This window comes from Tenacibaculum ovolyticum DSM 18103 (assembly GCF_000430545.1).
GTDB classification, from domain to species: Bacteria; Bacteroidota; Bacteroidia; order Flavobacteriales; family Flavobacteriaceae; genus Polaribacter; species Polaribacter ovolyticus.
The window spans coordinates 263,492-321,162 of the sequence record NZ_KE387164.1; the positions used below are offsets into that span (position 1 = coordinate 263,492).

The 57,671-nt window shown below is 31.1% G+C and carries 48 protein-coding genes and 2 tRNA genes (2 of these 50 running past the window's edge); 31 read left to right on the forward strand and 19 right to left on the reverse strand.

What is annotated here, in order from left to right:
* Positions 1-194 carry the 3' end of a transcription termination factor NusA gene (gene nusA / locus H518_RS0115885; RefSeq protein ID WP_028889982.1) on the forward strand. It extends 1,063 nt beyond the left edge of the window, so the window shows 194 of its 1,257 coding nt (coding positions 1,064-1,257); its start codon lies beyond the left edge, outside the window; the stop codon is at positions 192-194.
* A 131-nt stretch (positions 195-325) separates the two neighbouring features.
* Positions 326-3,193 carry a translation initiation factor IF-2 gene (infB, locus tag H518_RS0115890; RefSeq protein ID WP_028889983.1) on the forward strand — a complete coding sequence of 956 codons (2,868 nt, stop codon included), beginning with the start codon at positions 326-328 and terminating at the stop codon, positions 3,191-3,193.
* 723 nt (positions 3,194-3,916) lie between these two features.
* On the opposite strand, the gene H518_RS0115900 is transcribed toward infB, so the two are convergent.
* The 3 genes from H518_RS0115900 to H518_RS0115910 all read right to left on the reverse strand — a co-directional run bounded on the left by H518_RS0115900 (position 3,917) and on the right by H518_RS0115910 (position 11,281).
* On the reverse strand, positions 3,917-5,869 hold the full coding sequence (locus H518_RS0115900; RefSeq protein WP_028889985.1) for a hypothetical protein: 1,953 nt from the start codon (positions 5,867-5,869) through the stop codon (positions 3,917-3,919).
* Between the two features lie 123 nt (positions 5,870-5,992).
* Positions 5,993-8,740, reverse strand: a complete 2,748-nt coding sequence (locus H518_RS0115905; RefSeq protein WP_028889986.1) for a TonB-dependent receptor — start codon at positions 8,738-8,740, stop codon at positions 5,993-5,995.
* 207 nt (positions 8,741-8,947) lie between these two features.
* Complete coding sequence (locus tag H518_RS0115910; protein ID WP_028889987.1) at positions 8,948-11,281, reverse strand: TonB-dependent receptor; 2,334 nt, start codon at positions 11,279-11,281, stop codon at positions 8,948-8,950.
* 102 nt (positions 11,282-11,383) lie between these two features.
* Here H518_RS0115910 and H518_RS0115915 point away from each other — a divergent pair, with 102 nt between their 5' ends.
* From H518_RS0115915 to H518_RS0115935, 5 genes are read left to right on the forward strand one after another with little or no spacing between them, the layout of a single operon-like run.
* Complete coding sequence (locus tag H518_RS0115915) at positions 11,384-12,040, forward strand: metal-dependent transcriptional regulator (RefSeq protein WP_028889988.1); 657 nt, start codon at positions 11,384-11,386, stop codon at positions 12,038-12,040.
* A gap of 1 nt (position 12,041) precedes the next feature.
* Entirely contained in the window at positions 12,042-12,953 is a 912-nt protein-coding gene (locus H518_RS0115920; protein ID WP_028889989.1) for a metal ABC transporter solute-binding protein, Zn/Mn family, read from the forward strand.
* Between the two features lies 1 nt (position 12,954).
* Positions 12,955-13,692, forward strand: a complete 738-nt coding sequence (locus H518_RS0115925; RefSeq protein ID WP_028889990.1) for a metal ABC transporter ATP-binding protein — start codon at positions 12,955-12,957, stop codon at positions 13,690-13,692.
* Positions 13,692-14,816 (forward strand): metal ABC transporter permease, encoded by a 1,125-nt coding sequence (locus H518_RS0115930; RefSeq protein ID WP_028889991.1) that lies wholly within the window; start codon positions 13,692-13,694, stop codon positions 14,814-14,816. Before H518_RS0115925 ends, H518_RS0115930 begins: the two co-directional genes overlap by 1 nt.
* On the forward strand, positions 14,809-15,969 hold the full coding sequence (locus tag H518_RS0115935; RefSeq protein ID WP_028889992.1) for a metal ABC transporter permease: 1,161 nt from the start codon (positions 14,809-14,811) through the stop codon (positions 15,967-15,969). Before H518_RS0115930 ends, H518_RS0115935 begins: the two co-directional genes overlap by 8 nt.
* Before the next feature lie 246 nt (positions 15,970-16,215).
* Here the strand turns inward: H518_RS0115935 and H518_RS0115945 are convergent, their stop codons facing one another.
* The gene (locus H518_RS0115945) at positions 16,216-17,172 is read right to left on the reverse strand and encodes a carbon-nitrogen hydrolase family protein (RefSeq protein ID WP_043707118.1); all 957 of its coding nucleotides are present in this window, start codon (positions 17,170-17,172) and stop codon (positions 16,216-16,218) included.
* Between the two features lie 218 nt (positions 17,173-17,390).
* Here H518_RS0115945 and H518_RS0115950 point away from each other — a divergent pair, with 218 nt between their 5' ends.
* From H518_RS0115950 to H518_RS0115990, 9 genes are all read left to right on the forward strand, one after another.
* Positions 17,391-18,080 (forward strand): hypothetical protein, encoded by a 690-nt coding sequence (locus H518_RS0115950; RefSeq protein WP_028889994.1) that lies wholly within the window; start codon positions 17,391-17,393, stop codon positions 18,078-18,080.
* 31 nt (positions 18,081-18,111) lie between these two features.
* Positions 18,112-19,218, forward strand: coding sequence for an AraC family transcriptional regulator (locus tag H518_RS0115955; RefSeq protein ID WP_028889995.1), 1,107 nt, complete (start codon positions 18,112-18,114; stop codon positions 19,216-19,218).
* A 1-nt stretch (position 19,219) separates the two neighbouring features.
* Positions 19,220-20,059: a DUF2911 domain-containing protein gene (locus H518_RS0115960; protein WP_028889996.1), complete on the forward strand. Its 840-nt coding sequence runs from the start codon at positions 19,220-19,222 to the stop codon at positions 20,057-20,059.
* Between the two features lie 135 nt (positions 20,060-20,194).
* Positions 20,195-23,317 carry a UvrD-helicase domain-containing protein gene (locus H518_RS0115965; protein ID WP_028889997.1) on the forward strand — a complete coding sequence of 1,041 codons (3,123 nt, stop codon included), beginning with the start codon at positions 20,195-20,197 and terminating at the stop codon, positions 23,315-23,317.
* 68 nt (positions 23,318-23,385) lie between these two features.
* A complete protein-coding gene (gene kbl / locus H518_RS0115970; protein ID WP_028889998.1) occupies positions 23,386-24,579 on the forward strand; it encodes a glycine C-acetyltransferase in 1,194 nt (397 codons plus the stop codon).
* Positions 24,580-24,699: 120 nt separating this feature from the next.
* The gene (locus H518_RS0115975) at positions 24,700-26,058 is read left to right on the forward strand and encodes an OmpA family protein (RefSeq protein ID WP_028889999.1); all 1,359 of its coding nucleotides are present in this window, start codon (positions 24,700-24,702) and stop codon (positions 26,056-26,058) included.
* Between the two features lie 175 nt (positions 26,059-26,233).
* The gene (atpD, locus tag H518_RS0115980; protein WP_028890000.1) at positions 26,234-27,745 is read left to right on the forward strand and encodes a F0F1 ATP synthase subunit beta; all 1,512 of its coding nucleotides are present in this window, start codon (positions 26,234-26,236) and stop codon (positions 27,743-27,745) included.
* A 39-nt stretch (positions 27,746-27,784) separates the two neighbouring features.
* Positions 27,785-28,078 carry a FoF1 ATP synthase subunit delta/epsilon gene (locus H518_RS0115985; RefSeq protein WP_028890001.1) on the forward strand — a complete coding sequence of 98 codons (294 nt, stop codon included), beginning with the start codon at positions 27,785-27,787 and terminating at the stop codon, positions 28,076-28,078.
* 93 nt (positions 28,079-28,171) lie between these two features.
* Positions 28,172-28,450 (forward strand): Sec-independent protein translocase subunit TatA/TatB, encoded by a 279-nt coding sequence (locus H518_RS0115990; protein ID WP_028890002.1) that lies wholly within the window; start codon positions 28,172-28,174, stop codon positions 28,448-28,450.
* A 3-nt stretch (positions 28,451-28,453) separates the two neighbouring features.
* Here the strand turns inward: H518_RS0115990 and H518_RS0115995 are convergent, their stop codons facing one another.
* The 4 genes from H518_RS0115995 to H518_RS0116015 all read right to left on the reverse strand — a co-directional run bounded on the left by H518_RS0115995 (position 28,454) and on the right by H518_RS0116015 (position 31,441).
* Positions 28,454-29,095 (reverse strand): O-methyltransferase, encoded by a 642-nt coding sequence (locus H518_RS0115995; protein ID WP_028890003.1) that lies wholly within the window; start codon positions 29,093-29,095, stop codon positions 28,454-28,456.
* 357 nt (positions 29,096-29,452) lie between these two features.
* Positions 29,453-30,025 (reverse strand): sigma-70 family RNA polymerase sigma factor, encoded by a 573-nt coding sequence (locus tag H518_RS0116005; protein ID WP_043707123.1) that lies wholly within the window; start codon positions 30,023-30,025, stop codon positions 29,453-29,455.
* Between the two features lie 15 nt (positions 30,026-30,040).
* Positions 30,041-30,964: a TolB family protein gene (locus tag H518_RS0116010; RefSeq protein WP_028890006.1), complete on the reverse strand. Its 924-nt coding sequence runs from the start codon at positions 30,962-30,964 to the stop codon at positions 30,041-30,043.
* Positions 30,965-30,967: 3 nt separating this feature from the next.
* Complete coding sequence (locus H518_RS0116015; RefSeq protein WP_028890007.1) at positions 30,968-31,441, reverse strand: hypothetical protein; 474 nt, start codon at positions 31,439-31,441, stop codon at positions 30,968-30,970.
* Between the two features lie 168 nt (positions 31,442-31,609).
* Here H518_RS0116015 and panB point away from each other — a divergent pair, with 168 nt between their 5' ends.
* From panB to H518_RS0116045, 6 genes are read left to right on the forward strand one after another with little or no spacing between them, the layout of a single operon-like run.
* Positions 31,610-32,428, forward strand: coding sequence for a 3-methyl-2-oxobutanoate hydroxymethyltransferase (gene panB / locus H518_RS0116020; protein WP_028890008.1), 819 nt, complete (start codon positions 31,610-31,612; stop codon positions 32,426-32,428).
* A gap of 43 nt (positions 32,429-32,471) precedes the next feature.
* On the forward strand, positions 32,472-33,449 hold the full coding sequence (locus H518_RS0116025) for a 2-hydroxyacid dehydrogenase (RefSeq protein WP_028890009.1): 978 nt from the start codon (positions 32,472-32,474) through the stop codon (positions 33,447-33,449).
* 25 nt (positions 33,450-33,474) lie between these two features.
* Complete coding sequence (locus H518_RS0116030; protein ID WP_028890010.1) at positions 33,475-33,933, forward strand: DUF1801 domain-containing protein; 459 nt, start codon at positions 33,475-33,477, stop codon at positions 33,931-33,933.
* Positions 33,933-34,325 (forward strand): VOC family protein, encoded by a 393-nt coding sequence (locus H518_RS0116035; protein ID WP_028890011.1) that lies wholly within the window; start codon positions 33,933-33,935, stop codon positions 34,323-34,325. Before H518_RS0116030 ends, H518_RS0116035 begins: the two co-directional genes overlap by 1 nt.
* A gap of 33 nt (positions 34,326-34,358) precedes the next feature.
* Positions 34,359-34,640: a TM2 domain-containing protein gene (locus H518_RS0116040; protein ID WP_028890012.1), complete on the forward strand. Its 282-nt coding sequence runs from the start codon at positions 34,359-34,361 to the stop codon at positions 34,638-34,640.
* A gap of 17 nt (positions 34,641-34,657) precedes the next feature.
* Complete coding sequence (locus tag H518_RS0116045; protein ID WP_028890013.1) at positions 34,658-35,035, forward strand: hypothetical protein; 378 nt, start codon at positions 34,658-34,660, stop codon at positions 35,033-35,035.
* Between the two features lie 51 nt (positions 35,036-35,086).
* Here H518_RS0116045 and bioB read toward each other — a convergent pair whose 3' ends face one another.
* Positions 35,087-36,187 carry a biotin synthase BioB gene (bioB, locus tag H518_RS0116050; protein WP_028890014.1) on the reverse strand — a complete coding sequence of 367 codons (1,101 nt, stop codon included), beginning with the start codon at positions 36,185-36,187 and terminating at the stop codon, positions 35,087-35,089.
* A 229-nt stretch (positions 36,188-36,416) separates the two neighbouring features.
* On the reverse strand, positions 36,417-37,559 hold the full coding sequence (locus H518_RS0116055) for a beta-ketoacyl synthase N-terminal-like domain-containing protein (RefSeq protein ID WP_028890015.1): 1,143 nt from the start codon (positions 37,557-37,559) through the stop codon (positions 36,417-36,419).
* A gap of 85 nt (positions 37,560-37,644) precedes the next feature.
* Between H518_RS0116055 and H518_RS0116060 the strand changes: the two genes are divergently transcribed.
* Entirely contained in the window at positions 37,645-38,094 is a 450-nt protein-coding gene (locus H518_RS0116060) for a cytochrome c oxidase assembly factor Coa1 family protein (RefSeq protein WP_028890016.1), read from the forward strand.
* On the opposite strand, the gene bioA is transcribed toward H518_RS0116060, so the two are convergent.
* The 6 genes from bioA to H518_RS0116090 form a co-directional block, all read right to left on the reverse strand.
* Complete coding sequence (gene bioA, locus H518_RS0116065) at positions 38,080-39,345, reverse strand: adenosylmethionine--8-amino-7-oxononanoate transaminase (RefSeq protein WP_028890017.1); 1,266 nt, start codon at positions 39,343-39,345, stop codon at positions 38,080-38,082. The genes H518_RS0116060 and bioA overlap by 15 nt on opposite strands.
* Complete coding sequence (bioD, locus tag H518_RS0116070) at positions 39,342-39,950, reverse strand: dethiobiotin synthase (protein WP_028890018.1); 609 nt, start codon at positions 39,948-39,950, stop codon at positions 39,342-39,344. The genes bioA and bioD overlap by 4 nt, the downstream gene beginning before the upstream one ends.
* Positions 39,951-40,328: a putative signal transducing protein gene (locus tag H518_RS0116075; RefSeq protein ID WP_028890019.1), complete on the reverse strand. Its 378-nt coding sequence runs from the start codon at positions 40,326-40,328 to the stop codon at positions 39,951-39,953.
* A gap of 8 nt (positions 40,329-40,336) precedes the next feature.
* A complete protein-coding gene (locus H518_RS0116080; RefSeq protein WP_028890020.1) occupies positions 40,337-41,461 on the reverse strand; it encodes an aminotransferase class I/II-fold pyridoxal phosphate-dependent enzyme in 1,125 nt (374 codons plus the stop codon).
* 45 nt (positions 41,462-41,506) lie between these two features.
* Positions 41,507-41,580, reverse strand: a tRNA-Asn gene (locus H518_RS0116085).
* 68 nt (positions 41,581-41,648) lie between these two features.
* Positions 41,649-41,722, reverse strand: a tRNA-Asn gene (locus H518_RS0116090).
* A gap of 270 nt (positions 41,723-41,992) precedes the next feature.
* Here H518_RS0116090 and H518_RS0116100 point away from each other — a divergent pair.
* From H518_RS0116100 to trxA, 4 genes are all read left to right on the forward strand, one after another.
* The gene (locus tag H518_RS0116100; RefSeq protein ID WP_028890021.1) at positions 41,993-44,719 is read left to right on the forward strand and encodes a 2-oxoglutarate dehydrogenase E1 component; all 2,727 of its coding nucleotides are present in this window, start codon (positions 41,993-41,995) and stop codon (positions 44,717-44,719) included.
* Positions 44,720-44,756: 37 nt separating this feature from the next.
* A complete protein-coding gene (odhB, locus tag H518_RS0116105) occupies positions 44,757-45,971 on the forward strand; it encodes a 2-oxoglutarate dehydrogenase complex dihydrolipoyllysine-residue succinyltransferase (RefSeq protein ID WP_028890022.1) in 1,215 nt (404 codons plus the stop codon).
* Between the two features lie 200 nt (positions 45,972-46,171).
* Positions 46,172-47,137 carry a Tll0287-like domain-containing protein gene (locus H518_RS0116110; RefSeq protein ID WP_028890023.1) on the forward strand — a complete coding sequence of 322 codons (966 nt, stop codon included), beginning with the start codon at positions 46,172-46,174 and terminating at the stop codon, positions 47,135-47,137.
* Positions 47,138-47,151: 14 nt separating this feature from the next.
* On the forward strand, positions 47,152-47,448 hold the full coding sequence (gene trxA, locus H518_RS0116115; protein WP_028890024.1) for a thioredoxin: 297 nt from the start codon (positions 47,152-47,154) through the stop codon (positions 47,446-47,448).
* 35 nt (positions 47,449-47,483) lie between these two features.
* Here trxA and nadB read toward each other — a convergent pair whose 3' ends face one another.
* Positions 47,484-49,067 carry an L-aspartate oxidase gene (gene nadB / locus H518_RS0116120; protein WP_043707126.1) on the reverse strand — a complete coding sequence of 528 codons (1,584 nt, stop codon included), beginning with the start codon at positions 49,065-49,067 and terminating at the stop codon, positions 47,484-47,486.
* 14 nt (positions 49,068-49,081) lie between these two features.
* Entirely contained in the window at positions 49,082-50,074 is a 993-nt protein-coding gene (gene nadA / locus H518_RS0116125) for a quinolinate synthase NadA (RefSeq protein WP_028890026.1), read from the reverse strand.
* A 91-nt stretch (positions 50,075-50,165) separates the two neighbouring features.
* Between nadA and H518_RS0116130 the strand changes: the two genes are divergently transcribed.
* Positions 50,166-50,753, forward strand: coding sequence for a methyltransferase domain-containing protein (locus tag H518_RS0116130; protein WP_028890027.1), 588 nt, complete (start codon positions 50,166-50,168; stop codon positions 50,751-50,753).
* A gap of 20 nt (positions 50,754-50,773) precedes the next feature.
* Here the strand turns inward: H518_RS0116130 and H518_RS0116135 are convergent, their stop codons facing one another.
* On the reverse strand, positions 50,774-51,772 hold the full coding sequence (locus tag H518_RS0116135; RefSeq protein WP_028890028.1) for a metal-dependent hydrolase: 999 nt from the start codon (positions 51,770-51,772) through the stop codon (positions 50,774-50,776).
* Positions 51,773-51,982: 210 nt separating this feature from the next.
* On the opposite strand from H518_RS0116135, the gene H518_RS0116140 reads away from it, so the two are divergent.
* The 3 genes from H518_RS0116140 to H518_RS0116150 form a co-directional block, all read left to right on the forward strand.
* Complete coding sequence (locus H518_RS0116140; protein WP_028890029.1) at positions 51,983-53,287, forward strand: TolC family protein; 1,305 nt, start codon at positions 51,983-51,985, stop codon at positions 53,285-53,287.
* Between the two features lie 101 nt (positions 53,288-53,388).
* Positions 53,389-54,465 carry an efflux RND transporter periplasmic adaptor subunit gene (locus H518_RS0116145; RefSeq protein WP_028890030.1) on the forward strand — a complete coding sequence of 359 codons (1,077 nt, stop codon included), beginning with the start codon at positions 53,389-53,391 and terminating at the stop codon, positions 54,463-54,465.
* 187 nt (positions 54,466-54,652) lie between these two features.
* Positions 54,653-57,671 carry the 5' portion of an efflux RND transporter permease subunit gene (locus H518_RS0116150; protein WP_028890031.1) on the forward strand. The gene runs 176 nt beyond the window's last position, so the window shows 3,019 of its 3,195 coding nt (coding positions 1-3,019); its start codon is at positions 54,653-54,655; its stop codon lies off the right edge, out of view.

Sequence of the window (57,671 nt, forward strand, 5' to 3'; positions counted from 1 at the left end):
AAGAAGATGTTGAGTTAACAGAGTTTTCTGATGAAATCGAAGCTTGGGTAATTGCTGAATTCAAGAAAATAGGTTTAGAAACAGCAAAGAGTGTTCTTGAGAAAGACGTTTCAATGTTAGTACAAAGAACCGATTTAGAAGAAGAAACAATTTTAGATGTTCAACGAGTTTTAAGAGAAGAATTCGAAGACTAATAAAAGAATAAGGAAGTCAGTCTCCTGCAAAATTGATGATAATCAATACAAAATCTGATACACAAAGAAAAAAAACATAACTATACTAAAGTATAAAGTGTGTTTTTTGAATATAAAGTATAAAATAATTTATGGCTGAAGGCAACAAATTAAGACTCAATAAAGTATTAAGAGAATTAAACATTTCTTTAGATAGAGCTGTAGAACACTTGGCTAAAAACGGTCATGAAATAGAAGCTCGTCCTACTACTAAAATTTCTGATAAAGAATATCAAATATTATTTGATGGGTTTCAAACAGATAAATCTAAGAAGATAGCCTCTAAAGAAGTAAGCGAAGAAAAGCGTAAGGAGAAAGAGACTAATCGTCAACGTGTTGAAGAAGAGCAAGAAAAGAAGAGGGTAGAAGACGAAGCTAAGAAGCAAGAAGTTTTAAAAGCTAAAGCTAAAAAGTTAGCCTTTAAAACTGTAGGTAAAATTGATGTGAAAACTGGTAAAGCAGTTGAAGAGAAAAAAGAGCCTGCTAAAGAACCTATAAAAGAAGAGGTTAAAGTGGTCGTAGAAGCACCTAAAAAAGAAGAACCTGTTCAAGAAACCAAGAAGGTTGAAGTACCAACTGAAAAGGTTGTAAAGAAAGAAGAGGTTAAGAAAGAACCGATAAAAGTTGAAAAACCTACAATAGTGAAAACTGAAGAGCCTAAAAAGGTTGTTGTAGTAAAAGAAACTAAAAAGGTTGTGGAGACAAAAGTTGAGGAAGTAAAAGCTGAAAAACCAGTTGAAATTACTCCAGAGAATGCTGAAAAATTAAAAACTCAGTATAAAAAACTTGATGGTCCTAAAATTACAGGTCAAAAAATTGATTTAAAGCAATTTGAAAGACCTAAGAAGAAAAAACCTGATTCTAAAACTGACGCTGATAAAAAGAAGCGTAAAAGAATTAGTAAACCAGGAACAGCTAAACCAGGATCTACTGCAAGACCACCAGCAAGAGGTGGAGCAAGAGGCGGAGGAAATAGAGGTGGTGGTGTAGGCCGTCCAAGCGGTGGTAGAGGTAGACCAGGCCAAAGATCAGCAACACCGGTTAAAAAAGAGGAGCCAACAGAAGCAGAAGTACAAAAACAAGTACGTGAAACTTTAGAAAGACTTCAAGGTAAATCTAAAAGAGGTAAAGGAGCAAAATATCGTAGAAATAAAAGAGATGCCCATAGAGAGCATACCGATGCAGAATTAGAAGCACAAGCATTAGATAACAAAGTCTTAAAAGTAACAGAGTTTGTTACTGTAAGTGAAGTTGCTACAATGATGGATGTTCCTGTAACAAATATTATTTCTTCATGTATGATGTTAGGAATGATGGTAACAATGAATCAGCGTTTAGATGCTGAAACATTAGTTATTGTTGCAGAAGAATTTAATCATAAAGTTGAATTCGTTGGTGCAGAGGTTGAAGAATCTATTGAAGAAGTAGTTGATAAACCAGAAGATTTAATAACACGTGCACCAATTATTACGGTAATGGGTCACGTAGATCATGGTAAAACATCTTTATTAGATTACATTAGAAAAGCAAATGTAATTGAAGGAGAAAGCGGAGGAATTACACAACATATTGGTGCATATTCTGTAAACGTTGGAGATCAACAAATAGCATTTTTAGATACACCAGGTCACGAAGCCTTTACAGCAATGCGTGCACGTGGAGCTCAAGTAACAGATTTAGTAATTATTGTAGCTGCAGCAGATGATGATGTAATGCCACAAACAAAAGAAGCTATTTCTCATGCTCAGGCAGCAGGAGTACCAATTATTTTTGCAATAAATAAGATTGATAAACCAAATGCAAATCCAGATAATGTAAAAACGCAATTATCTCAGATGAATTTGTTAATTGAAGAATGGGGTGGAAACATTCAATCTCAAGATATCTCAGCAAAAATAGGAACAGGAGTACCAGAATTATTAGAAAAAGTTTTATTAGAAGCTGAAATTTTAGAATTAAAAGCAAATCCTAATAAAAAAGCTACTGGTGCAGTTGTTGAAGCATCGTTAGATAAAGGTAGAGGATATGTATCTACAATCTTGGTTCAAGCAGGAACTTTAAAAATTGGAGATTACTTGTTAGCAGGTAAGCACAGTGGTAAGGTAAGAGCAATGTTTGATGATCAAGGAAAAAATTTAAAAGAAGCTGGGCCATCAACACCAGTATCAATCTTAGGATTAGATGGAGCGCCACAAGCAGGTGATAAGTTTAATGTATTTGAAGATGAGCGTGAAGCGAAACAAATTGCAGCAAAACGTTCTCAATTACAACGTGAACAATCTGTAAGAACTCAAAAAACATTAACATTAGCAGAAATTGGACGTCGTATTGCGTTAGGAGATTTCAAAGAATTAAACATTATCTTAAAAGGAGATGTAGATGGTTCTGTAGAAGCCTTAACAGATTCATTCCAGAAATTATCTACTGAAGAAATTCAAGTAAATATTTTACATAAAGGAGTTGGAGCAATTACAGAATCTGATGTATTATTAGCAACTGCTTCAGATGCTATTATTGTAGGATTTAATGTGCGTCCGCAAGGAAATGCAAGAGTTATTGCAGATAGAGAAGAAGTAGATATTAGAACTTATTCAATCATCTATGACGCTATTAATGATCTTAAAGATGCAATGGAAGGAATGTTATCTCCAGACATGAAAGAAGAAATTCTTGGTAATGTTGAAATTAGAGAAGTTTATAAAATCTCTAAAGTTGGTAACATTGCAGGATGTATGGTAATGAGTGGTAAGATTACAAGAGATTCAAAAATCCGTATTATTAGAGATGGAATCGTTGTTCACGATGGTTTATTAACTTCATTAAAACGTTTCAAAGACGATGTTAAAGAAGTAACTAAAGGATACGATTGTGGTCTTCAAATTAAAGGATACAATGATATTGTAGAAAGAGATGTAATTGAAGCTTATACTGAAGTAGCAGTTAAGAAAAAGCTTAAATAACATAAGAATTATATAATCTATAAAAGACACCTTAAAGGTGTCTTTTTTTTTATGAATTTATTACTGTTTAAAACTTCTTATTCTTATTGAATATTTTTGTTAAAAATAACAAGAATACTAGTGTAATTTATTCATTATAAAACGATGATTTTACTGTTGTTTAAGATAGTAGAAGAATAACATTTATCGAAATTCTTGCTGCATTTATAGAAAAAGCAATGATTTTTATAACTGATCTACCTATTGTCAATTGATATTCATTGTTAGATGAGTAATCCGCTTCGTAGAGGCAATTATCCTATCTTTTCCATATATAGCTGTATTACACGTGATGTTTTTTACATTATTAATATTATTTATATTAATGAGTTCATCAGCATCTTGTTTTATTTCAGTTTGTACTATGCTTTCCATAAAACTTATTATCATCAACATCATTAAAATGATAAACATTATTTATAGCTAGTTTCAAATTAAATGAATATTAAGTTTGTAATATTCTATCTCTAAGTTACTACAGAATGATCCTGTTGTGCTTGAGAGGTTGTATTCTAATATTTTATTACATAGTATTTAGAATTATCCAAAGCTTAATAAAGGGATGTTTTTATAGTTAGCTATCATAATTTTTTTTAGAAATTATTTAGAAGTCATCAAAATATTAATATATAGCACAAAAAAAACCGAGCATTTAGCTCGGTTTTTATATAAAATTTTATTTAATTATAAACCTGCAGTTTTCCAAGACCAAGTTGAAACATCAACTTTAGTACCTGTCTTATAATCTGCAGTATTTGAAGCATCAGCCCCGTCTATTTGAACATTAACTAATGGGCCATCATCTTTCATGTCGATATTTTTACTATATCCTTCTAACCATATGTTCGTAATAGTAGCACCAGATTGTTTCTTAAACTGTAAGCCAGTACCTCCTACAGTAGAAATAGCTGTTAAGTTTTCAAATTGTGGATTACCGTTTGCTTTATCTCCTTCAAAAGCAGTAGAAAAACCATCTTTTGTATGAGAAATGTATGTGTTTTTTATTGTACCATTCCAACCTTCAGTCCAATCTACTGAATCATCTTCGTTGTTTTCTAAGTATAAGTTCATAGCAGAAACAGTTCCACCGAAAAACTCAACTCCGTCATCTGCACCATCAATAACAGCAATGTTTTCAACTGTTGTTCCAGAACCTACAGAATAGAAAGAAACTCCGTTATATTGAGATTCAGTATTAATTTGAGCACCAGTTCCTTTAATAACTAAATATTTAATAGAACCTGAGTTGTCATCATCTTTAGTACCACCATATTTAAATCCACCAACTTCAGCAGTTACATCAATTCCTGCAGAAGTAGTTGCTTTACCACAAATAGTTAAACCTCCCCAATCACCAGCTTTAGCATTAGCAGAGCTCATTACTACAGGAGCATCAGCAGTACCATTAATGTTAATTTTACCACCTTGTAAAACAGCGATATATACGTCTGTCCCTTTTGCATCAACAATAATTTTTGTACCAGCCTCTATATTTAAAGTAGCTCCGTTTTGAACGATATATGACCCAGTTAAATTATAGATGTTATTTGCAGTTAATGTTACATTACCAGTTACATTACCTACTAAAGGAGTAATGTTTATTACTTCACCGTTGATAAAAGACCAAGAAGAGATATCTACTTTAGTCCCAGACATGTATTCTTTACTAGCTTCTCCAGCAGCACCATCAATGATTACGTTAGCTAAAGGACCTGCATCTTTCATATCGATATTTTTGTCATATCCTTCTATGAATAAATTTGTAATAGTCGCACCAGATTGCTTTTTAAATTGTAATGCAGTACCACCAACAATTGACTTAGCAGTTAAGTTAATTAATTTTGGGTTACCATTTAATTTATCTCCTTCTACAACAGTAGAAAAACCAGCTTTAGTATTAATAACATAAGAGTTTTCAACTGTTCCATTCCATCCTTCTGTCCAATCGATAGCGTCATCTTCTAAGTTTTCTAAGTAGATATTTTTAGCAGATACTGTACCTCCAAAGAATTCAAGTCCGTCGTCAGCACCATCAAAAACAGCAATGTTTTCAACAGTAGTTCCTGATCCTACAGCATAGAATGAAACTCCGTTGTATTGAGATTCAGTATTAATTTGAGCACCAGTACCTTTAATTACTAAGTTCTTAATAATACCTGAGTTATCAGTATCATCAGTACCTCCATAGATAAATCCACCAACTTCAGCAGTAACATTAGTTCCTGCAGTTGTAGTTGCTTTACCACAAATAGTTAATCCACCCCAATCTCCAGGTTCACCTTCGCTAGAACTCATAACAACTGGGCTTGTATTGGTACCATTAATATTAATTTTACCACCTTGTAAAACCGCGATATAAACATCAGTACCTTTTGCATCAGCAACGATACTTGTACCAGCAGGAATTGTTAAAGTAGCTCCTTCTTTAATTATAAAAGAACTCGTTAATGAGTATGATTTATTTGATAAAGTGAAATTCTCAGTAAGTTCACCACTCATAATACCATTCTGTAATTTTTCTACCACATTTGAAACATCAGGAGGTAAAATACTTGGGTCATCACTACTACAACCTGTAAAAGTTAAAGCTGCAACAGATAAAGCTGCAATACTTAATAATTTAAATGATTTTTTCATCTTTGAATTCTTTATTTATTTTTTGTTTAACAAATTAACGATCCTTATTTCTCTTTTCTTTTAATTAAATATTAACTGATCGTTACTTAAAATGACTAATGTTAACTTAAAGTTTTGTGTGTTTTAAAAGGTGTAGTTTAAGCTTAATGTAAGCTGTCTTCCTTTTTTATAAGATGATACTGTTTCGTTAGTTTGAATTAAAGTATTTAAATCACGTACTAATTGTGTTTGATTTATAGCAGGGTTTAATAAGTTTTTTCCAACAAGCTTAACCGTAAAGCCTTTAAATAATTGTTTACTTGCTACAAAATCAAGTGTTATAAACCCTTTCTCAATAATTTCATCATTATAAAGAGTTGCGCTGTTTGTAAAATCTTCAGGAGAACCTAAGGCATAAATCTTATCTGAAGCGTAATTAGCAGTTAAGGTTGTAGAAAATTCATGTTCTTTATTATTTGAATAACTTAAAGAACCATTAGCTATAAAATCAGAAGCTCCTTGTAATTCAGATTCTTTTTTTCCTTTGTATTGATACTTGGCATCTAAATCTTGATTAAACCACATTTTTGTTATGTTGGCAGTAGCGCTTAACATGGTTTGATCATCTTCATTTTTTAATAAATTTAATCTACTTTCAAGTTCAAAACCTAAAATATCAGCTTGCTCACCAGTATTGAAAAATTTAAAATAACCTGATGAACCTTGATCTTGAGTTAAATTTATTGGATTGTTAATTTGTTTGTAAAAAGCGGTTGCAGAAAATAATTCACTTCTACTAGGGAAAAACTCCCACTTTAAATCAATATTATAAATATCTGATTTTTCTAAGTCTTCATTACCTCCAATAACACGACCAGTTGGTGAAACATATTCAAAAGGAGATAATTCTTTAAATTCTGGTAATGTTTGTGTTACACTTGATGCAAAACGAATAAAGTTCTTTTCGTTAAGTTCATATTTTAAGTTAACACTAGGATATAAACTCTGGTATACTTTATTGGTAGCTCCATATCTACCAGGGCGATTTGCAACATTCCATGACATATCTATTTCATCTCTTTCAAAACGTAAACCAAGATTACCAGATAGTTTATTGTTAAATTTAAAATCGAAATTAGTATATGCTGCTAATATCGATAACTCTCCTTTGTATAAATCTGCTTGTGGATTTCTTAGCGTTAAACCACCATTTACACCTTGTTGTAAGGTTTGTGATATTTCATCAATTGAAGGTGCTGTAAAACCTTTTGCGCGAAATCCAATGAATAATGAGTTGAAAGTTCTTTCTTTTTTACGGTAGTTTAAACCATAGTTTAATTTATAAGGTTTTGCTTCATATTCATCAACTGAAGATCCTAAAGCCCATTGGTTTTCAATAAAAGCATTGTATTCAATATCTTCTATTTTTTGTGAAGATTTTCTTTGTTGAAAGTCACCAACATGTGAAAATTGGATTAATGGGCTTGCGTTAATATCTAAAATATTTACTTCGTTTCTAATACGATTAGGTTCTTCTGCTAAGACGAAATTGTAAGCAGCGGCCCAATTTATTTTGTTGTTTTCTTTCCAGTTATGCTCTCCCATTAACTGATTAACAATCATCGTTGTTTGTCTAAAATTTTGGTCTCTAACAAAAGCTCCAGTTTCTTGTGGATCTTGATCAAATACATAGCCTTCACCATTTCTACCTTGCTCATATAAACCATCTTCACCTTTGTTAACAAATAGAGTATTGTATTTTAATTTATTATTTTCATTTAATTTTAAATCAACTCTAATATAACCTGTGCTGTTTGTTTTTGTTATGAAGTTTTCAACATCAGAAAATGAATTGTTTAATACATTTGATCTGTATGCTTTAAAGAAACCATTTCTATACTCTGATGATTTAGAGTGAGAAATCGACGTTAATATTTTCCAGTCTTTGTTCAGAAAATTAAATTTTTTAGCTCCTGATAATGATATTCCATAGTTTATAGGCTTGTCTGCATTATTAGTATCCCATCCTTGTAGGGTCATTAAATTTTGAAGAGCATATTTTTTTTTGTGAAATCCAAAAGTTACATCATTACTTACTATTGATTGTTTAAAATTATCAACTTTTAAAGCATTTGTATTTGCTCCTCCATTAATACTTATAGAAAACATATCTCTTGTGTATTCTTTTGAAGCAATATCAACATTACCAGATCCTTGATCTACATAACTTGAGGTTGAATATGTTTTGCTGATACCAACATTTTGAATAATATTGGTATTGAATAAACTTAAATTAACGTTCTTATTACTTACATCATCAGAAGGAATAGGTAAACCATTCATTGTTGTAGATAAATATCTATCACCTAAACCACGAATGTAAATATCGCCAGAACCTTCACTTTTAGCAACACCAGATATTTTTGTAGTTGCAGAAGCTGCATCACTGACACCTTTTTTAGAAAGTTCTTGAGCTCCTATACTTTCAACAATTACAGATGCTTTTTTTTGTTGTAATAATAAAGCAGACTCTTTTTCTCTACTAACAGTTACTTTAATTTCAACTTCGTCTAGTGAAACGCCTTCGTTAGCACCTAGCTCTTGATTTATAATTAAAGATTGATTTAATTTTACATCAATTTGTTTTTCTATAGTTTGATATCCTATAAAACTAAAAACAATAGTTTGTTTACCTACAGGTACGTTGATCGTGTATTTACCATCCATATCTGTCGTTCCTCCAATAGACGTTCCTTTTATAAAAACATTTGCAAAAGGTAATGCTTCTCCATTCATCTCTTTATCTGTAAGTGTACCAGATACAGTTCCTTTGTTTTGCGAAAAAGCAAAATTACAAAGACTTAAAAGAGCAATAATTATTAATTTTTTCATTCTAGATAACTTGATTTCTTAATTACACTGCAAATCTGATGTTAGATTGTAAATCTAATGTTACATGTAAATTATGGTTGTTTTATTAGAATGTTTCTAGAATGTTAATAGATGTATGTAATGTTATGAGAATATTAATTTAGCATTACGTAAAAAAGGAACGCCTATTTAGACGCTCCTTTTGAAATGATTTATGTTAAAAAAAAATTAAAAACTTGTAAATTTAATTCCTAAAACAAAGGTTCTTGGGGTAGCAGGACCGTAAATAAAATTACTATCACGCTCTTTACCAATATCAAATTTAGCTTGATAATTGTCAAAAACATTTTTAACACCAGCAGAAAGTTCAATATTAGTATGTAAATTTTCTACTTTGAAAGTATAAGTGCTATTTATTCCGAAGTTAAAAAAAGAAGGAGATTTAAAATACTCATCTTTAATTAAATTTTTATCTGAAGCTAAGTGTAATACATTCATTCTACCAGTATACACTAAATTTAAAGCAGTTTTAAATTTTTGGTTTGGTGTATAGGTTGCCGTTGCATATCCGTAAGTAGTTGGTGTGCGTAAAAATTCTTTTTTAGCATCAAGAATGTCTGAATTTTTTACTGCAGTATTAAATTTACTTGATTGGTACGTAAAGCCTGCATCTAATTGAATAATACCGTCATAGTTTAAACGAGTTTCTAACGTAACTCCTCTTACGATAGCTCCATCACTATTTCGTTTTTCAAAGCGTTCTCCATTTGTATCAGGAGTAATATTTTCTAAAACAAAGGCATCGTCTAATTGAGTATAAAAACTTTCAACTGTAAATCCATAAATATAATGTTCGGTTGGTTTATCATAATTAAATGAAACGGTATAACTGTTAGAACGTTCTCTTTTTAAATCATCAGCAAGTTGAACTCTTGATATTCCTCCGCCAGCAAAAGCAATGTGTAAATCGGTATCAAAAGCTTGAGGAGCTCTAAAACCAGTACCCCAGGTTGCTCTTAATTGTGCTTTTTCAAAAGGTTTAAATAAGAGTGAAGCACGTGGACTTGCCACATTGTTGGTAATTAATTTTCGAGTTCCGTCTTTTTTTAAGGCATCTAATTTGTGGTGGTCATAACGAACACCAGCCAATAAATTCCATTTTTCGTTAATTTCCCAATCACTTTGAAAAAAGAATCCATAGTTTTTTGTTACTTGATCTACGAAATACTCATATGCTTTAATTTCATCATAAACATCATCTTGAACAAATTCTCCACCAAGAGTTAATACATTATTTCCTTTAAAGAAATCATCTAGTTTATGGTTAAACTGAAGTCCACCTTGAAATGTAGTCGTTTCCGAATTACCATAAGGAGGTTTCGCTAAGTGTTCAGTATCCTCAGAGGTTCCTGTATCAGGTCTTATACCTGTATAATGTTCTCTTCCTGTGTACTGTGAAGAAAAATAAGTAATTAATGAACTTTTATCTTCATTGAAATTAATTTGATAATCAATATTACCAACATAGACATCGTGCGTTCTTTCTTCAGATTGCAATGCGAAATGCGGAGCGTTTTTAATCATTTCTCCACCATAACGATATTCATTCATTTTACTAAAATTAATTTCTAGCTTTTGATTTTCAGTAGGCAAGAAAAACATATTTGTTCCAAAAGAATTGTTCTTTAATTCTGGAAGTTCAGAAAAATTGTCTCCGTTATGATCATAAATAGTACGAGCTCTATTGTTAATAAAAAATGAAATTCCAGCATTTTTTTCTTCGTTAACAACGGTTGCGTTACCTGCAATAATTTGATCGGCAGCTCCTTTAAGGTTTTGGTAGGTGTACCCAATACTATAGTTGCTTTTTTTAGGGATATTGGTAATTACATTAACAGTACCACCAATAGCGCTAGAACCATAAAGAGCGGATCCACCACCACGTACAACTTCAATACGGTCTATCATATTCGTAGGTATTTGTTCTAAACCATACAAACCAGTTAATGGACTAAAAATTGGGCGACCATTAATTAATATTTGAGAATAGCCACCAGCTAAACCATTCATACGTAATTGTGTGTAGTTACAGGTTTGACAATCTGTTTCTACACGCAAACCTGTTTGGAATTTTAAACCTTCTGATAAATTACAAGCTTGTACATCAGCTAAGGTTTGACTGTTAATTACATTTACAATTACAGGGTTTTGGGTGCTACGTCTATCAGTTCTTGTTCCCGTTACGGTAATCTGATCAAGAAGTTCATCGTGTTCTGTTAAAGAGAAAATAAGTATATTATCTTCCGATTTAGAAATTTTTATATGTTTTTTTTCTGAAATATAACCAGTAAAAGAAGCAGTGATAGTTGCTTTTTTTAGTTTAAGTCCTTCAATTATAAATTTTCCGTTTTCATCAGCAGTAGTTCCTTTTTTACTGTTTTTAATGCTAATGTTTGCAAAAGGTAATACTTCTCCTTTCGAATCGGTTATTTTCCCTGTAATATTTTGACTCTGTAATGTTGCCGATATACATAAAATTGTTATCGCAATAAATACTCTCATTTTATTTTATTTTTTCGCAAATATAAAATAATATTTAGACAAGGCTAAAAATATGTTTATATAAAACAATATTTATATATTTGTATATCTAAAAAAAATGAAGTGTTTAGTCAGTCAGAAGAAAATTATATAAAAGCTATTTATCATTTAGATACTATTTCAGAAAAAGGAATAAGTACAAATGCTATTGCTAAAAAGATAGCAGCAAAAGCGTCATCTGTTACAGATATGATTAAAAAGCTGTCTGATAAAAAAGTAGTAATCTATAAGAAATATCAAGGTGTTACTTTAACGGAATTCGGAAAAAAAACAGCAGCTAATATTATACGTAAACATCGTTTATGGGAAGTTTTTTTAGTCGAAATTTTAAATTTTTCTTGGGATGAAGTTCATGATGTTGCAGAACAATTAGAGCATATAAAATCTCCAAAATTAATAGATGAGTTAGATGCTTTTTTAGGATATCCTAAAAGAGATCCGCATGGAGACCCTATTCCTGATAAAGATGGGAATTTACAGCAGATAGAAAAAAGTCTATTATCTACCTTAAGCAAAGGCGAACAAGGTGTTTGTGTTGGTGTAGATGATAGTTCTTCAGAGTTTTTGCGATTTTTAGATAAGCAAGGTGTTAAATTGGGGCAAAATATTGAGGTGATAGATATAGAATCTTTCGATGGATCTTTTCAAATAAATATTAATGAGAAAGAGATTACAATATCTAACAAAGTAGCAAATAATATATACATACAAAAAAACTAAAATGAAAAAACTAATAGTACTATTTGTAATTTTATTAGTAACAAGTTGTGGTAAAAAAGCAAAAAAATTAAACGGAAAATTAAATATAGTTACAACGACTACTATGATTACCGATTTGGTAAAGAATATTGGAGGAGATAAATTAGAAGTAAAAGGTTTAATGGGGGCTGGTGTTGATCCGCATTTATATAAAGCAAGCGAAGGAGATGTTTCAAAATTATTTAATGCAGATGTGATTATATACAATGGATTACATTTAGAGGGTAAGCTTGAAAATGTATTCGAAAAAATGGAACATCAAAATAAAAAAACAATTGTAGCCTCTAATGCAATCGATAAAGATAATTTAATAAGTTCAGAATTATTTGCTTCAAATTATGATCCACATATTTGGTTTGATTTAACCAATTGGACAAAAATAACGTTATATATTGCTGGTAGATTGGCGGATATTGATGCTAAAAATGCTGATTTTTATAATAACAATGCGAAAGTATACATAGGTAAGTTGAATATTTTAAGCAAGCAAGTTGAAAATAAGATAAACGAATTGCCAGAAGAAAAAAGAATTTTGGTAACAGCACACGACGCATTTAATTATTTCGGAAAACAACATAAATTTAAAGTTGTTGGTTTACAAGGATTATCTACAGCAACTGAAGCTGGGGTTCAAGATGTTCAAAAATTAGCGAAATTTATTATTAACAATAAAGTAAAAGCAATTTTTGTTGAAAGTTCGGTACCAAAAAGAACGATTGAAGCTTTGCAAGAAGCTGTGAAATCGAAAGAGCAAGAAGTTGTAATTGGCGGAACATTGTATTCTGACGCACTAGGAAGTAGAGGTACAGAAGAGGGTACTTATATAGGAATGTATACAGCAAATGTTAGTACGATTGTTAACGCACTAAAATAACATGGAAACAAAATACGCAGTAACAATTGATGATTTAACAGTAGCATATAATTATAAACCAGTTCTTTGGGATATTGATTTAGCAATACCAGAGGGCGTTTTAATGGCTATTGTTGGGCCAAATGGAGCAGGGAAATCTACTTTAATAAAATCTATTTTAGGAATCATAACCCCAATTGCGGGAAGTGTCTCAATTTATGGGAAACCGTATGATAAACAACGAAAGTTGGTGGCTTATGTGCCTCAGAAAGGAAGTGTAGATTGGGATTTTCCAACTACAGCTTTAGATGTTGTTATGATGGGAACTTATGGTGCTTTGGGGTGGATTAAAAGACCAGGTAGTGCTCAGAAAAAAACAGCATTAGAAGCACTTGAAAAAGTGGGTATGTTACCTTTTAAAGGGAGGCAAATTTCTCAACTTTCAGGAGGGCAACAACAACGTGTGTTTTTGGCAAGAGCTTTGGCGCAAGATGCAGCTATCTATTTTATGGATGAACCTTTTCAGGGAGTCGATGCTACTACAGAAATTGCAATTATTAATATTTTAAAGGAATTACGAAAAGCGGGTAAAACAGTAATCGTTGTACATCATGATTTACAAACGGTTCCTGAATATTTCGATTGGGTAACTTTCTTGAATGTGAAAAAAATTGCAACTGGGCCTGTTAAAGAAATTTTTAATGATGATAATTTAACGAAAACTTACGGAATTAATTATAAAGTAAGTGTGCAGCAATAATGGATTTTTCAGAATATTTTAAACTCGTTTTTTCAGATTATACACTTCGAACAATCACAATCGGAACTGCTATTTTAGGTGCTATTTGTGGTATGTTAGGTAGTTTTGCTGTATTAAGAAAGCAAAGTTTATTGGGTGATGCAATTTCACACGCTTCGCTTCCAGGTATTGCAATTGCATTTTTAATTACAGGAACAAAAGATACCAATGTTTTATTATTAGGAGCTTTGATAAGTGGATTAATCGGAGCTTTTTGGATACGTGGAATTGTAAAAAATACACATTTAAAAACAGATACAGCTTTAGGGCTTATTCTATCTGTTTTTTTTGGGTTAGGAATGTTGCTTTTAACGTTCATTCAAAAGATGCCGAATGCAAATCAATCAGGTTTAGATAAATTTTTATTTGGACAAGCAGCTACATTATTAATTAAAGATGTGTGGTTCATGGCTATAGTAACAGCCATTTGTTTAGCAGTATTATTGCTTTTTTGGAAAGAGTTTAAACTCCTATTGTTTGATGCAGATTATGCAAAAACCTTAGGTTTTAATATAAAATTTATAGATGCTTTAATTACAAGTTTTATTGTATTAGCAATTATTTTAGGGTTACAAACAGTAGGCGTTGTTTTAATGAGTGCAATGTTGTTGGCGCCAGCGGCAGCTGCAAGACAATGGACAAATAGTTTAAGTGTTATGGTGTTTTTAGCAGCAGTTTTTGGTGCTTTTTCGGGTATTATTGGTACGGGGATTAGCGCAAGTCAATCTAATTTATCTACAGGGCCCGTAATTGTATTAGTTGCAGCTGTATTTGTATTGTTCTCATTTATTTTTTCGCCTTCTAGAGGATTGCTTTTTCGTCAGATACGTTTTTTAAAAAACAGAAGAGATTTGCAATTACACAAAACCTTATCTTTTATGTTTGATCTTGTGAAAACACATGAGGATAAATCGCATCCGCATGCGGTAAAAATATTAAATAACTTTCAAGGATATACAAGAGGTACTTTAAAAAAATTAGAAGAGAAGGAATATATAAAGGTGCACGGGAGAATGTGGTCGATGACTGAAAAAGGATATCAATTTGCAGGTAATTTATATAATCAACATATAGAAAATGAATAGTGCTCAAATAGAAATACAGTTAATAGCCAGTTTGGTTGCGGTAGCTTGTGCAATACCAGGTGTGTTTTTGGTGCTACGAAAAATGGCATTAATTAGCGATGCAATTAGTCATTCTATTTTACCAGGTTTGGTAATAGGTTTTTTTATTACACACGATTTAAATTCACCATTATTAATTTTAATGGGAGCATTATCAGGAATTTTAACCGTTGTATTGGTTGAATATATTCAAAAAACCAAATTAGTAAAAGAAGACACTGCAATAGGTTTAGTTTTTCCAGTATTATTTAGTATTGGTGTACTTTTAATAGCTAAAAATGCAAATGATATTCATTTGGATGTTGATGCAGTTTTATTAGGTGAATTAGCTGTTGCTCCATTCGATAGGTTGTTTATTAATGATATTGATATTGGACCTAAGTCATTATGGATTATCGGAACAATTTTACTTATTACTTTAAGCCTCTTAGTTGCTTTTTTTAAAGAATTAAAAGTGAGTACCTTCGATGCTGGTTTAGCAACAGCCTTGGGTTTCTCTCCAGTTGTAATTCATTATGGATTAATGAGTGTTGCATCAATAACAACAGTTGGTGCTTTTGATGCTGTAGGTGCAATTTTAGTAGTTGCGTTAATGATTGCGCCTGCTGCTACAGCATACCTATTAACAAATGATTTGAAGAGAATGCTTGTTTTTTCAGTGTTTTTTGGTGTGTTATCTGCAATTACAGGTTTTTGGTTGGCATATTATTTGGATGCTTCAATATCAGGATCTATGATTTCTATACTTGGCTTTGTATTCTTTTTGGTATATTTATTTGCACCCAATAGAGGATTGTTTTCCGTTCTTTATCGTAATAAGCAACAACAAAAAGAAGTGCAGTTGCTTACTTTTTTATTGCACTTAAATAATCATCAAGAAGAAAAGGAGAGACATATTAATCATTTAAATGAGCATATTAATTGGCATAAGGTAAAAGCGAAGGCGGTTGTTGATTTAGCTGAAAAGAATAATATGATTGTTATTGAGAATCAAATTATATCGCTTACTCAAAAAGGGAAAACTTTTACTGAAAAAGCAATAGATTATATTATTACAAATGACGATTCAGAAATAGAATCAATGAAAAAAGATTTCTTTTTATTTAGGGGGTAGAATTTTTTGTTAAGTTTAGAGGTGATTGAAATATTTATGTAATTTAGAATTTGATTCTTGAGAGCTATGAATAATATGATATATAGGAAGGTTTAATTCGCGCAATTTATTTAGTAATGTTTCGCATTTTGCTTCTGCATCTTTATTATTTCTATTTCCTCTCCCAGAAGTCTTTATCATCAAAACCTTTTTGTAAATCTATTAATAGTAACGCTGTATTTTGGTTTCTTATTTTCATTATTAATTTTAATTATCACTAATAATTTCAATAACCGATTGTCTTTCTTTATTTAAAGTAAGTTTAGTTACATCGGGTCTAGAATAATGACCAGAAGGATCAAAATTATGACGTTCCTCTAATACTTTCTGAAAATCTATCGTAGCAAAAATTAAATCCTCTTTTCCAGTTACAGGCGGAATAATCCACTCTCCATCTGGTCCTGCAATACAAGAACCTCCATTAGCTAATATTTGTGGTGCATTTTTAATGATTTCTTCATAATTAGGAGTGTCTTTAGGAAAATCATCAAGAGTCATATAACCACTCACAGAAACAACAAATGACCTTGCTTCTTTTGCTATAAATTTAGTAATATCTATAGTGTTTCTTTCAGCTCCAGGCCATACGGCAATGTGTAAGTTTTCTCCTTGAGCATATAAGGCTGTTCTGGGTAAAGGCATCCAGTTTTCCCAACAATTTAATCCGCCAACAGTAAATTGTTTTAATGAATGAACCTCTAATCCGTTTCCGTCACCAGGAGACCAACTTAGTCGTTCTTCATACGTGGGTTGTAATTTTCTATGGACAGATTTTATGTCACCTTTTTCATTAATATATACTAATGAACAATACAAACTATGTCCACCACGGTTTTTAGCTCTCTCTATAATACCTAAATAAATGGCAATTTTATGCTCTTTAGCGAGTGCACATATTTCATCTAGCTCTCCAGTTTCAATTTGAATTGCATTTTTAATATAATGTGCGTGAATTTCTTTCTGTACTTGAGATTCAAATTCTGAAGCATTAGTTATAGAGAGCCAAAACGGATAACCAGGTAAAAAACTTTCGCCAAAAACAACCAATTCACATCCTTCTTTGGCTGCTTTTATAATATAAGATTTTGTTTTTTCAATAGTAAGAACTTTGTTTAACCAAATTGGTGAAATTTGTGCCATTCCTATTTTTAAAGTGTTTTCCATCTTAATTATATTTTAGTCTTTAACGAAGATATATAAAATCAATGAACAGAATTTGTTAATTCATAAATGGGAGGTTTAATATAACAGATTGATAATTGTTGTAAATAATACAACAAAAGAGAGTTGTCTATGTACAAGTACGGTATGTGTACCTCAATACTCTTTGTTTTACGAGCAATATAGTATTGTTTTGTGTTTGTATTTAAAAACAATATTTTATGAGAAAATTATTTATGAAGTCGTTATTATTATTATTAGGAATAAGTGTTTTCGGACAGAGTAAAACAAAGTCGTTTAATTTTAAAAAAGGAGAAGTATTTGATGTTTTATTAATTTCGACATTTCCTGATGCAGGAACATTATTCGAGAAATATAAAAAAACAGCTTTTCCTGTAGCTTTTGAGTATACCTATCAACCACAACCCGGATTTGCAACTAAAAAACTAATATTAGGAAATCATTTACCAGCTAGTTTGGTTGTTGGAAAATGGAAAAATAAAAAAAATAGAGAAGGTTTTTTAGATAATATAGTGAGTAAAGTCCCCGATTTTCATGAGCAAAGAAAAGCGTTGTTTAGTTATTTCAAACTTACCTATTATGAAATACCTAAAGATATTACCTTTTCTGTTAATGCAGATAATTATAATGTAGCAACTGCATTATGGGGAAAGGATGAAAAAAGTCTTACAAAGTTTTACAGCCAATGGGTAAATAAAATAAAAAAGCACGGAGGGAAATTAATGATTAAACTTACAGATGGGAAATCACCAACAGGGTATTATCATAATGCAGATGTTTTTTGTATCATTGAATGGAGTAGTAAAGAAGCCTTTGATACTTTTACTAAAAAGCATCCTTTATCGAGTTATGAAGTTTTAAAGGATGTGCATCAATTTGTAATAAAGTAATTTGCTTTCGTAAAATATAATTCATCAATACATGCAAGAAATTTTAAATCAATTAATCTATTTTGGTTTTTTACAAAGCCTTTTTTTAATATCAATATATGCGTTTTCTCAAAAAAAGAGAACAAGTATTAATGGATTTATGTTTGTTTTTGTGTGTGTTGTTACAATCGGTTTACTTGGTAAAACTTTATATAATACAAATATTTGGGGTAATAACTTTAGATTGATAGCATTGTCTGAATTTTCAGCATTACTTTTTGGACCTACAATATATCTTTTTACACGTTCAGTATTAAATAGAACAAAATTTTCAAAATTAGATTTGATACATTACATTCCAGGAGTATCTTATTCTGTGTTTATTCTAGTCTATTTTATGATTCCAGAAGATTCAGTTATTAGCGACAGGATTAAAACAGGAGAATTACAAAGGGTTATTTACGCTTGCCACGCAGTGGGTTTAGTTGTGAATATCCTTTATTGGGGGTTAGGATATAGAGTTTATAAAGACTTTTCTGAAACTATAAAAAATGAAGTTTCTTACGTGCCACATATCCGTTTTTTAGTCACTTTTTTGTACGTAACAGGGTTTTGTTTACTAATATGGGCAATTCTTTTTCTAACAAGTTTTCTTGGTTTTCCTATGTTAGAAAGAAATACACGTCCTTATATCTGGATTATTTTAAGTTTTATAATTCTATTTATAAACTATTATGTAATTGTTTCTCCAAAGGTTTTAACCATTATTCCAGAGATACCTTTAAAGAAATATACACAATCTAAGCTAAGTTTAGATGATTTGGAGAGATTAAAGTTGGAATTAGATAAACTGATGTTAGATAAAAAACCATATTTAAATAATAAATTATTAAAAACAGAATTGGCACAAATGTTAGGAGTTAATAATCCTGAATTAGCTAGGTTACTTAATGAAAATATAGGAATGAACTTTTTTGAATATGTGAATTATTATCGCATTAAAGAGTTTGTGAATTTAGCAAGTACAGAAAAAGCAAAACAACTTACTTTTTTTGGGTTAGCCCAAGAAGCAGGTTTTAATTCTAAAACAACATTTAATAAGTCATTTAAAAAACTAATGGGAGTTTCTCCTACGGCTTATTTTAATCAAAACACATAAAATGAAAACACTATATATAACCATTATTTTACTATTTTCTTATCTAATAGTATATCCTCAATTAAAAATACCAAGTCTTAGTTCTTCTTCTGAAGTAAAACAAAAGGTAGGGCTTACAGAAATTACAATTGAATATTCAAGACCAAGTAGAAGAGGACGTATTATTTTTGGAGAATCAGGCTTGTTACCAAATAAAGAAGTTTGGAGAACAGGAGCTAATTCAGCAACAAAAATCACTTTTTCAAAAGCTGTGTTTATTAAAGGTAGTATGTTAGAAAAAGGAACATATACTATTTTGAGTTTTCCAAATGATAAAATATGGAAAATGAAATGGTATAGGTATATAGATTCAGATTGGAATTTTTATAAAGATAAAAAATCTGTTTTTGAAATAGAGCTTCCGGTAATAAAAAAGAACTCTAAAGTAGAAACATTTGAAATACATTTTCAGGACGTAACTTTAAATAGTACTGATATTGTTTTAGAATGGGAACAAAGAAAGATTAAAGTGCCTGTAAGAGTAAAAGAAAACGAGGAAATATTAAAATCTATAGATAGAGCTTTATATGGATCAAGTAGTTTTGATTTCTACCAAGCAGCATTGTATTTTCATGAAACGAAAACAAACTTGAATAAGGCACTAATATATATTCAAAAAGTAACTAAATCTAAAGAAGCATTGTTTTTTCAAGTAACAAGAGAAGCAATGATTCTTAAAGATTTAGGAAAGAACAAGGAGGCTGTAAAGGTAGCTAGAAGAGCATTGTTGTTATCTAAAAAAGCAAAAAACAATGATTTTATTCGATTGAATGAGAATGTTATTAGAACGTTATTTAAGTAATCTTAATATTTTGGAATATCAGATAGTTAATGGTTTTCTGTGTTTATCTATGTAAGGTTAAATTTTTATCTTAAATTTAAATAAATCACCTTTAGTTTTTTGTTTAAAAGAATTACTTTGCATCAAATTTTATTTGTGCAAAACTCATCAGCTTTTCAGGTATATAATGCATCTGCAGGTAGTGGAAAAACGTTTACGCTTGTAAAAGAGTATTTAAAAGTATTATTAAATTCTGATGATATTTTTACTTTTCAAAAAATACTAGCAATTACATTTACCAACAAAGCTGCTGGTGAAATGAAAGAGCGTGTGCTAGAAAATTTGCAAGAATTTTCTGAAGGAAAAGAAAATGATTTGTTTCAGCTTATTAGTAATGAAATTGAAGTAGATAAAGCTACGATAAAGTACAGAAGTAAGCAAATCATAGATGCTGTTTTACAAAACTATTCAGCTTTTTCTATAACAACGATTGATAGTTTTACGCATAAAATTATTAAAAGTTTTGCGTATGATTTAGGTTTGTCACTTAATTTTGAAGTAGAAATGGATGCTGTTTCTCTTTTAAATGAAGCTGTTGATGTATTAATTTCTAAGATTGGTACAGATAAAAATTTAACAAAATTATTAATAGATTTTTCTTTAGATAAAGCAGATGATGATAAGTCATGGGATATTTCTCGTGAGTTAAATGAATTTTCTAGAATTTTATTAAATGAAGATGATACAAAACATTTTAGGAAGCTAGCTGATAAAAAATTAGCTGATTTTACTGATTTAAAAAGTAAGTTATCTAAACATCAAAAAGAAATTAAAACCCGATTTATAGAAATTGGTAATAATGCTTTACAAATTATAGAGGATGCACAGATTGGTCATAAAGATTTTTATAGATCTATGTTTCCAAACCATTTTTTAGCATTAGCTAGTACCCCAGAGAAAGCAAAGTTTTTTGAAGATTCGAAACTACGTGAGCGTGTTGAAGAGAATAATTTTTATGCAAAATCAAAATCTGATGCTATAAAAAATGCTATTGAAGCTGTTTTGCCAGATTTATTGAGTTTATATAGGGAGTCTGAAAGACTGTATCAGCAATTCTTAATGAATAAGTTGGCATTAAAAAGTATTATTCCTTTAGCTGTTTTAAATCATATAAATTTAGAACTAACACGTATAAAAGAAGATAATAACATTCGGTTAAATGCTGAATTCAATCAATTAATTTCTGATAATATAAAAGATCAGCCAGCGCCATTTATTTATGAACGAATAGGGCAACGATTTATGCATTATTTTATTGATGAAATGCAAGACACATCAGTATTACAATGGAAAAACATAATCCCATTAATAGACAATGCGCTAGCACAAGAAAATAGTAATTTATTATTAGTAGGAGATGGTAAGCAAGCTATTTATCGTTGGCGTGGTGGAAAAGCAGAGCAGTTTATTTCATTGGGATCAGCTGTTGATAACCCGTTTCATGTTCCGAAAGAAATAAAAACATTAGAAACTAACTACAGAAGTTATACGGAGGTTATTGATTTTAATAATCAGTTTTTTCAACACACATCCAATTTCCTTCAAAATGAAAATTATAAACAATTGTTTATAGAAGGGAACAAGCAGTTAAAAACCGTTAAAGAGGGAGGGTTTGTTTCGTTGTCTTTTTTAGATAAGGAAGATGAAAAAGAAAATGAGGTTTTAAAATATCCGAAAAAAATTTTAGAAACGATTAGAGGTTTAGAAAATGATTTTTCTTTAAACGAAATTTGTGTTTTAGTACGTAAGAAAAAAGATGGGATTGCGGTTGCTAATTATTTATCTGAAAACGGAATAAATATTATATCATCCGAAACTTTATTATTACAAAATAGCGCTAAGGTTAATTTTATTGTTGGTGTTTTACAAGTTATTCAACATAGTAATGATAAAGAAACTTTATTAGAGGTGCTGTATTTTTTGTATGAACATTTGCAGTTAAAAGTTGATAAACATTTATTTATATCTGAAATTATCCATCAACCTAACGAGATTGTTTTTAAAGAATTAATAAAGTATAAATTATCTTTTGACTTGTCTACTTTTCATCAATTACCATTTTATGAGAAAGTAGAAGAGATTATTAGAAGTTTTAAATTAATTAATTCTTCGGATGCTTATGTGCAGTTTTTTTTAGATGTTGTTTTAGAACAGCAAAGAAAAGGAACGAGCATTCAAGAGTTTTTAGATTTTTGGGAAGTTAAAAAAGCAAATTTAAGCATTGTGGCTCCCGAAAGCGGTAATGCTGTTCAGGTAATGACAATTCATAAATCTAAAGGGTTAGAATTTCCTGTAGTTATCTTTCCGTATGATTTAGAAATTTATCGACAAGTAAATCCGAAAGTTTGGTTAAATCAACTACCTGAGAGTTTCGAAGGTTTTAAAGAGTTATTGGTTCCGTTTAATAAAGATTTGAAATCGATAAATAATCGAAGTTTAGAAATATATGATCAACAGCGTGAAGAATTGGAATTAGATAATTTTAATCTTCTATATGTTGCGTTAACTCGCTCGGTTGAGCAGTTACATGTTATTACAGAATATAAAATTTCGACAAAAGGTGAAGAGAATACCAATTTTTATTCAGGGATTTTTATCAATTATTTAAAAGAGAAGGGGCTTTGGAATGATGATGAATTGGAATATTCTTTTGGTAATACATCAAGAGTTAGTCAGCGGAAAGAAATAGCTTCTATTGCAGAAGTTCAGGAAGAATTTATAACAACACCATGGCAAGAACATAATATTCATATGTTAGCAAGTGCATCTAAACTTTGGAATAATGAGCAAGGTAAAGCTATTGAATTTGGAAATTTGATACATGAGATGATGGCTAAAATTATAACAAAAAACGATGTTGAAATAATAGTGAATAAATATGAGCAAGAAGGAATTATTAACAAAGAGCAAGCAAAGACTATTTATATAGATATTAATAAAATAGTAAACCATATAGAGCTACAAAATTATTATTCAAAAAATGTAACTATATATAATGAACGTGAAATTGTAGATGTAGATAATCAGATAATGATCCCTGATAGATTAGTTGTTGAAAATGATGAAGTTACCATTATTGATTATAAGACAGGGAAACCATCAAAGAGTTATCATCAGCAATTGTTACGATATGAGAGAGTTTTAAAATCTATGAATTTTAAAGTTGATAAAAAACTACTTATATATATTAATGAAGAAATTTTGGTTGAAGAAGTTTAACAACTAACTTTGACTTTTTAAATATAAATGTTAGATCAAAGCGTAGTCGAAGTATAAAAGATAATAATATGTACGGAAAAATAAAAGAACAATTACAAAAAGAAATTCAGGAAATAAAAGATGCTGGATTGTATAAATCTGAAAGAATTATTACATCATCACAAGATGCAGCAATAAAAATATCAACAGGTGAAGAGGTAATTAACTTTTGTGCTAATAATTATTTAGGATTGTCAAATCATCCAGAGGTAATTCAAGCAGCAAAAGATGTTATGGATACGCATGGTTTTGGAATGTCGTCTGTACGCTTTATTTGTGGTACCCAAGATATTCACAAGCAACTAGAAGAAAAGATAGCTGAGTTTTATACAACAGAAGATACTATCTTATATGCAGCAGCTTTTGATGCAAATGGTGGTGTTTTCGAACCATTATTAACAAAAGAAGATGCAATTATTTCTGATAGTTTAAATCACGCATCTATTATTGACGGAGTTCGTTTATGTAAAGCAGCTCGTTATCGTTATAATAATAATGACATGAGTTCTCTGGAAGAACAATTAATAGAAGCGAATAAACAAGGTCATCGTTTTAAAATTATTGTTACTGATGGGGTTTTCTCTATGGATGGGATTGTTGCAAAACTAGATGAGATTTGTGATTTAGCAGACAAATATGATGCTTTAGTAATGGTTGACGAATGTCATGCAGCCGGATTCATTGGTAAAACAGGTCGTGGTACTGTAGAGTTAAAAAACGTAATGGATCGTGTTGATATTGTAACAGGTACTTTAGGAAAAGCACTTGGTGGTGCAATGGGAGGTTATACAACGGGGAAAAAAGAAATTATAGAAATTTTACGTCAACGTTCTCGTCCATATCTATTCTCAAACTCATTAGCCCCAGCAATTGTAGGAGCATCGTTGAAAGTATTTGAATTATTATCAAATGATACCTCATTACGAGATAAGTTAGAATGGAATACGAATTACTTCCGCACAGAGATGGAAAAAGCTGGTTTTGATTTAGTAGGTGCAGACGCAGCAATTGTTCCAGTTATGTTATATGATGCAAAACTATCTCAAAACATGGCTAATAAGTTATTAGAAGAGGGGATTTATGTAATAGGTTTTTTCTTTCCAGTGGTACCAAAAGAAAAAGCAAGAATTCGTGTGCAATTGTCAGCAGCACATGAAAAAGAACATTTAGATAAAGCAATTGCAGCCTTTACAAAAGTAGGTAAAGAGTTAAATGTGATTTAAATATATTAATCGAAAACTTGCATTTATTGTAAGTTTTTGTAGATTTGCTTTTGTAAATAAGTTTTTACAACTTACATTTGCGGTATATATAAACGAACTTTTTAATTTAAAATTTTTATAATGAAACAAATCAAAATAGCTGTGATAGCTTTGTTTACGTTCGCTACTTTAGGGACGGTAAACGCACAGGATTCAGATAACCCATGGGCGGTTGGATTTGGAGTTAACGCTGTTGACGTTAGAATACCTTCTGAATTTGGAGAGTATGCAAAGGATTATATCGGTACTAGTGACTGGAATGTTTTACCTTCTATTTCAAGAATATCTGTAGATAGATATTTAAACGATGGTTTTTCTTTACAATTAGCTGGTTCTTTAAACAAAATTGAAACTTTTAGAGCTAAAAATGATAGCGATGAACTTTACTGGGCTATTGATGCTAACGTAAAGTACGACTTAAATAACTTATTCGGAGAAACTTCATGGTTTGATCCTTATGTGTATTTAGGGGGTGGTTATACTTCTTTAGCTGATGAAGGTGAAGGGATGTTAAATGCAGGTTTTGGATTCAATACTTGGTTTAATGATAACTTAGGATTAAACTTCCAATCAGGAGGTAAAAAAGAATTTGGAGATAAAGTGAGAGATCACTTTCAGCACTCAATTGGTTTAGTATTCAAATTTGGAGGTACTGATACTGATGGTGATGGTATTTTTGATAAAGATGATGCTTGTCCAGAAGTTGCTGGTTTAAAAGAATTCAACGGTTGTCCTGATACTGATAATGATGGTATTAAAGATGCTGATGATGCTTGTCCAGAAGTTGCTGGTTTAGCTGCTTTAAATGGATGTCCTGATACTGATGGAGATGCTATTGCAGATAAAGATGATGCTTGTCCTACTGTAAAAGGAACTAAAGCTAACAACGGTTGTCCTGATACTGATGGAGACGGTGTAGTTGATAGTAAAGATAAGTGTCCTGCTGTTGCTGGTCCTTCTGAAAACGGAGGTTGCCCTTGGCCAGATACTGATGGAGATAGCGTTTTAGATAAAGACGATAAATGTCCTAAGGTTGCAGGTGTTGCTTCTAACAATGGATGTCCAGAAGTAGTAATTACTAAAGCTGCTGAGAAAAAATTAAATGACTTCGCAAGAGCTATTTACTTTAACTCAGGAAGAACAACTTTTAAAGCTGGTGTTACTGATAACTTAAACAGAATTGCAGCGATCATGAAAGAATACTCTAAAGCTAACTTCAGTGTTCAAGGACATACTGATAGTCAAGGTAGAGCTTCTAACAACAAGAAATTATCTGAAAGAAGAGCTAAGGCTGTTTTAGATTATTTAGTTGCTAAAGCTGGTGTTTCTTCTTCTAGATTAGCTTCTGCTGGATTTGGTGAAGACTATCCAATTGCAAACAACAAAACAAGAGCTGGTAGAGCTCAAAACAGACGTGTTGAGATTAAATTAGTAAAATAATTTACTTAAACATCATATTTAAAGCCTCGCATTTGCGAGGCTTTTTTTTGTGCAATATTTTTATGAAAAATACTATGAAAGACTTTTTAAATTCCTTTAAAAAAATTACCTTTGCACCTTTAAAAAGGAGCTAACGCTCACATAGCAAATTAAATAACTTTAATTACATATAGTAATGTCTACAATAACAGGTAAAGTTTCTCAAATTATTGGTCCAGTTATCGATGTTGAGTTCAATATAGAAAATGCTGAATTACCAAGAATTTACGATTCATTAGAAATTAAAAAAGCTGATGGTTCTATTCTTGTTTTAGAAGTTCAACAACATATAGGTGAAGATACAGTTCGTACTATTTCTATGGATGCAACTGATGGTTTAAGTAGAGGTACAGAGGTTATCGCTACTGGTAGTCCAATACAAATGCCAATAGGAAATGATATTTATGGGCGTTTATTTAACGTTACAGGTGAAGCTATTGATGGTTTAGGTGATTTACCAAAAGCAGGTGATGCAGGTTTATCTATACACCGTCAAGCACCTAAATTTGAAGATTTATCTGTATCTACAGAAGTTTTATTTACTGGTATTAAAGTAATTGATTTAATTGAGCCTTATGCAAAAGGTGGTAAAATTGGATTATTTGGTGGAGCCGGAGTAGGTAAAACTGTATTAATTCAAGAGTTAATTAACAACATTGCAAAAGGACACGGAGGATTATCTGTATTTGCAGGTGTAGGAGAAAGAACTCGTGAAGGAAATGATTTATTAAGAGAGATGTTAGAGTCAGGAATTATCAAATATGGTGATGACTTTATGCACTCTATGGAAGAAGGAGGATGGGATTTATCTAAAGTAGATAAGCCTGGAATGAGAGGTTCAAAAGCTACTTTCGTATTTGGACAAATGAACGAACCACCTGGAGCACGTGCACGTGTTGCATTATCTGGTTTAACAATTGCTGAATATTTCCGTGATGGGGCAGGAGAAGCTCAAGGAAAAGATGTACTTTTCTTCGTCGATAATATATTCCGTTTTACACAAGCAGGTTCTGAGGTATCGGCATTATTAGGTCGTATGCCATCAGCAGTAGGATATCAACCAACATTAGCTACAGAAATGGGAGCAATGCAAGAACGTATTACTTCTACTAAAAAAGGATCTATTACTTCTGTACAGGCAGTTTATGTACCTGCAGATGATTTAACAGATCCAGCACCAGCAACAACTTTTGCTCACTTAGATGCAACTACAGTATTATCTCGTAAAATTGCAGAATTAGGTATTTATCCTGCTGTAGATCCATTAGACTCTACTTCAAGAATTTTATCTGCTGAAGTATTAGGAGATGAGCACTATAATACAGCAACAAGAGTAAAAGAAATTTTACAACGATATAAAGAGTTACAAGATATTATTGCCATTTTAGGTATGGAAGAGTTATCTGAAGAAGATAAATTAGTAGTACACAGAGCACGTCGTGTACAACGTTTCTTATCTCAACCTTTCCACGTTGCTGAGCAATTTACAGGTATTCCAGGATGTTTAGTTGACATTAAAGATACTATTAAAGGGTTTAACATGATTATGGATGGAGAATTAGATAAATATCCTGAAGCAGCATTTAACTTAAAAGGATCGATTCAAGAAGCAATTGATGCTGGAGAAAAAATGTTAACTGAAGCATAGTTAAAATAATAATTAACAATAATTAATTCTGTTTAAATTATGTTTTTAGAAATTGTAACTCCAGAAGCTATTTTGTTTTCATCGGAAGTAGATTCTGTAACTGTACCAGGTATTAACGGAGAGTTTCAAATGTTAAATAATCACGTTTCAATCGTATCTATTTTAACTAAGGGATCTGTAAAAATGCATGTGCACACACAAAATCATTTAGTTTTTGATGATTTACACGGTAGTATTGAAAGTTTACCAGAAGATGATAAAGTATTAACTTTAGCTATAAAATCTGGAACTTTAGAAATGAAAGGTAATAAAGTAATAATCTTAGCAGATTAATTATTTTAGAATTTATATAAAAGCCAAACTTAAAGTTTGGCTTTTTTTGTTTTATAAAGAGTTTAACTATTGATTTTAATTATATTTGCATTGATGAATGGAATATTTTTATTTATAGGAGGTCCTGAGATTTTTATAATCTTACTAATAGTTGTTATGTTATTTGGCGCGGATAAAATTCCTGAGATAGCTAGAGGGCTAGGAAAAGGTATGCGTCAAATTAAAGATGCCACTAATGACATTAAAAAGGAAATTAACGATAGTGCAAAAAATCAAGGCATTGATGCTGATTTCGTAAGAGACATAAAAAAAGAAGTTACGAAAGTTAAAGATAATATAGACGACTTTACTGGGCCTATAAAGAGAAAATAGTTGTTATTTCACTCTACTAATTGTTAAACCATCTCTTATTGGTAACAAAACAGTTTCTAAGCGATCATCTTCATTTAACTTACGATTGTATTCTAAAAGAATTTTAGTATCAATATCCTTTGGATTTAACTCCTCTACTACTTTTCCACTCCAAAGAACGTTATCAGATAAAATAACACTACCAGTATTCATTTTACCAATAATTAAATCGAAATAATTCAGGTAATTGGATTTATCTGCATCAATAAAAACCAAATCAAATTTTTGATTAATTTCTGGAATGATTTCTATAGCATTTCCAATGTACTGTTTAATTTGATTGTTGTAATCAGATTTCTTAAAATACTTAGATTGCAGCTCTTCTAACTCCTCATTTTTATCAATAGTATACAACGTACCATTTTTAGCTAATCCTTCTGCTAAAGATAAAGCAGAGTACCCAGTATAAGTACCAATCTCTAAAATAGATTTAGGTTGAATTAATTTTGAAATCATTGATAAGACTCTACCTTGAAAAGCACCACTTAACATTCTAGGGTTTAAAACCTTTTGCCAAGTCTCTTTGGTTAATTCTTGTAATATCTTAGGTTCTTGTTGAGAATGATTAACAACATAATTATCAATCTTTTCAGGAAGAAAATGCATAATTTTAAATTTAATTCAAAGGTATATAAAAACGGAATTTATTCTATAATAAATTCCGTTTCAATTTAATTTAACAAAAAATAGAACTTATTAATTAAGTTGATTTAATTGTTCTTTTAGAATCTCTTTATCATTTTGAGATAAGCACTTTGTTTCACTTTTACAATTTGAAGCTTTCATTTTAAAAATAGCTGACATTTTGCGATTTTGTTTTGTATACAAAGAACAAATTTTGCAAGTTAATAAATGCAAGTTAAGTTGTATTTTCTCATAAAATGAGGCTTCATTATATTGTGCTTTATCACAAATAGTAGTTGCTTCATCACAAGTTATTTTAAATTTCTTAAACATTATTTCTTACTTATTAAACCAGTTTTTTTCCATACAATTTCTTAGCTGAGTTCTAGCTCGGTGAATGATAACCCATAGATTTGACGGAGTGATATTTAATTCCTTACAAATTTCTTCAGTTTCAAACTCCTGAATAGTCTTCATTCTAAAAACCATAGCATATTTTTCAGGTAAATGATCAATACATGCATCTAGTTGAGACTTTAATTCATCGTTTTCAATGTCCTTTTCAGTCGTGCTATCCCAAGATTGTGGAACTCGCTCTTCAATCCAATTACCTTTATCTTCACCGTTATCATAAAAATTCATTCTAACTTCGGCTTGTCCTTTTTTAGAGTTTATTTTTCGATAATGATCAATTACTTTTCTTTTTAAAATTGATACTAACCAAGTTCTTTCAGTTGATTTTCCTTGAAAATTTTTAGCAGATTTAAGCCCTGCAAAAAATGTTTCTTGAACTAAATCTTTAGCTACATTAGAATCATTTACACGTGTTACAGCATAATTAAATAAATAATCAGCATAATCATCTACCCAATTATTAGGAGATAATGTGTTGGATTTGTTAGTCTGGTTCATTATGCCAAATATAAGTTATTTTTTATTTAATGAGACCTTATATATTCTACTTAATCCATTAGGAGTAGTATTAATATAATTAATAATTTCTTTTAACTTTCTCCTTTTCTTTAAACCTTTTGGAATAGTACTTTTACTGGTGGTAAAGTAGAGTGTATTATTTGAAATATCGACAAACGGACAATAATCTAATTTCTTTGTATTAATACTTTTAGAAAGATGTTTAGCAGGTAGCCATTGATTTTCTTTATCTTTTTTACTAATATATAAATCTCCACGTCCTAAATCGTCTTTCCTTCCATATGATGTAAATATTATAAAACTTTCATCAGGAGCAACAAAGGCATTAAACTCATATTTTTCTGAATTTATATTATTGCTTAAAGAAGTTGGCTTTGTGTAAGAATTATTAACAAATCGGCTTACATATATATCTTCTTTGCCTTTTGTATTTTCATACGAAGCTGTAAAATATAAATCACCTTTATTTGTTACTGAAGGATAAAATTCATCTGCAGATGTATTAACTATAAGGCCAGCGTTTATTGGAGCAGACCAATCATCAATCAGTGATTTTCTTGTTACATACCATATATCCATGTCTTTTTTTATTTCTGAAGAGTTATTATTTACCCTGTTAGAAGCAAAAAATAATTTTAAACCATCAGGAGATAAAAATGGTTCTAAATCTTTGTGTTGTCCAGAAAAAGATGCCGCTTTAGGAGTAGTCCATTTACCTTTTATTTTTTTAGAAAAGGCAATAAAAGAATATTCTTTTACATAACTTTCTACTGTAAAATAAAACTCATCATTATTTTTATTTAAAGAGAAATCTCTAACATTAGGTAGCCCATTAAATAACTCAGGTAAAAGCATTTTAGGCTCTTGAGCAAAAATTATTTGAGTTAAGAAAAAGATAAAAAGAAAAGATTTTTTCATGTTTTAGTTTTTTTGAATGTTACAATTTTTTCTACTTCTCATATCTACTAAATAAATTATTTCCCACTTTCCATTATTGTTAAATAGTTGAAAAGAATTTGCACCACAATGACTTAATTTGCCATTAAGATAGAATTCATATGGTGTCCATACAGAAGCTAAATTACCGTTAATCTTAATGTCCCATGAAAGTAATTTTTCTAAATAAGTGTTTTCAACTTTTTTATTAGCAATTCCTATTAATAACTTTTTTTTAGAATCAGTAATCAATTTTTTTTCCCCGTCCTTATTAGTAAAAGTTGTCTGTATTTTAATTGTAGTATGTAAAGTAGAACCAACAATTGTACTATCACCTTTATGAAGTCCGTCAAAAAAAGTTTCAATAGTTTTTTTTACAGCAATTCGTTCATTATTTGTTTGTGCATTTACAACAGTTGTAAGGACAAATATGATTAGTAACGTAATTATTTTAGGCATAGAATTTGGTTTTAAACTGTGAAGCTATTAAAAAAATAAAGGGATCAGTATATAATTAACAGAAGATTAACGGCTTTTACAAATAGAGATAATAAGACTGGAAGTTTAAGTTAAGGTAAAATTCAATCGATTAATTATGTATTTTTACAAAATAGAAAACATTAAATAATGTCAGTAGCAAAAAAACAATATAAAAGAATAACAACGAAGTCATTAGTAGAAATGAAAGCAAATGGAGAGAAAATCTCAATGCTTACTGCTTATGATTATACGATGGCAAAGATTGTAGATGGAGCAGGTATTGATGTGATTTTGGTAGGAGATTCAGCATCAAATGTAATGGCAGGTCACGAAACTACATTGCCTATTACACTTGATCAAATGATATATCATGCAAGTTCTGTAATAAGAGCAATTGAACGTTGTTTAGTAGTGGTAGATTTACCTTTCGGTACCTATCAAGGAAATTCTAAAAATGCATTAGATTCAGCTATTAGAATAATGAAAGAATCTGGTGGTCATGCTGTAAAGTTAGAAGGAGGTAGTGAAATAGGAGAGTCTGTATCTAGGATACTAACAGCTGGTATTCCTGTAATGGGACATCTAGGGTTAACACCACAATCTATTTATAAATTCGGAACATATACTGTTAGAGCAAAAGAAGAAGAAGAAGCTGAAAAGTTGTTAGAAGATGCATTGCTATTACAAGAACTTGGATGTTTTGCTTTGGTACTCGAAAAAGTACCAGCAGCATTAGCAAAGAGAGTCGCAGAAAGTTTAACAATACCCGTTATTGGAATTGGAGCAGGTGCAGGAGTAGATGGGCAAGTATTGGTTACACATGACATGATAGGAATGACACATGAATTTAATCCTCGTTTTTTACGTAGGTATTTAGATTTATATTCTGAAATGACTGGCGCTTTTGAAAATTATATAGCCGATGTAAAATCGAAAGATTTTCCTAACGAAAAAGAACAATATTAATTACACAAGTCTTCTGAAAAGAAGGCTTTTTTATTAAAACAAAATGAAAATACTTCATCTAGATTCAAACCATCCGTTACTTTTAAACCAACTAAACGATTTTGGTTTTACAAATGAAGAAGATTATAATTCTTCGAAAGCAGAAATAGAAGCTAAAATTCATAAATACGATGGAATAATTATTCGTAGTAGGTTTTCTGTAGATAAACAATTTTTAGATAAAGCAATCAATCTTAAGTTTATTGGTAGAGTTGGTGCTGGATTAGAAAATATTGATTGTGAATATGCTAAAGAAAAAGGAATATATTTAATCTCGGCTCCAGAAGGAAATAGAAATGCCGTTGGAGAGCATACATTAGGCATGATTTTATCTCTTTTTAACAAGCTAAACAAAGCCGATAAAGAAGTTCGAAACGGTAAATGGCTACGTGAAGAAAATCGAGGAATTGAATTAGATGGTAAAACTGTAGGTTTAATTGGCTATGGTAATATGGGGAAGTCTTTTGCGAAAAAGCTTCGTGGTTTTGATGTAGAAGTTCTATGTTATGATATTAAGCGAAATGTTGGTGACGAAAACTGTAAACAAGTTTCATTAGAAGAATTACAGAAAAAGGCGACTGTTTTAAGCTTACATACACCACAAACAGCATTAACGATTAAAATGGTAGATGCAGATTTTATTAATGCTTTTTCTAATCCTTTTTGGTTTATTAATACAGCACGAGGAAAATCAGTTATTACTTCAGATTTAGTAAATGCTTTAAAATCTGGTAAAATATTAGGAGCTGGTTTAGACGTTTTAGAATACGAAAAAAAATCTTTTGAGAACTTATTTCAGAAGAATAAATTATCTAATTTGTCATCTCAAGCGGAGTCGAGAGACGAGATGCCAGAAGCTTTTAAATATTTAATCGAATCTGAAAATGTATTATTATCACCTCATGTTGCAGGTTGGACAATTGAGAGCAAAGAAAAACTAGCGCAAACAATTGTAAATAAAATTAAAGAAAAATTTTGTTAACTTGTAAGTCTCTAAATCATTTGATATGCAATATGAGGCTAACACACCTGATGATTATATTGCTCAAGTTCCAGAAGAACGACAAGCAATTATGCAAAAATTACGTAAAACAATAAAAAATAATCTTCCTAAAGAATTTGAAGAAGGAATGAATTATAAAATGATTGGGTATTATGTACCACACTCAATATACCCTAAGGGATATCACTGTGATGCAAGCTTACCTTTACCGTTCATGAATATTGCTTCGCAGAAAAATTCAATTAATTTGTATCATAGCGGAATTTACGCTAAAAAAGAACTTTATGATTGGTTTGTAGCTCAATACCCAAACCATTCTAAACGTAAATTAGATATGGGAAAAAGTTGCATCCGATTTAAGAAAATTGAAGAAATTCCATTTGATTTAATAGCAGAATTATGTAGAAAAATGACAGTAAAACAATGGATTGACATTTACGAAACTAATATTAAAAGGAAGTAATGAAAAAAAAAGGTAAAGTACTAGGTATTGGAGGTGTTTTCTTTAAAACTAACGATCCCTCAGAAACAAAAGATTGGTATAAAAACAATTTAGGCTTTAATACTGATGATTGGGGATGTACTTTTTGGTGGAAAGACAATGACGATAAAAAAGCATCAACACAGTGGAGTCCTTTTGCAAAAGATACCAAACATTTTGAACCCTCTAAAAAAGACTTTATGTTTAATTATCGTGTAGAGAATTTAGTAGAGTTATTAGAAGAGCTCAAAGAGAAGGGAGTTACTGTGTTAGACAAGTTAGAAGAGTATGATTATGGTAAGTTTGGATGGATTATTGATTTAGATGGAAATAAAATTGAATTGTGGGAGCCAAAAGACGAAGCTTTTTTATAAATTTAGCACAAACTAATTATTAAAGACAAAAGAATGAATGTAATTGATGAGAATGGAACACCAGTTCCAAACCAAGAAAGTAAAAGAGTATTAGCAGGTGTATTAGGTATATTAATAGGTGCACTGGGTATTCATAAGTTTATGTTAGGTTATACTAAAGAAGGAGTTATTATGTTATTGGTAACTATTTTAACTTGTGGTTTTGGAGGTATGGTTACGGGTATTATTGGTTTAGTTGAAGGGATTATTTACTTAACAAAATCAGATGAAGAATTTATAGACACTTATCAAGTGAATCAAAAAGGTTGGTTCTAGTTTAAAAGTATGTAACAATGGAAGAAGACAAGAAAGATTTAAATGAGAATTTAAAAGAAAGTTTAGATAAAGCTAAAGAAGTTATGGATAACATAACAGAAAAAGCTTCAGAATTAGCTGGTGAAGCTAGTGAACATATTGTTGATGTTGTTGAAGATGTAAAAGCTACAGTTAGTGAAATTGTAACGGACGAATCTATTCAGAATATAAAAGAAAAGGCAACTGAATTTACTAATGAAGCTAAAGAGGTTTTAGATGATGTAACCGAAAAAGCATCCGAATTGGTAGGTGAAGCAAGTGAACATATTGTCGATTTTGCTGAAGATGCTCAAGAAGAAATAAAAGAGACAACAACAAAAACAAAAAACTTCTTCCAACGTTTATTTAAGAAATAAAAAAACCGTTTAAGAATTAATTCTTAAACGGTTTTTCTAAATGTATATTTTTTATTGTTTTCGTAACGCTAAAGCTTCTTGCTTTTTTTCTTCATTACGATCAATTTTGTGATTGGGTCTAGTCCATTTAGGTTTCTCTCCTAAGTTTTCAAAAGCAGAATCTTTCGCTTCTACAGTTTGAGGTTGTACTTTCTTCGTAAATGGTTTTTGCGGATTTAAACCTAATAATTTAAACATTTTCATGTCTTCATTAACATCAGGGTTTGGAGTCGTTAATAATTTATCTCCAGCAAAAATAGAGTTAGCACCAGCAAAGAAACACATTGCTTGTCCTTCTCTACTCATTTGAGTTCTACCAGCCGATAAACGAACTTGAGTTTCAGGTAAAACAATACGTGTAGTAGCTACCATACGAACCATATCCCAAATTTCAACAGGCTTTTCATCTTCTAAAGGAGTTCCTTCAACAGCAACTAAAGCGTTAATTGGTGTAGATTCTGGTTGAGGGTTTAATGTTGATAAAGCAACTAGCATTCCAGCTCTATCCTCTGAATTTTCACCCATTCCAATAATACCACCAGAACAAACAGTAACATTAGTTTTACGTACGTTATCAATAGTATCTAAACGGTCTTGATAACCACGAGTAGAAATTACTTCTTTATAGTACTCTTCAGATGAATCTAGGTTGTGATTGTAAGCGTACAAACCAGCTTCAGCTAAACGTTGTGCTTGGTTTTCGGTAACCATACCTAAAGTACAGCAAACCTCCATGTCAAGCTTATTAATAGTTCTCACCATATCTAAAACTTGATCAAATTCTGGACCATCTTTAACGTTTCTCCAAGCAGCACCCATACATACACGAGAACTTCCACTAGATTTAGCTCTTAAAGCTTGTGCTTTTACTTGACGTACAGACATCAAATCGTTTCCTTCAACATCAGTATGATAACGAGCAGCTTGTGGGCAATACCCGCAATCTTCAGAACATCCACCAGTTTTTATAGATAATAAAGTAGAGACCTGTACTACATTAGGATCATGACTTTTTCGATGAATAGTTGCAGCTTCATATAAAAGCTCCATTAAAGGTTTGTTATATATCTCAAGAACTTCTTCTTTCGTCCAGTTATGTCTTACTTCACTCATAAATTCAAAGTTGTTTGTGGTGTCAAAAATAAAAAAACTAATTGGCTTTCTATTTGTTTTTAGAAGCTATTTCCTGCTTTTACTACTCGCTTTTTTTAAGAAAAATAAAAAAGAGCTCAAACAAACCGTTCAATCAGGGCTAAGCACTTTTTCAAATCCACTATTAGTTCTAAAAATATATATTTTACTTAAAATAAAAAACTTGAGTCAATTTTTTTCTTATTATATACTATCTAGTTACTAAAACAGAAACAGCATTTCCTCCAAAACCAACAGCATTTACTAATATTTTGGTTATTTTTTTAGGGAGTATTTGTTTCTCTGCAAACGGAACTTCTATTGCTTTTTGATTTTGTAACATTAATACAGCCAATTCTAAACTAAGCAGTCCAGAAGTACCAAAAGTATGTCCTACCTTCCATTTATTAGTCGTTAAAAAAGGAATTTTATCATTAAAAACTTCATGAATAGCATTAATTTCTGATGAATCTCCTTTTATAGTTCCTGGGGCATGCATAACAATAGCATCAATATCATTTATAGAAGTACCTTTTAAAGCCATTTTCATAGATTTCTGAAAACACTCTGCATTTGCAGTAACCGATGTGTTGTGTTTTAGTACTTCAGTAGCATAACCAACACCCTTAATAAGAGCAATTGCGTTTTCTTTTGCTCCTTTTTCTAAACAAAAAACGGCAGCAGCCTCTCCTAAAACCATGGTGTTTTTCTTTTTTTCTAAATCGAAAGCTTTACAAGGATACTCGTCAGTTTCTTTTGAGTATACTTTTAAGGCCTGCATTTGAGCAATCGTAAAATCGGTTAAAGAAGCTTCACTTGCACCAATCATAAACTTTTCTGACATGCCAGATTGTAACCAAGCAACGCCGTTTAATAATGAGTGTAAACCAGTAGAACAAGTAATAGAATGAGAAATTTCAGGGCCGTTTGATTGTAAATCATGTGCAATCCATGAAGAAATGTTTCCCAAAGTTGTTGTAGGAGAACTTAATGTTGATGATTTACCAGTTTCTAAAAACTCTTTATGATATTTTTCAAATAAAGAAGTCGCACCACGAGAAGAACCAATATTAATTCCAAAATTATCTTCTGACTTCCAATCTGTACTGTCAATTGCTTTTCTAGCAACTAGTATTGTATATAAAACAGAAGCATCTAAGTTTTTATATTTAGTATCTGAATTTTTTATTTTTTCAATATTAAGTTTGTCATCACTTGTTAATTGCCCAGTCCAAACATTTTCTTTTAAAGTTAAGAAATGTTTAGTGTTTAAATAATTTTCCCAAATTTGTTCAGAAGTGCTTCCTAAAGCAGAAACTGAAGCAAAAGATGTAATAGAAATAGGTTCTTTCAACACTTTAAAGTTTTGACAAAAATAATGGTAAAATCAACTATTACGAAATAAATAAATATTTATCTTGTGGCTAAATTTAAAAAGAATGAGTGAACAAGAGGAAAAAAGTTGGTTTAGTAGAAATTGGGGATGGGTTGTGCCTGTGGGAGGCTGTGGATGTGGCTGTCTTGGGCTTATTTTATTGTTTGTTTTTGGAATTGGAGCTACTATTTTGGGAGTTTCAGAAATGATGACGAATTCTGTACCTGTAGAATATGCTATAGAACAAGCATCTAAAAACGAAAAAGTAATTCAATTTTTAGGTGAACCAATAGAAAGTTATGGTATACCATCTGGAAATATATCATTAGATAATGATGATGGAAATGTTGATTTCTCAATTTCAATAAAAGGTCCGAAAGGTAAAGGGACTTTAATTGTTAGCGGAATTAGAGTAAATGGAGAATGGGCTTATGAAGATTTATATGTTCGTATTAAAGAAACACAAGAAGAAATAAACTTATTAGTAAACGAAAAGGTTTTAGAAGATATCTAAAACCTTTTCGATTGTTGTATAAACTTTATTTAACTGCTCTTTTGTAATTACATAAGGAGGTTGAATATAAATGGTATTTCCTAACGGGCGTAAAAATACTCCGTCATTCATAAAATGTTTTAATAATTGGTCACGTAAAGTACCATAACGCCCCGCATTAGTTTTTAAATCTATGGCTAAAATCACTCCTTTAGAACGTGTATTTGCTACTTTAGGATGATTTTTAATTCGCTCTTCAAATGTTTTATGAGAGGTAATAATATACTGTATACTGTTTTGAATTTCTTTAGTTTGCAATAACTCTATACTAGCTAAAGCAGCACTACAAGCTATAGGATTTGCCGAATAAGTATGACAATGAAAAAAGCCTTTAGCAATATCAGTACTTAAAAAAGTACTGTAAATTTCTTCAGTGCAAGAAGTGATAGCCATTGGTACCAATCCACCAGTTAAAGCCTTACTTAGGCAAATAATGTCAGGTTTTGTAGCAACTTCATCAGAAGCAAAATTATTTCCTGTCTTACCAAAACCAGTCATTACTTCATCTGCAATTGTTAAAATAGCGTTTTCTTTGCAGAATTTTAAAACCTCATTTAAATCTGTAGCTTCATGAATTTTCATTCCAGCAGCCCCTTGCACTAGAGGTTCGTAGATAAATCCTGCAATTTTGTTTTCAGCAACAATTTGTTTTAATTGTTTTAAAATAGCTTCATTATTTGTTCCATTTGGAATAGGAATGCGCTTAATATCCATTAAAAAATCCTCAAACGGGCCATTATAAGCTGATAATCCAGAAACAGACATCGCTCCAAAAGTATCCCCATGAAAACCATCTTCAAAAGCAATAAATGTAGTTCGTTTTTCTCCTTTATTAAAATAGTATTGTAATGCCATTTTAATTGCAGCTTCTACGGCTGTGGAACCATTATCATTAAAGAAAATTCTGTTTTGATTTTTAGGAAGAATTTTAATTAGCTCTTCCGATAATTTCACCGCAGGCTCATGTGTAAAATCACTAAACATTATTTGATCTAATGTTTGCATTTGTTTGTAAACATGAGTAGTAATAAAATCATTGCAATGCCCAAACATACAGGTATACCATGATGAAATAGCGTCAATGTATTCATTGCCATCTTCATCAGTTAAAATACATCCCTTTGCTTTTACAATCCCTAAGCTATCTGGGTGTGTTTGGTGTTGTTTTAACGGATGCCATAGGTGTTTTTTATCTCTTTCTTGAAGTGTCATAATTTCTCTTTAAAAAGTTCAGCATATTCTCTAATTACATTCTTATCAAAATAAGGCTCTTCCTCAATTCGACCTATAACAGAGACGTTTGTCATTTTTTTGATAATCTCTTCAGTAGTCTTATGTTCATTTCCTGAGAAAATAATTGCAACATCAAACCCTTTTTCTTTTAATAAATTTAGGGTTAATAAAGTGTGGTTTATGCTTCCTAAATAATGTCGAGAAACTACAATTACTTTATATTCCTGTTTTATAATATCTAAAATTGTTTCAGAATTATTTAAAGGAACCAATAATCCACCAGCACCTTCAATAACCAAATTTTTTTGTGTTTTCGGTTCTTCGATTTTCGATAGTTCAATAGTTGTTTTATCAATTTCTGCAGCAGCATGCGGACTCATAGGCGTTTTTAATGCGTATGAATTTGGATGGATTACAGTATTTGAATTAGAAATCAATTGTTTTATTTTGTGTGAATCTGAATCTTCTAATTCCCCTGCTTGTATAGGTTTCCAATAATCAGCTTCTAAGGCTTCGGTTACAATAGCTGATGCTATCGTTTTTCCTACTTCTGTAGAAATTCCTGTAATAAAATATTTTTTCATCTAAAAGATTGTTTTACAATCGTTACAAATTAATTTTCTGCTTTCAAAAAAAGGAAATAACATATAGAAAAAACTTTTACGTTGAGATGGAGCAACTAATATTTTTGATGAGCTGCATTTTTTACAATGTATAGGTTTTCCACTATCATCTTTTTCATATACTATTATTTCATTATATATACGCAATGCTCTTTCTAAATCATCGTTATGTACTATTAATTTTACGCCTCCTATTGCTTGACTTATCAAAGGATCTGAGTCAATAGTTTTTTCGTCCATTAATAAAGTTCTAATGCCATCTGATTCTAATCTAGATTTTATTACGTGAGCTTCCGTGGAGTATTCAAAAACTGTAAGAATAGTATAATTATCTCGCATTATAATTTTTAAACAAATGTAGCAAGGTTCTCTAAAACACTTGTAATTTCTTTGTAAGAATTATAAGAGTGTAAACAAAAACGTAACCTTTCTTCGTTTTTATTTACAGTAGGAGATAAAATAGGTTTTACATCGAACCCTTTTTTCTTTAGTTGATTCGCAATTTCTTTTACTTTTTTGTTACCAGGGATTACACAGCAATGAATAGCTGAATTGCTTTTTATAAAATTAAGCTGTAATCTATTAATTTCTTGTTTAAAAAATGAAATATTTTTTTCAAGTGATTTTTTAGATTCACTCTTTGAAAGCTCCAAATATGCAAATTTAATAGTAGCTAAAGAATGAGGTGAAAGGCCAGTGGTATAAATAAAACTTCTAGAGAAATTAATTAAATATTGCTTTAGTTCATCAGTCCCTAGAATGACAGCTCCGTGGCAGCCAAGTGCTTTTCCAAATGTGATAATTTGAGCAAAAACAGCTTTTTCTAAATGTAACTTCTGAACTAATCCTTGGTTAAAAATACCAATGGCATGTGCTTCATCTATTATTAAATAAGCTTTGTGTTTTTTTGCTATTAATGAAATTGCTGTTAAATCAGGAGAATCACCATCCATAGAAAAAACAGATTCTGTAACTATATATATATCAGAATTGCTGTTTTTAATTTGTTTTAGAATTTTATTCTCTAGGTCTTCTGTGTTATTATGCTGAAATTTAAAAGATTTAGCATTTGAAAGTTGAATACCATCACGAATAGAAGCATGAATAAATTCATCATATAAAATAACATCACCTCGTTGTGGTACTGAAGAGAAAAAACCAATATTAGCATCGTAGCCAGAATTAAATATTAAAGCAGCTTCAGAATTATGAAATTGGCATATTTTTTTTTCTACGTTATCATATAGACTATGGTTTCCAGATAGAAGTCTTGAACCTGTTGCACCGTTTTGTTTAAAATTATTTTCTGTTAGGTATTGATGACTTCTATTAAAAATTATTTCAGAGTTAGCGAAGCCTAGATAATCATTGGAAGAAAAATCTATTAAAGCGTTTTTCTCTCCAAGAGTTCTTAAAGATTGGTTTTCTTTACGCTGTTGTAGTTTATTTGTAAGTTTTTTTGAAAGTTGCATTGTGTAAAAATAAAAAAGACTTACGAATATGTAAGTCTTTTTTTGCTCCTCCTTTAGGACTCGAACCTAAGACCCTCTGATTAACAGTCAGATGCTCTAACCAACTGAGCTAAGGAGGAATGTTCATATAGAACAAATATGTATGTTGCAGAAATTATCGGCTTCTACGTTGCCTTTGTTTATTTTGCTCCTCCTTTAGGACTCGAACCTAAGACCCTCTGATTAACAGTCAGATGCTCTAACCAACTGAGCTAAGGAGGAATTTAAAGCGGACTTGCTTTAAAAGCGAGTGCAAATTTAAGGGCTTTTTTGATATTTGCAAATTTTTTTTGATAAAAAAATGAATATTTTTTTTTGTTACTTGGTTTTTAGTGTTTTATGTTTTTTGAATGAATGTTTGTAAAAGTGTTAGGTTGGTCTTGTTCTCGTAATTTAAAGAAGCAAATTAAGCGTGAAAAAAAGTTTTATTTTTAGTAAAAGTTGTATTTTTGTCACCATTATTCTTATTGATAGAAAAGCATAGTAAAATATATGGACAAATTTTCGTTCTTAAACGCAGCACATACCGGATTTATAAGTGATTTGTACGAACAGTATCAAAAAAATCCTGATGCAATAGAACCAAGTTGGAGAAGTTTTTTTCAAGGATACGATTTAGCAAATGAAAATTATTCGTTGACAGATGAAGAAGTTTCTGTTGAAATTCCTGAAGAAGTACGTAAAGAATTTTTAGTAATAGACTTAATTAACGGATACCGTACAAGAGGGCATCTTTTTACAAAGACAAACCCGGTACGCGATCGTAGAAAATATAAACCAACGCTAGATATAGATAATTTTGGTTTATCTAATAAAGATTTATCTACCGTTTTTAATGCAGGTGAAATTTTAGGTATGGGTGCAAGTCCGTTATCTGAAATAATTTCACACCTACAAGCAATTTATTGTGATAGTATTGGTGTGGAATACATGTATATACGTAATCCTGAGGAGGTAAAATGGTGGCAAGGTCGTTTGAATAAAGACGAAAACCAATCTAACTACGATATTGATAGTAAGAAATACATTCTTACAAAATTAAATCAGGCATCTACTTTCGAAAGTTTTTTACAAACAAAGTATGTAGGTCAAAAGCGTTTCTCTATTGAAGGAGGTGAAACATTAATTCCAGGAGTAAGTGTTGCGCTTCGAGATGCTGCAGAAAAATATGGAGTAGAAGAATGTGTTTTAGGAATGGCACACCGTGGTCGTTTGAATACATTAGTAAATATCTTTAAAAAACCAGTTCGCGATTTATTTAGCGAGTTTGAAGGTAAAGATTTTGAAGATCAGGATATTGATGGAGATGTTAAGTATCACTTAGGATTAACATTAAGTAAAGAGTACAAAGGAGGACAAAAAATGAAGATGAATTTGGTTCCAAATCCATCACATTTAGAAACAGTAGCTGCAGTTGCTGAAGGAATTGTTCGCGCTAAAGTAGATTTAGATTATAAAGGAGATAATGGTAAAATTTTACCAATTATAGTGCATGGAGATGCAGCAATAGCTGGGCAAGGTATTGCATATGAAATAGCTCAAATGATGACCTTAAATGGTTATAAAACAGGAGGTACTATTCATGTAGTCGTAAATAACCAAGTTGGATTTACAACTAATTATTTAGATGCACGTTCTAGTACTTATTGTACTGATGTTGCTAAAGTAACGTTGTCACCAGTGTTGCACGTAAATGCAGATGATGCTGAGGCAGTTTGTCATGCAATGGAAATGGCTGTTGAATATCGAATGAAATTCAAAAAAGACATTTACATTGATTTATTAGGATATCGTAAATATGGACACAACGAAGGAGATGAGCCTCGTTTTACACAGCCAAAATTATATAAAGCAATTTCTAAGCATCAAAATGCAAAAGAAATTTATGCTGCTAAATTAGTTGAAGAAGGAAGTATTTCTTCTGAATTTGTAAAAGAAATTACAGATGAGTTTAAAACTCATTTAGAGGCTGAGTTTATAGAGTCTAAAAAGAAAACAACTTCTAAAATTCAAGAATTTATGCCAGAAGTTTGGGATGGATTCGTACGTAAGCAATTACAAGATATGTTACAACCCGTAGATACTACGTATTCGGTTGAAGCATTAAAAAATATAGCGAAAGTAATTTCGAATACTCCAGAAGGGCATAAGTTTGTTCGTAAGGCTGAACGTATTTTAAAAGGTCGTGAAAAAATGGTCTTTGAAGAAAATGCTTTAGACTGGGGAACAGCAGAAAACCTAGCATACGGAACATTACTAGAAGAAGGATTTAATATTCGTATTTCTGGAGAAGACGTAGAAAGAGGAACTTTCTCTCACCGTCATGCAATTATGCGTGATGAAGAAACTTTAGAGCGTGTTAATTTATTAAACACGAATCCGAATAATAAAGGAGAAATGACAATTTTTAATTCTCATTTATCAGAATATGGAGTTTTAGGATTTGATTACGGATATGCAATGGCAGCTCCAAATACATTAACTATTTGGGAAGCACAGTTTGGTGATTTTGCGAATGGAGCACAAATTGTATTTGATCAATATATTTCTTCGGCAGAAGATAAATGGAAACTACAGAACGGGTTAGTAATGTTATTACCTCATGGATATGAAGGGCAAGGACCAGAACATTCATCAGGAAGAATAGAACGTTTCTTACAGTCATCAGCAATTGATAACTGGACAATAGCAAACTGTTCTACTCCATCAAATATATATCACATTTTACGTCGTCAGATGAAACGTGATTTTAGAAAACCATTGGTTGTTTTTACACCGAAGAGTTTATTACGTTTACCAAAGGCGGTAAATACTATTGAAGAACTTGCTAACGGAACATTTGAAGAAGTAATTGATGATACTATTGATACTTCTATAGTTACAAAAATGGTTTTTTGTACAGGTAAGTTTTATTATGATTTATTGGATGAGCGCGAAAAGTTAGAAAGAAATGATGTAGCTTTGATTAGAATAGAGCAATTATTTCCATTACAGAACGATCAGATAAAAGTTATAATGGATAAATACCCGAATGTAAAACGTTATGTTTGGGCACAAGAGGAACCAAAAAACATGGGGTCTTGGAGTTATATGTTAGAGCGATTTGAATTTGCTAAGTTAGAATGTGCATCGAGAGATTACCATTCGGCACCAGCAGCAGGTTCAAGTGCTAGATATAAACGACGTCACCAAAAAGTGTTAGATAAAGTTTTCGATTAAGAAGAAAAGAAAGTATTTCAGAATAAAAATAAAAAACATGAGTGTTTTAGAAATGAAAGTTCCTTCTCCGGGGGAATCAATTACAGAAGTAGAAATAGCAACTTGGTTAGTTGAAGATGGTGATTATGTTGAAAAAGATCAGCCAATTGCCGAAGTAGATTCTGACAAAGCAACGTTAGAGTTACCTGCGGAAGAAAGTGGAATTATTACTTTAAAAGCAGAAGAAGGTGATGCAGTTGAGGTTGGTGCAGTAGTTTGTCTTATTGACATGAGTGCTGAAAAACCAGCTGGTGGATCTTCTACTGAAACAAAAACAACAGAAGCTCCGAAAGTAGAAGCTCCTAAAAAAGAAGAAGTAAAGGCTGCAACTTATGCAACTGGTACTGCTTCTCCTGCTGCTAAGAAAGTTTTAGCAGAAAAAGGAATGGATGCTGCATCTGTAAAAGGAACTGGTAAAGATGGACGTGTAACTAAAGAAGATGCTGTTAAAGCTGTTCCTTCTATGGGTACGCAACCTGCTAATGGTTCTCGTGGAACAGAGCGCAAGAAAATGTCAATGTTACGTAGAAAAGTAGCACAACGTTTAGTTGCTGTAAAAAGCGAAACAGCAATGTTAACTACATTTAATGAAGTTAATATGCAGCCAATTTTCGATTTACGTAAAGAATATAAAGAAGATTTTAAAGCAAAGCATGGTGTTGGATTAGGATTTATGTCTTTTTTCACTTTAGCAGTTGTTAGAGCTTTAGAATTATATCCAGATGTAAACTCTATGATTGATGGAGATTACCAAATTAAAAATGAATTTCAAGATATTTCTATTGCAGTTTCTGGTCCTAAAGGATTAATGGTTCCTGTAATTAGAAATGCTGAAGATTTATCTTTTAGAGGAGTTGAAAGCGAAGTAAAGCGTTTAGCTTTACGCGCAAGAGATGGACAAATTACTGTTGATGAAATGACAGGAGGAACATTTACAATTACAAATGGTGGTGTATTTGGTTCTATGTTATCAACTCCAATTTTAAATCCTCCACAAAGTGGAATTTTAGGAATGCATAATATCGTAAACAGACCAATGGCTGTTAATGGTGAAGTTGTAATTCAACCAATTATGTATGTAGCATTATCTTATGATCACAGAGTTATTGATGGTCGTGAGTCAGTAGGATTCTTAGTTGCTGTTAAAGAAGCATTAGAAAACCCTGTTGAGTTATTAATGAACAATGATATTAAGAAAGCTTTAGAAATGTAATTTTAGTTACATTTTCTATGAAATATAAATCCTGTACATTTTGTACAGGATTTTTTGTTTAAAAGAATTTTTTGGCTCGTTAATTCTCAGCTTTATTTTAGAGAGAATGTGCACTAGTATTTAGGGATATTAAAGTTAATATATTGTAACATAGGTTACTTTTTGTGAGCTGAACAGTCTTTATTTTTGTAATAAAAAAGATGAAGCCATTCATATTACTTTTAATGATTGTTTTTATATTTAGTTGTAAAAACACTAAAAATAAATTGTCTTCTAAAGATAAGACGGTTTTAGATACAAAAGGACAAATATATTCTGGTAAAAAGTTAATGGAAACAAACTGTTATGTATGTCATAGTCCTACAGCTACAAGCGAAGATAGAATTGCACCTCCTATGGTTGCTATAAAGAAACATTATATAAAAAGTAACACAACTAAAGAAGAATTTAGAAATTCAATGCAAAATTGGATTGAAAACCCTACGAAAGAGAATGTTAAAATGTTTGGAGCAGTAAAACGTTTTGGGTTAATGCCAAAACAAACTTTTCCTGATGAAACTATAAAGGTGATTTCTGATTATATGTTTGATAATGAAATTGAACAACCTGTGTGGTTTGAAAATCATTATAATAAAGAAGTAAAACAAAAGGAAGGAGCGCATAATAGTTTTAATAACCTACCATATAATGAAAGAGGACTAAAGTATGCACTAATGACAAAATCTGTTTTAGGAAAAAGTTTAATGAGTACAATTCAAAAAGAAGGAACTTTAGCTGCTTTAAATTTTTGTAATGAAAGAGCATATCCGTTAACAGACAGTATATCTATTATTCATAAGGCAACAATAAAAAGAGTTTCAGACAAGCCTAGAAACGATAGCAATACAGCTAATGAAGTAGAAAAAGGATATATAGCTGTTTTTAAAAGCGATATTAAAAATAAGAGAGAATCTAAAGCAATTGTTGTAGAATCTGATAAGAGTGTAGAATTTTACTATCCGATTAAAACGAACTCTATGTGTTTACAATGTCATGGGAAGCCCGTTTTTGATATAAAAAACAATATTTTAACTCAAATTAATAACTTGTATCCGAAAGATAAAGCTATAGGTTATAAAGAGAACGAAATGAGAGGAATATGGAGTATAAAATTTAATAAAAAATAAAAATTTTCTTAGGCATGAGTAATTTTTCAGAAATAATTAATAAAGAGAAACCAGTTTTAGTAGATTTTTTTGCAGAATGGTGTGGGCCATGTAAAATGATGACTCCAATTTTAAAAGAAGTAAAAGAATCTTTAGGAGATAAAGTTTCAATTATTAAAATTGATGTTGATAAAAACCAATCTTTAGCAGCAAAATATCAAGTTAGAGGAGTACCAACATTCGTTTTATACAAATCAGGTAAACAAGTTTGGAGAGAGTCAGGAGTAGTACAAAAAAGCGAATTGGTTTCTATTATAAATAGTTTTTCTTAATTATTTATAGCCACAAAAGAGGTGTTTCATTAATTTTAATTACAATCTAAACTATAAAAACCACCACAATTTTTTGTTCTTTTTTTAGAAAATTGAGTAATTAAATAAGCCGTAGTAATTAGGTTTCTTAATTCACATAAATCAACAGAAAGTTCAGAATAATCGTACAAACGTTTATTATCTTCATAGAGTACACGTAACCTTTTTTCAGCACGATCTAAACGTTCGTTAGAACGAACAATACCAACATAATTAGTCATTATTGTTTTTACTTCGTTTCTATCATGTGTAATTAAAATTTTTTCCATGTTTTTAATTACACCATTATCATTCCATTCAGGTATGTTTTTAGGTGTTTTGGTATTGTTGTATTTTTTAGAGATGTTTAAAAAAGCCTTATGAGCGTATACAATACCTTCTAATAAAGAATTAGATGCTAATCTATTTCCACCATGTAAACCTGTTTTTGTAACCTCACCAATAGCATATAGCTTCTTTATAGATGTCTTTGCTTTCTTATTAACATTAACACCACCACAAATATAATGTGAAGCAGGAACAACAGGAATAAAGTCTTTTTCAACATTTATATTTAAAGAAGCACATTTATCTGTAATATTAGGGAAGTGTTCTTTAAATTTTTCCATGTCAAGATTAGTACAATCTAAATATACATGAGGACTACCGCTCTTTTTTAATTCGTTATCTATGGCTCTTGCAACAATATCTCTAGAAGCTAATTCTTCTCGGTCATCATATTTATGCATAAAATGATTTCCATTGAAATCTCTTAGCTTAGCACCAAAACCTCTAACAGCTTCGGAAATTAAAAAGGCAGGATATTCACCTGGGTTGTATAAAGCTGTTGGGTGAAACTGAATAAATTCCATGTCCGAAATTTCAGCTTTTGCTCTATAAGCAATACCAATACCATCACCAGTGGCAACAGTTGGGTTTGTAGTTGTTTCGTAAACTTGACCATTACCTCCAGAGGCTAAAACCGTAAATTTACTTACAAAGGTTTTAACTTTAGCTTCTTTAATATTTAAAACATAAGCACCAAAACATGAAATCTTTCCATTTCGTTTTGTTTTTTTATTTTTTACTTGATGTTCAGTAATTAAGTCAATTGCGTAATGATGTGTTAAAAAATCTATATTTGGTAAAGCATTAACCTGTGCTAATAACGCTCTTTCTATTTCTGCTCCAGTAATATCTGTATGATGTAAAACTCTATTTTGTGAATGACCTCCTTCACGACCTAAATCATACTCTTTGTTTTCGTTTCTGTCAAATTTTGTACCCCAATCAATTAACTCTTGTAGTCTTTCAGGGGCATCTTCAACAACCATTTTTACAACCTCCTCATCACATAAACCATCACCTGCAATAAGCGTATCGTTTATGTGTTGCTCAAAACTATCTACAGTTCTGTTGTAAACACTAGCAATTCCGCCTTGTGCATACTTCGTATTAGATTCGCTCTGTTCATCTTTTGTAACAATGGTAATCTTTGCTTCTTTAAATTTCGTGGCCGTTTTTAGAGCAAAGGTTAATCCTGAAATTCCAGAACCAATAATGAGGAAATCAGTTGTAATTACTTTTTTATCTGACAGCATCTTTTAAATTCTTATTAAGAAAGCGCTAGCATTCTTTCAATTGGTAAAATTGCTTTTTTAGCTAATTCTTTATCAACTTCAATGTTCGGTAATTCGTGTTTTAAACATAAATACAGTTTTTTCATTGTATTCAATTTCATATAAGCACACTCACTACAAGCACATGTGTTATCATCTTTTGCAGGAGCAGGGATAATTGTCTTATCTGGATTTTCTTGCATCATTTGAAATAGAATACCAGCCTCAGTAGCAACAATAAATTTTTCTTTTTTACTATTTCTAACATGGCTTAATAAACCTGAAGTAGATCCAATATATTTTGCAACTTTAAGCATGTGAGCTTCCGACTCAGGATGTGCAATTAATTCTGCATCTGGATGATCTTTATAAAGGTCAATCAATTTTTCCATAGAAAAAGCTTCATGAACCATACAAGCTCCATCCCAAAGAAGCATATCTCTATCTGTTTCTTTATTTAGATAATCTCCTAAATTTCTATCAGGAGCAAAAATTAACGGTTGATCTTCAGGGAAAGAATCTATTATTTTTCTAGCGTTAGATGAAGTACAAACAATATCACTCAAAGCTTTGATGTCTGCAGAACAGTTAATGTATGTAACTACCTTATGGTTTGGGTGTTTCTTTTTGAAATCAGCGAATTTTTCTGGCGGACAAGAATCTGCTAAAGAGCAACCTGCTAATAAATCGGGTAGTAATACTTTTTTATTAGGGTTTAATATTTTTGCGGTTTCTGCCATAAAATGAACTCCCGCAAAAACAATCATATCAGCTTTTGTTTCAGCTGCCTTTTGAGCTAAAGCTAAACTATCACCTACGAAATCTGCAATTTCTTGAATTTCATCTATTTGGTAGTAATGAGCAAGTATAACTGCATCTTTTTCTTTTTTCAATTTTAAAATCTCCTCAACATAATCAATGTTTGGAGTATCGATATCTAAAAAACCTCTTTTATCAAGATTTTTTTTTGCAGCAACTAAAGTTTCCATAAAAAATGTTTAATTTTAACTATGGCACAAATATAAACCCTATTTTTTAACTAGGGGAATGATTAATGTCATACTATTAAAATAAAGAAAAATGAATTTGTCTAAAGATTTTTGGGAGAATAAGTATAAGGCTAATAAAACGGGTTGGGATTTAGGAGAAGTTTCACCGTCTTTAAAAGCTTATTTTGACCAGCTAGAAGATAAGGAATTAAAAATATTAATTCCTGGAGGGGGAAATTCCTATGAAGCAGAGTATCTTTTTAATAAGGGGTTTAAGAATGTTTTTATTGTAGATTTATCTGAGACAGCTTTAGAAAACATACAAAAGAGAGTTCCTAGTTTTCCTAATAGCCAATTAATTCTTGGTAATTTTTTTGATTTAGATACAACATTTGATTTGGTAATTGAGCAAACTTTTTTTTGTGCGTTAAATCCTGATTTGAGAAAGAAATATGCTCAAAAAATGAATGAAATATTAAATGAAAACGGAAAATTAGTGGGACTTCTTTTTAATGCCAAATTAAATGAAGATCACCCTCCTTTTGGTGGGGATAAGGAAGAGTATATAACATATTTTAAACCGTATTTTACTTTTAATGTTTTTGAAAAGTGTTATAATTCATACCATAACAGGCAAGAAATGGAGCTATTTATAAAGTTTATAAAACGTAAAGCTTAATTATTTATTAAGGTGAATATTTAGTTACCTTTTAAACGTACCCATAAGTCAGATATTAATTTTTTACCATCACGTTTATCTTTTGGTTCTTCAGTGAATATTACATTTGATGAATTATCAACTGTTATTTTATATTTAAAAACGAAATTTTCGGCTTTTGGTTTAAGACTTAAAAGACCAAATCGTAAATCGTTAAAATAAAGTTGATCGTCCTTTTTATTGATGGTAAACCAACCTTCGGAAATTGAGATCATACGCTTAACATTTTTGTCTTCAGTAAGATTTCCTAATAAATTATGGTTCTTTGGATATTTTGTAAAAGTAATAGGCTGCGTATCAAAAAATGAATAATTACCCAATAAAAAAGAATCTTCAGTCTGTACGTTAGCACTCCAAAGTATAGTATTTAAAGGTGAAGGTCTCGTATCAATTTCTGAGTAAGCAATATTTTGATTTTTTAAAGCTGTTTCAAATTGATTAAAGGCTATCCATTTTAATAGTAATGTAAGCACTAAGTAAGAAGAACTAACTATTAATCCCATTTTATTATAAAAACGACGTTTTTCAGAAGTACGTTTTTGTGTCATTGCAAAAATTAAAAACACTAAAAAAGGCAAAGTATAAAGAGGATCGATAACAAAAATGTTTTTAAAAGCTAACCGTATATCAAAAGGCCAAAATAATTGCGTTCCCCAAGTGGTATGCGCATCTAAAATAGGATGTGTTACAAATGATAAGAAAAATAGTAATGTCCAATTTTTAAAATCTTTATACTTTTCGTAACGTGAAACAATCCAGGCGAGAATGGGTGCGAAAAGTACTGAAAATATAATAGAATGAGTAAATCCTCTATGTATATAAAGTGCCGTTACTTTGTCTGTGAAAAATGAAGCAAAGACATCTAAATCTGGAATAGTACCAGCAATAGCTCCATATAACATTGCTTTGTTTCCAATTTCTTTACCTAAAACTGCTTCGCCAACGGCAGCTCCTAATACAATTTGAGTTAATGAATCCATAGGTTCACAAAAATAAACGAAGCAGGTTAAATAGTGTATAGAAGTTCAGCTAAGTTTTTTGTTAAACTTTATGAAAATAGAGATTTTTACTTTTTAATTATAAAATTTTACTCAAATAATCTTTATAGAAAGCAAATCAGATGGTAACAAATGTTACTAACAATTATTTATTATGCAGCTAAGTTTGCAGTAACTTAATGAAACTGTAGCATGAATAATAAAGTATTAATACTGTTTTTTATATTATTTACTCTTTTTGCAAAAGCACAAGAGGTAATAGTTATTACTAAAGAAGATGTTATATCTAAAGTAAAAGAAAATAACGACGCTATAAAAATGTCCCAACAAGATTTTTTAGCAGCAAAAGCAGATTTTAACCAAACAAATGCGGTTTTTTTACCAAATATTACAGCAAGTCATACAGGTATTTCAACTACAAACCCATTAATGGCATTTGGCTCTAAATTGAATCAAGAAATTTTAACACAAAATGATTTTAATCCAGCTTTGTTAAATGATCCTGAAAGAACTCAAAATTTTGCAACAAAATTAGAAATTCAACAACCATTAATAAATTTAGATGGTCTTTATCAAAGAAAAGCTGCAAAATCTAAAATGGAAGCAATGTCTTTAAAAACTGAGCGCACGAAAGATTATTTGTTATTAGAGGTAGAGAAATCTTACATGCAATTACAACTCGCATATAAAGCAGTTAGTGTGTTAGAGAAAGCTTTAAAAACTACAATGACTAATAAAAAAATGGCTGATAATCGTTATGAACAAGGTTTTTTACAACGTACAGATGTTTTAAATATAGAAGTACGAGTTACAGAGGTTAAAAACCAGTTGCAAGTGGCAAAAAGTAATGTGCAAAATGCATCAAACTACATCTCGTTTTTAATGAACGATAAGAGTTATGTTGTATATAAACCTACTGAGAATTTATTAGTTGCTAGTTTTAATATTGATGAAAGAGTCATTTCAGAAAATAGGGCAGACATAAAAGCGATGCAGCTAGCTTTAAAAGGATACGAGGAAATGAATAAGGCTGATAAAATGGCTTTTTTACCACGTTTAAATGCTTTTGGAAGTTATGAAATGTATGACGATAAGGTGTTTAGAGGTAGTGCAAATGGTTATCTGGTTGGTGCACAATTAAGCTGGGATATTTTTAAAGGGGCAAAACGTTTTGGAAAAATACAAAAGAGTAAAGCTGAATTAGAGAAATCTAAGTTAGCGTACAATCAATATGTGTCTAAAAGTAACTTAGAACTAAATAAAGTAAAACGTCAATTAGTAGATGCTAAAAATAAATTAACATTAACAGCTTTAGCAGTTGAGCAGTCTAAAGAGTCTTTAAGAATTAGAAAAAACAGGTTTAGAGAAGGTTTAGAAAAAACAGCTGATTTGTTACTCGCAGAAACTCAGTTTTTGCAAAAAGAATTAGCGTATAACCAAACTATTTTCGAATACAATTTTACACAAGTGTATTTAGATTTTTTAACTAAAGAATGAAAATAGTTGACAGTAAGCAGTTGCAGTTTTTAGTAAAATAATCTTAAAAAAAATGTCTGGTTGAGCGCAGTCGAAACCTAAAATTATAAATAAACTATAAAATGAAAAATATATATACAACTCTAATTTTATCTGTTGCATTAACATTTGCAAATTGTGGTAAAGAGCATAAAGAAGAAGCTGTAGATAATTCTCCACCGGTTAAAGTTAAAGTGAGTAAGGTTACTGAAAGCAATAATGGTCAATTTTTATCAGTAAGTGGAAAAATACAAGCTGTAAATAGTGCCGATTTAAGTACTAGAATGATGGGGTACGTTAAAAAAGTACACGTAAATGTTGGTGATAAGGTTAAAAAGGGGCAGTTGTTAGTTTCTATTAATAATACTGATTTACAGGCTAAAAAAGGACAGGTAAATGCAGGGATTTCACAAGCTAAAACTGCTTTTAATAATGCTGAAAAGAATTACAACCGTTTTAAAAATTTATTTGCAAGTACAAGTGTTAGTCAGAAAGAAATGGATGATATGACTGCTAATTACGAAATGGCAAAAGCGGGTTTAGAAGCTGCAAAACAGCAAAGGAACGAAATTAATGCTCAGTTTGCTTATTCGAATATTAGAGCTCCTTTTACAGGTGTTATTACAAGTAAGAATATAGAAAATGGTGATATGGCAACTCCTGGTGTTCCTTTAATTAGTTTAGAAACGCCTAAGTATTTTGAGGTAATAGCAATGGTTCCTGAAACAGAGATACCACAAATTAAAAATGGAGTAGCAGTTACTGTTTTAGTTAAATCGATGGATAAAACGATTAAAGGAAAAGTTAGTGAGGTTAGTATTTCTGCTAAAAATACAGGAGGTCAGTATTTAGTAAAAATAGCGTTAGAGAAAACAGCTGTGAATATTTTATCGGGTATGTTTTCTACAGTTCAATTTCCTGTAAAAAGGAAAGTAAAATCGTCATCGGTATTAATTCCTAAAAAAGCAATTGTTAAAAACGGTCAATTATCTGGTGTTTATACGGTGAGTCAGCGTAATACAGCATTATTACGTTGGTTGCGTTTGGGAAGAGTTTATGGTAATAAAGTTGAGGTTTTATCAGGTTTAAACTCTAGTGAATCGTATATCGTTTCAGCTGAAGGAAAATTATTTAATGGAGTTAAAATAAGTGTTCAGTAGGCATTGAACAGTAAGTAGATCGTCTTGAAGGAATAGATTAAGAATAGTAAAGAATTGCGTTAGGGATAGTAGTGAAAATCCTTTTTATGTCAGTTCGAGTGAATTTGCCTAAGCAAATTTGTATCGAGAACTGCGTAAAAAGATTGAAACGGATAGCCTGTTAAAACGCCCAAAAAAATATAAAAAAATGAAAGAAGGTTTAGCTGGGAAAATCGCAAAAGTCTTTATTGGTTCTAAGCTTACGGTGCTTTTAATGATCGTTTTTATGGTTATTGGAGTGTACAGTTCGTTTTTAATACCAAGAGAAGAGGAGCCACAGATTGATGTGCCAATGGCGGATATTTTTGTTGGATATCTAGGTGCGAGTCCTACAGAAGTTGAGTCTAGGGTTGTAAAGCCTTTAGAAAAATTAATTTCGAACATTAAAGGTGTTGAGTACGTGTATTCTACATCGATGAACGAAAAGGCAATGGTTATTGTGCAGTTTTATGTGGGCGAAGATATTGAGCGTTCGTTTGTAAAATTGTATAATGAAATTAATAAGCATATGGATCAAATGCCAAAAGGTGTTACGTTTCCATTAGTGAAAACACGTGCGATTGATGATGTACCAATGTTGGGGTTAACTTTGTGGAGCGAGCATTATGATGATTTTCAGTTAAATCAAATGGCGCAAGAACTAGAGTCGGAAATTAAAAAGATAAATGATGTCTCTATTACGCATAAAATTGGAGGAAGAAATCGTCAGTTAAGAGTAGTTTTAGATAAGGATAAATTGGCTGCAAGTGGATTAGATTTCTTATCAGTTTCAGAAATGATAAAAGCCAATAACACTCAGTTAAGATCGGGAAGTTTTGATAAGAATGATACTGAGTTTTTAGTGAATACAGGTAAGTTTTTAACTTCTGTTACTGATGTTGAAAATTTAGTGGTTGGTGTGCAGCAAAATCAACCAATTTATTTAAAGCAAATCGCTACAATTGTTGATGGCCCTGAAATACCACAAAACTATGTGTCTTTAGGTTTTGGAAAAGGAAGTGTAAAATCATCAGATTACAAATCGGAATATCCCGCGGTTACTTTGTCTGTAGCGAAAAGAAAAGGAGCAGATGCAATGAAAATTGCAGAATCGATTTTAGCAAAAGTAACACGTTTACGTACTACTTTAATTCCTAATGATGTACATGTAGAAATTACTAGAAATTACGGAGAAACTGCATCACACAAAGTTTCTGAATTATTATTACATCTTATTGGGTCAATCATTGCGGTTACTTTAGTAGTTATGTTAGCAATGGGTTGGCGTGGTGGTTTAGTGGTGTTTTTATCGGTGCCAATTACGTTTGCTTTAACACTGTTAAGTTACTACATGTTAGATTATACCTTAAACCGAATTACGCTTTTCGCCTTGGTTTTTGTAACGGGTATTGTGGTAGATGATTCCATTATTATAGCTGAGAATATGCACAGACATTTTAAAATGAAACGTTTGCCTTTTAAACAAGCAGCTTTATATGCGATAAATGAAGTTGGGAACCCAACAATTTTAGCAACATTTACAGTAATTGCTTCTGTTTTACCAATGGCTTTTGTATCTGGTTTAATGGGGCCTTACATGGCGCCAATGCCAATTGGGGCATCGATAGCAATGATTTTGTCATTATTTGTTGCTTTAACGATTACACCTTATTTAGGATACATTTTTTTACGTGAAAAAGATAAAAAGAGTAGTGTAGAAAAGGTTGAGAAACCATTAGAGGAAACATTTATTTACAGGGTTTACAATAAGTTTGAAAGACCTTTATTAGAGAATAAAACAAAAAGATGGTTGTTTTTAGGAGGAACATTTGTTGTATTGATGGCAACAATGCTACTATTTTTTACAAATTCGGTTGCGGTTAAAATGTTACCTTTTGATAATAAAAACGAGTTTCAAGTAGTAATTGATATGCCAGAGGGTACAACTTTAGAACGTACAGCGGTTGTTACACAAGAAATTGCTCAGTATTTAGCAACAAGACCAGAAGTGGTGAATTACCAAAACTATATTGGTACTTCTGCTCCGATAACTTTTAACGGATTGGTTCGTCATTACGATTTGCGTGGTGGATCTAACATGGCTGATATTCAAGTGAATTTGGTTGATAAAGGAAAACGAACGATTCAAAGTCATGGTATTGCAAAATTACTACGTCCTGAAATGCAAAAAATTGCAGCAAAATACAATGCAAATGTAAAATTGGTTGAGGTGCCACCAGGACCACCGGTTTTATCAACAATTGTTGCTGAGGTTTATGGACCTGATTATAAAGAGCAAATTAAAATAGCGAATAGCGTTCAGAATATTTTAAAAAACACAGCAGATGTTGTGGATATTGATTGGATGGTTGAAGATGATCAAACTGAATATCAATTTGAAATAAACAAAGAAAAAGCAATGTTGTATGGAGTAGCACCACAACAAATAGCATATACCATGAATATGGCATTGGCTAACAGCCCAATTACGAGTTTGTATGATGAAAATGCTGTAAGTCAGGTTGGGTTGATTTTGAGCTTGGATGAAAAAGAAAAATCAACCATTTCTGATATTTCACAATTAAAAATAAAATCGAAACAGGGTAACATGATTTCTATTGGAGATTTAGTAGATATAACTGAAACTATAAGCGCAAAAAGTATTTTTCGTAAAAATCAAAAGCGAGTGGTGTATGTAATGGCTGATATGGCAGGTGAATTAGAGAGTCCAGCCTATGCAATTTTAGGAATGGAAGCGAAGTTGAAAGAAATTAAACTTCCTGAAGGTTATAAATTGAACGAAATGTATTTAGGGCAACCTGATTTTGAGGATGATTATACCGTAAAATGGGATGGTGAATGGCAAATTACACTAGAGGTTTTTAGAGATTTAGGAATCGCTTTTTTAGGAGCAATTATCTTGATTTATATTTTAATTGTTGGTTGGTTTCAAAATTTTAAAGCACCAATTGTAATGATGGTAGCAATACCGTTATCGTTAATAGGAATTATTTTAGGGCATTGGATGATGGGCGCATTTTTTACAGCAACTTCATTTATCGGTATGATTGCTTTAGCAGGAATTATGGTGCGGAACTCCGTTTTATTAATAGACTTTATCAATTTACGATTAGCCGAAGGTATTCCGTTAAAACAAGCAGCGATTGAAGCAGGTGCAGTACGTACAA

Excerpts from the sequence above, each read along its gene's own strand:
- infB (WP_028889983.1), top strand. The coding sequence starts at position 326 with ATGGCTGAAGGCAACAAATTAAGACTCAATAAAGTATTAAGAGAATTA.
- H518_RS0115900 (WP_028889985.1), bottom strand. The coding sequence starts at position 5,869 with ATGAAAAAATCATTTAAATTATTAAGTATTGCAGCTTTATCTGTTGCA.
- H518_RS0115905 (WP_028889986.1), bottom strand. The coding sequence starts at position 8,740 with ATGAAAAAATTAATAATTATTGCTCTTTTAAGTCTTTGTAATTTTGCT.
- H518_RS0115910 (WP_028889987.1), bottom strand. The coding sequence starts at position 11,281 with ATGAGAGTATTTATTGCGATAACAATTTTATGTATATCGGCAACATTA.
- H518_RS0115920 (WP_028889989.1), top strand. The coding sequence starts at position 12,042 with ATGAAAAAACTAATAGTACTATTTGTAATTTTATTAGTAACAAGTTGT.
- H518_RS0115925 (WP_028889990.1), top strand. The coding sequence starts at position 12,955 with ATGGAAACAAAATACGCAGTAACAATTGATGATTTAACAGTAGCATAT.
- H518_RS0115930 (WP_028889991.1), top strand. The coding sequence starts at position 13,692 with ATGGATTTTTCAGAATATTTTAAACTCGTTTTTTCAGATTATACACTT.
- H518_RS0115935 (WP_028889992.1), top strand. The coding sequence starts at position 14,809 with ATGAATAGTGCTCAAATAGAAATACAGTTAATAGCCAGTTTGGTTGCG.
- H518_RS0115945 (WP_043707118.1), bottom strand. The coding sequence starts at position 17,172 with ATGGAAAACACTTTAAAAATAGGAATGGCACAAATTTCACCAATTTGG.
- H518_RS0115950 (WP_028889994.1), top strand. The coding sequence starts at position 17,391 with ATGAGAAAATTATTTATGAAGTCGTTATTATTATTATTAGGAATAAGT.
- H518_RS0115955 (WP_028889995.1), top strand. The coding sequence starts at position 18,112 with ATGCAAGAAATTTTAAATCAATTAATCTATTTTGGTTTTTTACAAAGC.
- H518_RS0115960 (WP_028889996.1), top strand. The coding sequence starts at position 19,220 with ATGAAAACACTATATATAACCATTATTTTACTATTTTCTTATCTAATA.
- kbl (WP_028889998.1), top strand. The coding sequence starts at position 23,386 with ATGTACGGAAAAATAAAAGAACAATTACAAAAAGAAATTCAGGAAATA.
- H518_RS0115975 (WP_028889999.1), top strand. The coding sequence starts at position 24,700 with ATGAAACAAATCAAAATAGCTGTGATAGCTTTGTTTACGTTCGCTACT.
- atpD (WP_028890000.1), top strand. The coding sequence starts at position 26,234 with ATGTCTACAATAACAGGTAAAGTTTCTCAAATTATTGGTCCAGTTATC.
- H518_RS0115985 (WP_028890001.1), top strand. The coding sequence starts at position 27,785 with ATGTTTTTAGAAATTGTAACTCCAGAAGCTATTTTGTTTTCATCGGAA.
- H518_RS0115990 (WP_028890002.1), top strand. The coding sequence starts at position 28,172 with ATGAATGGAATATTTTTATTTATAGGAGGTCCTGAGATTTTTATAATC.
- H518_RS0115995 (WP_028890003.1), bottom strand. The coding sequence starts at position 29,095 with ATGCATTTTCTTCCTGAAAAGATTGATAATTATGTTGTTAATCATTCT.
- H518_RS0116005 (WP_043707123.1), bottom strand. The coding sequence starts at position 30,025 with ATGAACCAGACTAACAAATCCAACACATTATCTCCTAATAATTGGGTA.
- H518_RS0116010 (WP_028890006.1), bottom strand. The coding sequence starts at position 30,964 with ATGAAAAAATCTTTTCTTTTTATCTTTTTCTTAACTCAAATAATTTTT.
- H518_RS0116015 (WP_028890007.1), bottom strand. The coding sequence starts at position 31,441 with ATGCCTAAAATAATTACGTTACTAATCATATTTGTCCTTACAACTGTT.
- panB (WP_028890008.1), top strand. The coding sequence starts at position 31,610 with ATGTCAGTAGCAAAAAAACAATATAAAAGAATAACAACGAAGTCATTA.
- H518_RS0116025 (WP_028890009.1), top strand. The coding sequence starts at position 32,472 with ATGAAAATACTTCATCTAGATTCAAACCATCCGTTACTTTTAAACCAA.
- H518_RS0116030 (WP_028890010.1), top strand. The coding sequence starts at position 33,475 with ATGCAATATGAGGCTAACACACCTGATGATTATATTGCTCAAGTTCCA.
- H518_RS0116035 (WP_028890011.1), top strand. The coding sequence starts at position 33,933 with ATGAAAAAAAAAGGTAAAGTACTAGGTATTGGAGGTGTTTTCTTTAAA.
- H518_RS0116040 (WP_028890012.1), top strand. The coding sequence starts at position 34,359 with ATGAATGTAATTGATGAGAATGGAACACCAGTTCCAAACCAAGAAAGT.
- H518_RS0116045 (WP_028890013.1), top strand. The coding sequence starts at position 34,658 with ATGGAAGAAGACAAGAAAGATTTAAATGAGAATTTAAAAGAAAGTTTA.
- bioB (WP_028890014.1), bottom strand. The coding sequence starts at position 36,187 with ATGAGTGAAGTAAGACATAACTGGACGAAAGAAGAAGTTCTTGAGATA.
- H518_RS0116060 (WP_028890016.1), top strand. The coding sequence starts at position 37,645 with ATGAGTGAACAAGAGGAAAAAAGTTGGTTTAGTAGAAATTGGGGATGG.
- bioA (WP_028890017.1), bottom strand. The coding sequence starts at position 39,345 with ATGACACTTCAAGAAAGAGATAAAAAACACCTATGGCATCCGTTAAAA.
- bioD (WP_028890018.1), bottom strand. The coding sequence starts at position 39,950 with ATGAAAAAATATTTTATTACAGGAATTTCTACAGAAGTAGGAAAAACG.
- H518_RS0116075 (WP_028890019.1), bottom strand. The coding sequence starts at position 40,328 with ATGCGAGATAATTATACTATTCTTACAGTTTTTGAATACTCCACGGAA.
- H518_RS0116080 (WP_028890020.1), bottom strand. The coding sequence starts at position 41,461 with ATGCAACTTTCAAAAAAACTTACAAATAAACTACAACAGCGTAAAGAA.
- H518_RS0116100 (WP_028890021.1), top strand. The coding sequence starts at position 41,993 with ATGGACAAATTTTCGTTCTTAAACGCAGCACATACCGGATTTATAAGT.
- odhB (WP_028890022.1), top strand. The coding sequence starts at position 44,757 with ATGAGTGTTTTAGAAATGAAAGTTCCTTCTCCGGGGGAATCAATTACA.
- H518_RS0116110 (WP_028890023.1), top strand. The coding sequence starts at position 46,172 with ATGAAGCCATTCATATTACTTTTAATGATTGTTTTTATATTTAGTTGT.
- trxA (WP_028890024.1), top strand. The coding sequence starts at position 47,152 with ATGAGTAATTTTTCAGAAATAATTAATAAAGAGAAACCAGTTTTAGTA.
- nadB (WP_043707126.1), bottom strand. The coding sequence starts at position 49,067 with ATGCTGTCAGATAAAAAAGTAATTACAACTGATTTCCTCATTATTGGT.
- nadA (WP_028890026.1), bottom strand. The coding sequence starts at position 50,074 with ATGGAAACTTTAGTTGCTGCAAAAAAAAATCTTGATAAAAGAGGTTTT.
- H518_RS0116130 (WP_028890027.1), top strand. The coding sequence starts at position 50,166 with ATGAATTTGTCTAAAGATTTTTGGGAGAATAAGTATAAGGCTAATAAA.
- H518_RS0116135 (WP_028890028.1), bottom strand. The coding sequence starts at position 51,772 with ATGGATTCATTAACTCAAATTGTATTAGGAGCTGCCGTTGGCGAAGCA.
- H518_RS0116140 (WP_028890029.1), top strand. The coding sequence starts at position 51,983 with ATGAATAATAAAGTATTAATACTGTTTTTTATATTATTTACTCTTTTT.
- H518_RS0116145 (WP_028890030.1), top strand. The coding sequence starts at position 53,389 with ATGAAAAATATATATACAACTCTAATTTTATCTGTTGCATTAACATTT.